Raw genomic sequence first — 55,391 nt, 5'->3', positions numbered from 1 at the left:
GACGGCGAGGTCGAAACAGAGCCCGACCGGGCGACGATGAGCATTGGGGTCGAGAGCGTCGACGAGTCGGCCGACGCGGTGAGCGACGATCTGGCGACTCGCTCGGAACAGCTGCGGGAAGCCTTCGACGACCTGGGGATTCCCGAGGATAACGTCGAAGAGGGGCAGTACAGCGTCCGTCCCTCGCCGGCGGCGAGACGCGAGGACGGGGTCGAGGAGTTCGTCGGCACGCACTCCTATCAGGTGACGCTCGATGACGTCGAGCGCGTCGGCGAAGTGATCGACGCCGCAGTCGACGCCGGCGCTGACGATGTCGGTCGAGTGAACTTCACAGTCCGGGACGAGACACGCGCCGAGCTCCGTAAGGATGCGATCGACGACGCGCTGGCGACGGCCGACGAGGAGGCCGGACACATCGCCTCGAACCGCGGCGTCGAACTCACCGGCACGACGGCGGTGACGACGAGCGACGTGCGGGTGAGTACGGTTCGCCACGACGTGGCCTACGAGACGGATGACGCTGCCGACGCCGCACCCGAGACCGAGATCGACGCGGATCCGGTGAGTGTCACGGCGAGCGCGACGGTCGAGTACGGATTCACCGACTGAGGCTGTGTCGACGCGTTTGCAGCCGTTTGTGCGACAGCGTGTCCGATTCCAGTCCGTCACTCCCGCGCGATTGCCGGGGCGGTCAGAATCGAACTCCTTTTGAATTGTTAGGTCGACCTAAAACACATGCATTCACGTCGGAGGTCCGACGGTGGCGGACCGACTAGCAGATGGGGACGGCGACAGTTCGTGGCGAGCGGGATCGCCCTGGGCGGCACGGCGTTGGCCGGGTGTCTCTCCGATACTGCCGACCCGGACGACAACTCCTCACCAGGCGGTGAGACGATCAGCCCACACCTCGAGCCCGCGGGGGAGATCGAACTCGACGCCGTTCCGGAGAACGTCTTCGTCGCCTTTCCGCAGTACGCGGACATGGCGGTGGCACTCGGCCACGGCGACACGGTGAACTCGCTATTTTCCACCGAGATGTCCGGGACCACGATGAACCGGTTCTACGACCACCTTCCCGGCGTCTCCTTCGATTGGGAGTCGCTGCCCGACCCGCTCGCAAACGAGTTGCAACGAGAACAGCTGTACGAGCTCGACAGCGACATTCACTTCCTCGATCCGTCCTACGTCGTCAAGCACGATTCCGACTGGCGGGCGTCCGATATCGACGACATCGCCTCGACGGTCGGTCCCTGGATGGGCAACTTTCACAGCGGCGTTCACAGCGAGCCGGCCGACGCGTACGCCGACCAGTACGAGTACTACACCCTCTGGGAAGTCTTCGAGCAGGTTGCCGAAATCTTCCAGGAACGCGAGCGCTACGAGGCGCTCGAGGCAGTCTACGAGGACCTTCGCGACGACATCGAGTCCAATCTACCGCCCGCGGACGAGCGGCCGACGGCCGCCCGCGTGACGCTCGGAGAGGGCGAGTTCTTCGCCTACCACCTCAACGAATCCGGCTACTGGCAGGCAGACACACGGCCGCTCGCGGCTCGCGACGCGCTGGCGGACCACTCCTGGTCCGGCGACTGGGGCGTCGTCGACTACGAGACGATGATCGACATCGACCCCGACGTGATCCTCCACCTCTGGGGAATCACCCCGCAGTACAGCATCGACAGCGTTCGGGCCGACCTCGCGGATCACCCGATCGGCAGTCGGCTGTCAGCCGTCGAAACTGACCGCGTCGTCGCCGGCGGCATGCGCTATCAGGGGCCGCTGATGACTCTCTTCCAACTCGAGATGACGGCGAAACAGCTCTACCCTGACCAGTTCGGCGCCTGGCCGACGTACGAGACTGGCGACCCGTATCCGGAGATCCCGGCAGACGAACAACTCTTCGACCGCGACCGCGTCGCTGGGATCGTTACCGGCGAGGCTGTGCAGTAAGCCCAGTCGCCCAGTACTGCGCCACTGCAGTCGCTCAGCCCATTGTGATCGGATAGAAGCGAATCGGTTCTGGAACGCACTCAATCGAGGAGCGAAGCGAAAACAGACTGCCTAGTCGTCGGCCGGAACCGCTCGCTGTGGCGTGTGTTCTGCCATCTCGAGGACGTTGTCGAAGAAGTCGAGGGTGTCTTCAGGGCCGGGGTTCGCTTCGGGGTGGTACTGGCGGGTGATGATATCGTGATCGACGCCGTCGAGTCCTTCCGGCGTGTCGTCGTTGACGTTGATCTGGGTGACTTCGAGGTAGTCGCCGGGTTCGTCGACGGTGTAGCCGTGGTTTTGGGTCGTCATGACGACCTGACCGGAGTCGAGGTCGAGCACTGGCTGGTTGACGCCGCGGTGACCGAAGTCCATCTTCGCGGTCGTGCCGCCGAGCGCTTCGGCGACGATTTGCTGGCCGAGACAGATACCGGCGACGGGCGTGTCCTCGACGAACGCCTCGACGAGCGAGATTGCCTGCTCGTAGTTCGCCGGGTCACCGGGGCCGTTCGAGATGAACAGGATGTCCGGATCGGCGGCTTCGACATCGCTTACGGCTGCGTTGTATGGCAGGACGTGAACCGTCGCGTCGCGGGCGAGCAGCGAGTCGACGATCGACCCCTTCGCGCCGCAGTCGACGAGCGCGACGGTCTCGCCGTCGTTGTCCGCGCCGTAGACGGTCGGTTCGTCGACGCTGACCTGTGCGCCGATGTCCGTGTGATCGCTCATGCCTTTGCACTGTTCGAGTTGCTCGAGTGCGTCTTCCTCAGTCACGTCCTCGCCGACGGCGATACCGCACTTCATCGCGCCGCCGTCGCGAATGTCGGTGACAACGTCTCGCGTGTCGAGATGGTCGACCGCCGGCACGCCCTCCGTCTCGAGCCAGTCGGCGACCTCCTCGGTGAGTTCCTTCGCGAGCACGGCGCGTGGGTGGACGCGGTCGTCCTCGAACCGTTCCTCTCGCACGCCGTAGTTGCCGATCAGTGGATACGAGAACGTGAGAATCTGTTCCTCGTAGGATGGATCGGTCAGGCTCTCTTCGTAGCCGGTGTATGCCGTTGTGAAAACCAGCTCGCCGCGAGCCGTTCCTGAAGCACGACCACGTCCCTCGAGTACGTGCCCGCCCTCCAGCGCAACGTAGGCTGCTGTCATTACGAACTACGTATTGGACACACCGCCATAAGTGTTGTCTTCGAAGCTCAGTTACGAATTTCGTAATGGGTAAGTGTGCCACCCCCGTAGTGTCAGATCTCTATGGACGAACTCGACCGATCGATCCTCAACATCCTGCGCCGAGATTCCCGAACGCCGTACACGGAAATCGCAGACGAGGTCGGGACGAGCGAGGGGACGGTGCGCAACCGCGTCGAACGGATGATGGAGAACGATGTCATCGAGCGCTTTACCATCTCGACGCACACTGGCAACGTGAAGGCGATGCTCGAGATCAGCGTCGCGGTCGATGTCGACACGAAGGGTATCTCCGAACGGATGGCCGAGTGGGAGGAAGTCGACTTCGTCTGGATGGTCTCGGGTGAACAGGACGTCGTTCTCGTGGTCGACGCCGCGGACACGCGCGGGGTGAACGATCTAATCACGAAGGCGCGCGACCAGGAGGAGGTCGTCAGTACGAAAACGCGACTCATTCTCGACGAACAGCTCGGCTGAACGCGGGTTTCTCAGACGCCGTCGAAGCGCTGGTACAGTGATCGCCCCTGACGGACGAGCGCCCAGACCGGACTCGTGCCACGCTCCCAGTAGACGTTCGGGAGCAACTCGCCGCCGAACTCCTCTTTGAACGTGAACGCACCGTCCCGGAAGTCCGCGCCGCCGCCGCCGAAATCGTACGCCTCGTAGCCGTTCTCGATTGCCCACTGAAACACGTAGTCGTAGAGCCGTTCGGAGGCGTAGTACTGGAAGTACGCCGGCGGAATCGCCGCGAAGAAACCGTGGACAGTGTTTCGTTCGTCGTTGAGCAGTTCGAGAAAGCCGCCGGCGTACTCGCCCTCGACGTAGAGCTGTGCGAGCAGGATGCGGTCTTCCATCTCCCGCAACTGCTCGAAGAACGCGCGGGGATAGACGTGCCCGCCGACGCTCTCCATGTGCTGACGGTATCGCTCGTAGAAGCGCGTCAGCTCCTGGTGCGTGAGGTCCGCCTCGACGATATCGTGGTCGGTCTCTCGTCCCCGTCTGATCGCCCGGCGTTTCGAACTCTCCATCCCCTCGAACACCGCATCGTAGCCGTTCGAAAGCGGCAATACGAATCGTCCGCCGACGCGATTCGATTCGTAGCCGGCCCCAGACAGCGCGCCGTCGTACCGGAGAAAGTTCGTGTTGCAGGCCCGGATTCCGTGGACGATCGTCCGCCGCGAACAGCAGTCGGGGATCGTCTCGAGTACGAGCGAGAGCGAGTCGTCGACATCGGTCGTCAGTAACGGCCCGCCGAAGCCGGGATAGATCGAGGTCAGCCGGGAGAACGGCGTCTTCGGGATCGGCACGACGAAGTTCGGGACGACGCCGATGAGGTTCGAATCCTTTTCGACGAGGAGGTGTCTGGCCGGGTGGCCGATCCCAAGTTCGACCGCTGCGAGCCACTCGTAGCGGTGAAAGACCGTGCCGAGGTCGGCGCGTTCGACCACCTCGTTCCAGCGGTCGCGATCGATCGCCCGGATCGTCTCGACGGCGGCAACCGTGAGCCCCGACTGTGAATCGGTTGTCTCGGATCGACTCGAGTGGGTGCTGGCTGTCGCTTGCGAGGACATCTGTCGTCTCCGGTTTCGGAGGTGTGTTCGATTAAGTCATCTCCTCGTACAGCGACGTATGTTCGGCCTTGGTGCTGTACGGTGTGCCTGTCCGGCCGGCCGAGAGCGTTTTGGCGTCGACTCGGAACAGCCGATGGCGACTCAGAACTCACCTTTGTCGTCGCTGTTTGAGGTGGTTGTCTCCGTCGACGCCATCGCCGTCCCCGTCTCTGTCTCCGTTTCCACCTCTGCTTCCGTCTCAGTCGCCTGTTGCATCGCGCGCCGCTCGAGTGCCACCCGCGACTCGGCCAGCACACTGTCCGGATGCTTTCGCGCGTGAACCCGCTGATAGCCCCGCCGAAGCGCCGAATCGAGTGGGCCGTCCCCGACGCGCGGCTGGACCCGTCCATCACGAATCGCCTCGACGACCGCTGCAGGCGTGAGAGACGGTGCATCGATCATCGTGTACGCTCGTCCGACCTCGAACGGAACGTGTGCGTCGCTGCCCGCGACGATCGGAAGCTCCCACTCCGCGGCCAGCGATTCGACGAGCGCTCGCGTACGTGGATGCTTCCCGTTGATCTCGACCGCGTCGAACGGCACGTCCGCAAACCGCTCGCTCAGCACGTCACTGTCACGGTACGGATGGGCGACGATCGCCGCACAGCCGCGTTCGTGCGCTCTCTCGACGACCTCTCTCGGCGTGTACTCGAGTGGCACCGTCTCGCGCGGCGGATCGGGACCGACGACGAGGACGTGTCCGTGGGTGGTCGAGATTTCGATCCCGGGAATTGCGACGGCGGCCGTGGGGGTGACTGGCGTGTAGTAGTCGTGGTTAGTTATCGCGACGCCGTCGAGACCGCGTCTACGGGCCATCTTCGCGAGTACGCTTGCACCGAACGGATCGAATCGGTCGCCGAACGACCGCCGGCCGTGGAAGAATCGGGTGTGTGCGTGGAGATCGACGGTGTACATGTGGGGGCAAACGCCGGGCAGACCCTTTTGCACTTGGTTGGGATACGGTGGGCTATGCAACCGGCGGGTGATCCAAGCGGCGACAGCGACGACAGTGGTGATCGCGTCCTCGTCCTCAACCCCGTCAGCGGCGCACAGGATCACGTCGACGACACCGTCGAACTTGCGGCTGACCACGACTTCGCGATTCGACGCACCGAAGCGGCCGGTGACGCGAAGCAACTCGCCTGCGAGGCCGCACCCGATGCCGACCTGATCGCCGCCGTCGGCGGCGATGGAACCATCAACGAGGTCGTCAACGGTATCGTGGCTGCAGACGAACTCGAGACGACAACGCTTGGTGTCATCCCTGCGGGGACGGGGAACAACTTCGCGACGAACATCGGTATCGAGGGCATCGAACACGGCTTCGAGGTGCTCGAACGCGGACGACGACGGCGAATCGACCTCGGTGTCGCAAACGATCGGGCGTTCGTCAACTCCTGCGTCGGCGGCGTGACCGCCGAAGCCAGCGGCGCGACCACTCCCGAGGGAAAGCGTGAGTTCGGTGTACTCGCGTACGTGAAGGCCACCCTCGAGACGGTCGCGGCGTTCGAGTCGCTGTCGCTGCGCGTCGAGATCACCGAGGAGGAGACGGGGACCGAACGGGCCTGGGAGGGAAACGCGATGTTCGTCCTCGTCGGAAACTGTCGGCGTTTCACCAGTGCACGGGCTGCACAGGCCAACGTCGAGGACGGCCGCTTCGAGGTTACCATCGTCGAAGATGTCTCACCGTCGACCCTGCTCGGGGATGCGGCGCTGGACGGGCTGTTCGACCGGGGTGGCGAACACATCGTCCGCCGGCAGACACCGTCGTTGACGATCGAGTGTCTCGATGGTCCCGTCGAGTACAGCCTGGACGGCGAGTTACTCGAGGCGGCGACGCTGGAACTCGAGACGATCCAGCAAACGCTCAACGTGGCTGTCGGCGAGTCGTACCAGCCAGATCCCGACGCGGTAGACGGCCCTGATGCCGAACCGACTTCGTGGGCTAGTGACTCCTAACCCGAACGCCGGGTTCTTCGAGTGCGGACCCACCGAGTTGCCCGAGCGGCGTATCGGCCGCCCAGCCCACGGGAACCACAGAAGGCGAACTGGTTTCACGCATCGCTGTGATTGTGTATCTATGAGCACACCTGGCGCGCCTGCCGAGGATCACGAACACGACGACACCGACCAGGAACACGAACACGAGCACGAGCACAAGAACGCTCGCCAGGACGTCATCGCCGTCGACGAAACCGACACCGCACTCGAGTCCGTCAACCGACTCGAGGCCCACACGGGCGAGGGCGTTCGCCACCGCGCGTTCACCGCGCTCGTGTTCGACAAGGACGACAACGTCCTGCTCGCCCAGCGCGCCCCCGAGAAGCGTCTCTGGGGGTCTTACTGGGATGGCACCGTCGCCTCCCACCCCGTCGAGGGGCAGAGTCAGGAGGAGGCGACCCGCCAGCGACTCGAGGAAGAACTCGGCATCACACCCGACCAGTACGACGATCTGCGGGTCACCGACCGCTTCGAGTACAAACGTTACTTCGAGAACGCGGGCGTCGAACACGAGGTCTGTGCCGTGCTGAAGCTCTCGCTGGCCGACATCGACCTCGACCCGAACGAGAACGAAGTTGCGGGACTGCTGTGGGTCCCCTACGAACGGTTGGCCGAGCATCCGGAGTGGTACCGACAACTCCGTCTCTGCCCGTGGTTCGAGATCGCGATGCGACGAGATACGCAGCGCGGACCACAGCACGAGCCGGAACTCGAGTAGCGCTGTCTCAAGAGGCCGATCAGCGTGTAAAACTCGCGTCCGGCTACTTGTTCGCGTCTGTCGCCGTCCCGGAGCGGACGACGACGGTATCTGCCGCGCGGTCGCCGACGCGCTGTCCGGTCGACGAGACGCCGGCGGTGAGCAAGCCAACGGCGTAGAGTACCGGCGGGATGCCGAGGCCGTCGATGTACCGACAGAGGTTTCGAACTGCGCTGGCGCGAAGCGTACACGGCTCACCGGCCGCTGTCGTGACCATCAATGAGCGGGCGACCTTCCCCGGTGTCCGACTGTATTTCCACTCGAAGAGGAACGTGTACGTGAGGTTGATCGGGACCAACAGCGCGAGCGAAATCGCGACTGCGACCGGACCAAGCGCGCCGAACTGGGGGGATACGAGGAGCGCGATGTAGACGAGTGGAGCGACGAACACCACGTAACAGAGCAGGAGATCGAGCATCGCCGCGAGGGCGCGGTCGACCAGCAGCTGTCGGCCGGCGGTCTCGAGACGTGGCGTCGGCGGCTGGGAGGTCGGCCAGAGATCCGGAATTCGCATCAGTGTCAGTACCAGTACCAGTACGACGGGTTATCGCGGGAGACCGTCGTTCGTTCGGTTTCGGTTCGGTTGCGTCGGCGACCCGTCACCAGCCACCGGTCAGCTCCTTGCCCTCTTCGAGGCGCTCTTCGGCCTGTTCTTTCGCGTCCGCGAGCGCCTCCTCGATATCCGCGTCGCCGACGATGATCTGGTTCATCATGTCGGCGTAGTGGTAGCCGCTCAGGGCGTACTGCTCCGCACCGGTGGTCGGGCTCTCGTCGACGTTCTGGCCGTACATCGGCACGATTTCCTCCTGAATCTGCTGGTTGATCTCGAGGTGCTCGGGCCACTCCTGGAAGTAGTCCAGGTTTTCGTACGCATCGGAGGTAACCACGTCGTCGTACGCCGGCAACAACCGCATCGGCTCCTGTTCGAACAGCGATGCCGTCCGCTCGATCGAGTCCGCGTAGAGCCACTCGATGAACTCGACGGCACCATCGGGATCGTCTCCGTCCTCGAACACCATGTAGCCGTTCCCAGTTGGCAACGTCATGTACGACTCCTCGAGTGGAATGTCGTTTCGTGGGAGCGGCGCGACCGCCGTGTTTTCTGCGATCGGATCGATACCTTCGGCCGCCGCCACGCCTGCCGCCCAGCCGTTGACGTGGTACATCTGGCCGATACGGCCCTGCACCCACTGTTCGAGGGAGGTGCCCCAGTTCAGATTCGACGGATCAGGCGAGTACTGGGACAGTTCCTCGAGGTACTCCAGGGCCTCGATGGCTTCCTCCTCTGGAACCCAGACTTCGACCTCGCCGTCTTCCATCTGGTGGGTGTCGACGCCGTTCTGGTAGAGGAACATCCAGAACAGTTCGCGGCTCTGGCCGACGACGCCGGCCTGCGTCGCAAACCCACGGGTGCTGTCGAACTCCTCGGCTTCGTCGATGGCTTCGGCGTTCTCGACGAGCTCGTCCCAGGTTTCGGGTACCTCGAGGCCGAGTGCCTCGTAGATGTCCTCACGATAGACGAGGACGTTGGTGTAGCCGCCGTGGGAGACGTGGAACGTGTCGCCCTGGCTGACGACGCCCTCCTCGTCTTCGAACGTTTCGACGTTGATATCGCCGTTTACCTCCTCGACGGCTGCCAGGGTGTCGGACATGGGCTGGAGCATGCCCTGTGCCCAGATGTCTGCGGCCGTGTAGAACGTCTCGACGTGGATGTCTGGCGGATCATTGGCCTGAATCAGGTTCATCAGACGCTCTTCGCTGTCGCCCTGAAAGCCTGCGTACTCCGGGTTGACCGTGTTGTCGGTCTCGTCTTCGAACGCCGGAATGAGGTCGCTCTCCCACCGGTCTTGCCAACTCTCCGTGCTGTAATCGGTGTAGAAGTGGATCTCGTCGGATCCGTTCTCACCACCGAGACACCCTGCGATCGCTGCTGCCGTGCCTGCACCCGCTGCCCCCAGTAGCTGGCGTCGGGTGTGTAAGTTCTCTCTGCTCACGTGGTATGATACCAAGCTTCAATATATTATTCTTTGGGTTAGCAGAGTAACGTATAGATCGCCATCGAGCTAACAAGATAGGTCGATTTAGAGGAACTCGAGAACGACGTTTGTCTATTTTGGAGTCTAGCAAAAGACTGGTAGAAACCGTAGCGTTCGTTTACAGTAGCTGCTGTGGCGGCTCCGCCACGACCACGAATCTTCCACCGTTCTACTTATACACTATTTTAATTTCCAACCTTTTCTCAACACTTGTCTAACCTTCCAGAATTCGCAATCTGGGTCGAAACGGTAACCAACCCGTCGAAGCGTTTAATACCAACAGGGCAGATGGTTAGGTAACACATGGCAAGTGAAACGGTCGAATCGACAGCGGCCACCGACCGCCGGTCGGTTACCGAACGGCTTGGTCTCGATTCGGAGGCGATTCGAGGCTGGCTGACGGTGCTACCGGTGATCCTGCTGTACCTGTTCGTGGCCGTCACACCGATCGCGTTCGCGTTCTACGCCTCGCTGTTCGAGATCCCACTCCTGGCGCCGGAGTGGACCTTCACGGGGTTCTCGAACTACGTCGAGGTGTTGAGCATGGGGTCGTTCTGGTCGGCGCTCTGGCTTGGTGGGCTGTTCATGGTGGGCAGCACCGTGTTACAGCTCCTCGTCGGCCTCTGGATTGCTCTCGTCTTGAACAAGATCAGCTACGGGCAGCGGTTCCTGACTGCTGTCGCGTTTACGGCGTATCTCGTCCCGACGGTCATCGTCGTGCTCATCGCGCTGTTCATGTTCGACGTCGAGATCGGCGTCCTTCACATCGCCGGCTCGAACATCGGTCTGTGGGACGAACGGACGTTCGCACTCGGTGACCAGACGTGGGCGATGCCACTCGTCATCCTCATTGGTTCCTGGAAGTTCTCGATCTTCGTGACCATCTTTACGCTCGCGCAACTGCGCGCGATTCCAGAGCGGTTCTACGAGGCCGCGAAGATCTGCGGTGCCTCCCGCTGGGAGATGTTCCGTGACATCACCCTCCCGCGGATCATGGGCGTACTCCTGATCGCCGTCCTCTTGCGTGCGATCTTCATGTTCAACAAGTTCGACATCATCTGGATGCTGACCGAAGGCGGGCCGGCGGGCGCGACGACGACGCTGCCGATCCTCGCCTACCGGACCGCCTTCCTCGAGAATAGCTACGGACTCGCGAACGCGATGGCCGTGATCATGTTCATCTTCCTCGCGATCGGTGCGTACTGCTACTTCCGGGCGTTCAACCCGGCCGAGGAGGTGGACACATGAGCGCACCAACCGAGAGCGAGCAGCGCCTCTCCTACGAGACTCGCGACCGAATCTACCAGGTCGCGCTGTACGGCAGCGCCGCGCTGTTCTCGGCGATTATCCTGTTCCCGATCTACTGGATGGTCCAGAACGCGTTCACTGACAGCCAGGCGGTCATCACCGAGTTCGCCTGGTTCCCCTCGACGGAGACGGTGACACTCGAGAACTTCACCGTCCTGACTGCCGGTGCGGTGCCGACGTACGTCATCAATACGATCGTCGTCACCGTCGGCACGATCGTGCTGGTCGTCGCAGTGTCGCTCGTCGCGGGCTACGGGATGGCGCGATTCCGGTTCAAGTACAAGGAGTCGTTCGCGCAGTTCCTGCTGCTTGGCTACATGTTCAGTCCGATCGTGCTCGGCCTGCCGCTGTACCTCATCTGGTCGGAAACCGGGCTGTTGAACGCACGAATCGGCCTCGTCATCGCCCTCTCGGCGATCTCGATGCCGTTTGCGGTCTGGCTCATGTGGAAGTACATCCAGACGATTCCCGAGTCGATGGAGGAGAGCGCCTGGATCGCCGGTGCCTCACGCTGGCGGACGTTCTGGGACGTAATCGTTCCACAGACGAAACCCGCGATCGTCGCTTGCGCGCTGTTCGCGTTCGCCATCGCGTGGAACGACTTCACGTTCGCCCAGATCCTGCTTCCGAGTCAGGATTCGACGACGTTCGCGCCGGGTATTATGCGCCTCATCGACCAGGGCGGGTACACCTCCTGGGGCGACATCATGGCGGTCTCGTTCCTGATGACGATTCCGCCGCTGCTGTTCGCGTACTTCCTGCAGGAGTACCTGCTGAAGGGATTCGAAGTTCGCACGCGCTGACTGCTGACACCGACACAATCACACCGAAACGACACACGCAACTCACTCACGAGACAATGACAGTCAATATCTCCAACATGACCCGGGTGTTCGACGCCCCGGACGGACGTATCGTTGCGGTCGACGACCTCTCGCTTACCATCGACGACGGCGAGTTCCTCACCCTCGTCGGCCCCTCCGGCTGTGGAAAGACGACGACACTCCGGTGTGTCGCCGGCCTCGACACGCCGACCGCCGGCACGATTACGGTCGACGGACGCGACGTGACGGAGCTGCCACCACAGGAACGCGACGTGGCCCTGCTCTTTCAGGATATCGCGCTCTACCCGCACATGACCGTCCGCGAGAACATGGAGTACGGCCTGAAAATCGCCGGTGTGCCGGAGGACGAACGCCGGGAAAGCATCGAGGAAGCCGCCGACCTCCTGCAGATCAGAGACCAGCTCGATAAAATGCCCGCCTCGCTCTCCGGCGGCCAGCAACAGCGGGTCGCACTCGGCCGCTCGCTCGTCCGTGACCCCTCCGTCTTCCTCTTCGACGAACCGATGAGCGATCTGGACGCGAAACTCAAGCGCGAACTCCGTCCGGTCGTCCAACGTATCACCGACGAAATCGGCTGTCCCGTCCTCTACGTCACCCACGACCAGGAAGAGGCGATGACCATGTCCGACAGAGTCGCCATCATGGACGGCGGCGAACTCCAGCAGGCCGGCCCACCGAAAGAAGTCTACGACGAACCCACAAACGACTTCGTCGGCGAATTCATCGGGCAGCCGGCCATGGAGTTCTTCGACGCCCACGTCGAATCCGCAAACGGCACCGCAGCTGTCGCCCTCGGCGGCCACACCATCTCCCTCGACGCCAGCGCGGACCAACTCGAGGGCTACGTCGAACGCGACGTTCGCGTCGGGATTCGCCCCCAGCATATCACCGTCGCAGACGCGACAGCGGGAATCGAAGCGGAGCACGTCCTGGACGAACCGCTCGGTGACGAGACGCACAGCCTGTTCGAGACCGAGTACGGGAACGTCACCGTCGTCACGCACGCCGACTTCGACGGCGACAACGGCGACGAGTACGGACTGGTACTCGAGCGCTCGGAGACACAACTGTTCGATCCGAACTCTGGCGTTCGCATTTTCTAGCGGGCCAACTGTGGCCCCGTGCATTCGAGCCGACACCTGTCGTCTCGTCGCCGGTGGTTGATGTGTGGTATCACGTGACAAACTTTATGAGCGCCTCCCACGTAGTGTCGGGCGAGGGCCGACGAAATCGGTCCAGTATCGCAATGAGTACCCCACCATCGGAAACTGAACACCACGACGTCACGCTCTCCAGAGAAGAAGAATGGGTCGTCCACCACTCGCTCGTCGACCGAGTCGACGACGCGCTCGACGAGGAGTCGACACCACCATCGTGGACACTCTCCCTGGTCGAAACAGTCGAGTCGAACGACGAGACAGAACAGTTCACGACAGCACAGATTCGGCGGCTCACGACGCTGTTAACCGAGTATGTCGACCGCGAGGAAACACCGTCGCGAGACGTCGAGCACGGGCGCGCTGCCATCGACCGACTGGACGGGGTACTCGAGTCCCGTGGCTAGTTCAGCGGTTGTACTCGAGTAGAACTGCTGGGTTGTCTCCGACGAGCCGTAATCGTATTTTGCCGGACGGTGTTTTGGTCGCTTCGAGCGCTGTCCAGTACTGATTCGACTCGTGAGCTACGGTCGGGTCGTCGCCCACACTGCCGTAATCGCGAGCAGTGCCGCCGGGAATAGCGGCAAGATCAGCAGTGCAACGAAGTAGTTGAGCGTCGGCGGCCAGAGCAGGATTGAGATGGGAGCGACGAGGAACGCGATGATGATGACGCCGACGAGCACCCAGCCGCGCCAGTCAAAGTCGCGGTCGACCGTCGCCGGATTGCGCGGGCTCTCGGTCCAGTCTGCGCCGGTTTCGTCGGCGCTGTCGCCCGTCTCGTTCTCGGCGGTGGCCGTCCCGTCGCCGTCGAACGCCGATGGATCGTGGACGTAGCCGCCGTCGTCGCTCGAGGTCACAGTAGAGGCTTTTGACTCGGTGATGAAAGCACTCACGGTTCGCTGGTGTGGGCGGCTGACGTGCCGGGCTGTCGGTCGTTCGCCTCAGAGTTCGCTATCCGGGCGCACGACAACTTTGCCAAAGCCTTCCCGCCCCTCGATAATCTCGTGGGCGCGGGCAGTCTCGCTCATCGGGAGTACCTCGCGGATCGCGGGCGTGAACGTGCCGTCCCAGACGAGTTCCATCACGTCGTCGACCTGGCCGGGCGACCCCATCGTCGAGCCGATGATCTGAAGCTGGTTCCAGAAGATGCGCGGGATGTCCGTCTCCGGATTGCCACCGGCCGTGCCGCCGCAGGTGACCAGGCGGCCGTTCTTTGCGAGGCTCTTGATCGAGTCGCGCCAGGTACCGGCACCGATGTAGTCGACGACGACGTCGACGCCGCGGTTGCCGGTCTCGCTGCGGACCCACTCCGCGAAGTTCTGCTCTTCGTAGTTGACCACGTGGTCTGCGCCGTGCTCGCGGGCGTACTGGAGTTTGTCCTCGGTGCTGCCCGTTGCGTACACCTCCGCGCCGGCGTAGTCTGCAATCTGCAGGGCGGCGTGGCCGACGCCGCCGCTCGCGCCGAGGACGAGCACCTTCTCGCCGGCCTCGATGTCCGCGCGGTCGATCAGCATTCGCCAGGCGGTCTGGAAGACGAGCGAGGACGCTCCTGCAGTGATCCAGTCGACGTGTTCGGGGACGGGAATCAGGTTGTCCTCGGGAACGGCGGCGTACTCCGAGTGGACGCCGGTGACGTGCTCGCCGAGGAGATGGAAGTTTACGCACAGGGTGGGGTCGCCGCTGCGACAGAACTCACAGTGGCCGCAGTTGACGCCCGCGGTCACCGCGACGCGGTCGCCCGGCTCGAACCGGGTGACGTCTTCGCCGACTACTTCAACGACGCCCGCAGCGTCGCTCCCTGGGACGTGGGGCAGGTCGAGATCGAGCGTCGGCAGGCCGCGCCGAACCCACACGTCGAGGTGGTTGAGCGCGCCGGCCTTGACGTCGACGAGCACGTCGTTGCGACCCACCTCGGGGTCGGGATACTCGCCGTACTCGATGCCGTCGGTCCCGCCGTGTGCGGTGATCTTGGTTGCCTGCATAGCTACAGATAGTCCGAAACAGCGGCATAACAGTTGTGAACCTGTTGGGATATCCTCGATTCTCCCACACCTATCGAGGACGATCGCTTCACAGTACCGATCTGTTCGATACAGCCGCCTTCCGTGGCGATGACCGGTCGACGCGGGCGCAACATCGCTACCGACCGCAGACACACCGTACACACCAGTATCGCCCACATCGCACCAACAAGAACCAGTGTTTTACCGGCCGGCGGTCAATGCGGCCCATGAACGAGTCGAGCGAGTCACCGTCGGAGTCATCACCAGCCGATACAGCCGCCGAATCGACGACTGACGGGGCCGTAGCAACCGAAGCGACCGAGGCAACCGAGACCCCACACACGCTCGGCATCGGACTCGTCACCGTCGCCGACGACCGGACACTCGAGTCCGACGCCGCTGGCGAGGTCCTCGTGTCGACGTTTACCGAGGCGGGCCACGAGGTATCGATGCGCGAGCACGTCGGCCGCGGACACGACACCGTTCAGTCGATCGTCTCGCGGATGATCGACCGCGACGACGTGGACGTGGTCCTCACGGCGGGAGCGACGAGTATCGAACCGAACGATATCACGATCGAGGCGGTTCAGCCCCTTATTGAAAAGCCCCTGGCCACGTTCAGCGAGCTGTTTACCCACCTCTCCTACGAGGCACACGGCAGCCGTACTGTCGGCGCACGGACGCTCGCCGGCGTCACCGAGGAGACGCTTCTCTTCTGTCTGCCCGGTAACGCGGATGCAGCCGAACTCGCGGCGACGGAGATTCTCGTCCCGGAGAGCCCACACCTCGTCGAACTCGCACGGGATGGAGACGGCGGGGACGGCGGGAACGACGGAGACCACGGGGACGGTGAGAACGATGCGGACAAGAACGAAGACGAGGAGGACGGTCCGGCAGACACCGAAGAGACCGCTGCTGAGTCGAACGCATCGCCAGCTACTGGGCCGGATGCGACGGCCGAGGCGAACGGTGGTGAGGACGTGTGACCGACGAGCAGGTCACCGGCGACGATGCACGAGCGCAGCCGTCTCAGGCCGACGACAGAGCGTCGAAGGACACGATCCGTGAGCGCGTCTGGGACGAACTCGAGGACAGCGGCGTCGCGCGGTTCCCGTTTCCACCGCACGGTCGGATTCCGAACTTCGAAGACGCAAAATCCGCCGCCGAGCGCCTGGCAGCCCAACCCGAGTGGGAGCAGGCGACGACGATCAAAGCGAACCCCGACGCGCCACAGCTTCCGGTTCGCCGACGCGCGCTGCGCGACGGCAAAACCGTGTACATGGCGGTGCCGCGGCTGCGCGACGAGGAGTGTTTCCTGAAACTCGATCCGGACGAACTGGACGACTACGACGCGGCCACCACGGTATCGGGGTCGTCGACACACGGCGAGCAGGTCGGCCCCGAAGCGGTCGATGAAATCGACCTGATCGTCTCCGGCAGCGTCGGCGTTCGCGCCGACCCCGAGTCCGATCCCGCAGACGGCGGCCGAATCGGCAAGGGCGAGGGCTACAGCGACCTCGAGTTCGCCGTCCTCTTCGAACTCGGGCTCGTCGACGACGAAACGCCGGTCGCGACGACCGTTCACGAGCGGCAACTGCTGACGGCTGCTGAGGCCGAGGTACTCGAGTTGGACGACCACGACGTGCCGATGGAGCTGGTCGTCACGCCAGAGCGAGTGCTGCGACCAGGTGGTGGCGAGAAACCGGCCGGGCTCGACTGGGAGGCGCTCTCCGAGGAGCGGCTTGCGGAGATTCCGGTCCTCGAGCGCGTCCGGTCGTCGTGATCGACGTGGGTTGCAACAGCTGGTTTGTATTGCGTTATCTGAACGCGTCGTCTGCAACGCGTCGTCTGTCGACGATCACTATATCGCTACGATCACCGCGTGAGGACAGCGGCAGCTACAGCTCTCGCTCAGAAACGAAGCGAACTCGGGACACAAGCGCGTCCCGAGTCAACTGCCAACACCGCGGAATGTGGCGCAGGCCGGTGCAGTGTAGCCTGCGCCACAACGGTGTGGCAATGGTGGGGGGAAGGGTGCTGTGGTGGGATTGCTGGAAGTCACGGGAGTTGGCGTTGGGTGCCTTGGGTGAGGGTAGCCCGTCGACCTCCATCGAGTACTATCGCCGGGACCTACTTGAACTGCCGTGATGGTCGAACCATCTTGTGCCGGATTTCGCCCGATTTAAGCCAGATTTAATCGCTGGATTCGGACCAGAGGACCGTTCACAGACGGTGAAACCGACTTTCGTTCAGTTTGTCGGTTCGCTCCGGCGAGTGTGGCAGTATTTGCCGATTCATATACTCCGTGCCCCGGGTACAGATAGGCTAGAAGAGCGGTCGCGGTTGCCGGGGACTTATCCGGCGAGTTCTTCCGCGACGACCGTGGCCGACATCAGCCGCGGATCGATCGCCAGATCGAGCTGTCCCTTGACGAACTCGGGAACAGTCCGTCGCGCGTAGGTGACCGTCCGCAGGTCGTCGGTGAGATCGCAGACGATCGGAATCGTCGTCGCCTGATCGATATCGGTCAGCACGTACAGCTCGGCGTCGACGATCCCAGCTTCTTCGAGCTGTGGCCGCGTGACGACACCGTTGAGTCTGGTGACCGTGAGGCCTTCGTTCTCGAGTGCCGCGCCGATCTCGTCCTCGTCGGGACCGGCGACGATTGCCCGTCGGTTCTGGGTATCCTCGCTCATTCGTACTCGATCGTTGCCGGTGGCTTGTGGGTCACGTCGTAGACGACCCGGGCCACGTTTTCGTTCTGGCCGGTGATGCGCGACTGGATGCGCTGGAGGGTCTCCCAGTCGATTTCCTGTGCGCGCGCGGTCATCCCGTCACGCGACTCGACGGACCGAACGGAGACGACCCAGCCGTGGACGCGGTTGTCGCCTTTGACGCCGGTCGCCTTCCCGATCACCGCGGCGAGGGCCTGCCACGGCTCGTACTCCTCGAGTTCCTCCTCGACGACGTGACAGGCGTCGCGGGCGACCTCGAGTTTCTCTTCGGTGACTTCGCCGATGACGCGCACGGCGAGACCGGGACCGGGGAACGGCATCCGTTCGGCGACGATTTCGTCGAGGTCGAGGTGGCGTGCAACCTCGCGCACTTCGTCCTTGTAGAGGTCGCGGACGGGTTCGACGATGCCGTCGAAGTCGACGACGTCCGGGAGTCCGCCGACATTGTGGTGGGACTTGATCCCGCCTTCGCTCTCGATCCGGTCGGGGTAGATCGTCCCCTGGACGAGGTAGTCCGCGTCGGCGTCTTTGGCTTCGCGTTCGAACTCGCGGATGAACTGCTCGCCGATGATCTCGCGCTTCTTTTCGGGGTCAATCACGCCCTCCAGGGCCTCGAGGAACCGATCCTTCGCGTCGACGATCCGCAGCGAGTCCATGTAGTCGAACGTCTCGCGGATCTGGTCGGTTTCGCCCTTGCGCATCAGGCCGGTGTCGACGTAGACCGGCGTGAGCTGGTCTCCGATGGACTCGTAGGCGAGCGCTGCGGCGACCGACGAGTCGACACCGCCCGAGAGGGCGATGACGGCGTTTGCGTCGCCAATTTCGTCTTCGATCTCTGCGACTGCCTCCGGGACGAACGTCTCTGTGTCTACCATTAGTGTGTAACCTCCGTTTCGGTGTCTGTGTCAGTGTCGCTGCCTGCGTCGTGTTCCGTACCCGTCGACGCGCTTCCACCGCTCTCGTCAACGACTGCCTCAACCAGCCCGAGGAACGGCGGGCTCGGCTGTCCCGGCCGGGACGTATACTCGGGGTGGAACTGCGTCCCGAGGAAGTACGGGTGGTTCTCGAGTTCGAGGATCTCCATCCGGTTGCCCGCGGTGCCGGAGAACGTCAATGGCTCGTCCTCGAAGTCCTCGAAGTACTCGGGGTTGACTTCGTAACGGTGACGGTGGCGTTCGGAACAGGACGTGTCGCCGTAGATCTCGTAGGCGAGCGTCTCCGGTTCGATGACCGTCGTGTGACCGCCGAGGCGCATCGTGCCGCCCATGTCCTCGACCTCGTACTGCTCGGGCAGGATGTCGATGACCGGATGTGGCGTCTCCTCGTCCATTTCAGCGGAGTGAGCGTTCTCGTAGCCGAGGACGTTTCGCGCGTACTCGACGACGGCCATCTGGAAGCCGAGACAGAGCCCGAGGAACGGCACGTCGTTCTCGCGGGCGTACCGAACCGCCTCGATCTTGCCTTCCGTCCCGCGCATGCCGAAGCCGCCGGGGACGATGACGCCGTCGACCGACTCGAGTTGATCCTCATGGCCGTCGGCGAGTTCGCCGGCCGGTACCCAGTGGACGTTTACGTCGACGCCGACCTCGAAGCCGGCGTGCTTGAGCGATTCGTGGATCGACATGTAGGCGTCTGTCAGGTCGTACTTGCCGACCAGTGCGATGTCGACCGCGCCGTCCTTTTCAGTCGTGACGATTTCGCGCCAGTCGTTCGCGCGTTCGCCCTCCGGCAGCGCTTCCTCAGCGAGGCCGAAGTGCTCTAAGACGTACTGGTCGAGTCCTTCCTCTTCGACCATCAGCGGCACGTGATAGACATCCTCGACGTCGGGGTTCGAGAAGACGGCTTCCGTCGGAATGTCACAGAACAGCGCGATCTTCTCCTTGGTCTCGGGGTCGAGTTTGTCCTCACAGCGGCCGACGATCACGTCGGGCTGGAGCCCGATCGAGCGGACCTCCTTGACGCTGTGCTGTGTTGGCTTGGTCTTCTGTTCGCCGTTCTTCGAGTAGGGGACGAGCGTGACGTGCGTGAACAGAATGTCCTCCTCGTCCTCCTCGTGGGCGAACTGGCGCAGGGCCTCGAGGTAGGGCATCCCCTCGATGTCTCCGACCGTCCCACCGACCTCGATGATACAGACGTCGGTGCCCTCGGCGGCCTCGCGGATGCGTCGCTTGATATCGTCGGTGATGTGGGGGATGATCTGGACCGTCTTCCCCAGGTAGTCCCCGGCACGCTCCTTCTCGATGACGTGCTGGTAGGTTTTCCCGGTGGTGATGTTGTGGTCCGAGGTCATGTCGATGTCGAGGAATCGCTCGTAGTTCCCCAGGTCGAGGTCGACCTCGCCGCCATCCTCCAGGACGTACACCTCCCCGTGCTGGTAGGGATTCATCGTCCCTGCGTCGACGTTCAGATACGGATCGATCTTCACGGCGGTAACGTCGAACCCGGCGTTTTTGAGGAGTCGGCCGGTGCTCGCGGCTGTAATCCCCTTTCCGAGTCCCGACATCACGCCGCCGGTGACGAAGATGAACTTGTTCCCCAGTGAGGGGTCATAATGAGTGTCCGGTTCCGTCGGCATACCGAGTGTCCGCGTGAGCGGTTGAAAACGATTTCGGGACTGGACGGCCTCCGACAGCGATTGTCACCCTCGCCAGTCCCGTTCGCTGCCTCGGCGTCAAACCCCGTTCGTTGTCTCATCGTCGAACTCTCTTCACTGCCCGTCGCCAAAGCCCGTTCACTGCTGTGTCTCTAACTCTGCTTCCTGCCCGGACTGCACGATACTCGTCACACGACCGTCCACAGAACCGCCACGGTCGCCGACGTGTCCGAATTATTTTGTAGTGTGACCAAGATATCCGTATAACGCCATCGTTCGACGGTTTCCCCTCCACCGACATCATGTCTGACCGCACGCCCGATCTCAGTTTCAAAGCCGGCTTCGGATTCTACCTCGGTATCATCGTCGCTGGCATCACTGCACTCGGCTCCGTCGCAGCCGGCGCTGGAACCGAAACCATCCTCGTCACGACACCGAGTACCGTCGTCGCCGCCCTGCTCTTCTCGCTCGTCTTCGGCGACCGCCTCGGCGACCTGCCCGAACGACTCGGTGGCAGTCGCCGCCGTCGTCTCGCCTGGTATCTGCCCAGCCTCGGATTCGGTGCCAGTGCAATTGCGCCCACTATGGGTGTCCTCCAGTCCACTGGCCGATTTCCGCTCACGGCGGGGCTCTTTACGGTGCTCAGCGGAGCCGTTACGCTGGGTGTTTCCCAGATGGCTCGCCACCGCCACATCGACGCAGTGACGCCGGACGAACCGGTCGTATCGTGGCAGTGGCGCCGACCGTCGTTCAAGAGCGGGTTCCAGGGAGCGATTTTGCTCGGCTTCACGATCTTGACGGTCGTCTTCGGCCTCAGTTCGCTGCTCGTTGGCGATGGGTCGGGCGGCTGGGTTCTCCTCTACGCGCTTATTCCGGCGTTCATGTGGCTGAGTGACCGGTATGGCTGGAGATGGGGTGTCTGGGAAGAGCCGAGTGCGGATAGCCAGTGGGGGATGACCACCCTCGGAGCGTACGAGAACGGCCTGCTCGTCGACAACTTCGAGCGGCGACTCGTTTCCTGGGACCGTATTGGTGAGATTCGGCTCACCGACGACCAGTTGATCGTCGAACGCGACCGGTGGTTCGACGTCCGCTGTGACCGCTCGGTGATCGACGATCCGGAGTCGCTGCGTGCAACCCTCGTTCGCCTCCGAGATGGTAAGGGCCGGGACGCGTACGATCAATGGAACGAACACGACGCCGACGTGGCATCCGACCACGAGCACAAGCGCAAATCCGACACTGAACGCACAGAAAACCGATCAGGTGCTGCTGATCCAGAGCTCGATCCAAACTAACTGACAGAGGTCGTTGAGGCAGCCAAGGTAGTTGGGGTCGTCGAGATAGTCGATTCGACCCGGACGCGTGTCTCTGAGTGTCACTACATCGTCTCGCAAAGTAGCAGCACAGTCTGCTATCGATAACTGCGAACCAGATCCAGTGGCGCTACTTACCCCAGAACGGATCTCGGCTGCGCTGTTTGTCCAGATACATATTCAGCGCCTCGAGCTCGTCGCCGGGAATCTCGCTCGCCAGTTCCTGTTCTAAGATCTTCGCGTGCTTTTCGGGAATCTCGATCCAGAGCTCGTCGTCTTCTTCGATCTGGCGACCGACAGTCGGTCCGTCGATCGCGACCGACACGCGGTTGCCCGCGCGCGCTTCGTCTACGTCTTCACCCTGCTCCTGAATCCCTTTGACCTGGCCGACGCGGTCGGGCTCGTTCCCCTCGAACTTGACCACGTTCGCGTTGTTCTGGATGGTTCCGGAGTTGACTTCGACACCGACCACAGCGGGGTCGTTCTGTCGGAAGGTGTGATCCGGGAGAATGCGGAACCGGGCGGGACGAACGATGTTATCGAGGATCGTATCCTGCTGGGCACGCTCGAGCTCGTCGACGTACTCCTCGTACTCCTCGATGAGCTGGTAGATGACCTCGTCGGTGAACACCGTCACGTCCTCGGTCTCTGCGCGCTGTTCGGCGTCGGCGAGCGTCTCGACGTTGAAGCCGAGGATCGCGCGCTGTTTTGGCTCCTCTGCGGTGGAGGCAACCGAGACGTCTCGTGGTGCAACGTCACCGACTTCGGCGCGGACGATCGGGACTTCGGCTTCGCCCAGCGCGTCGGCCATCGCCTCGAGACTGCCGAGGGTGTCTGCTTTGACGACGACGCCCTGTTCTTCGGTGTCGACGGCGATATCGGCGAGTTCGGCCTCGACTTCGTCGACGACCTCGTCAAGCTCGCGGTTGCGGACGACGCGAACCGGCGCGCCGGCCATTGCGTCTGCGAGTTCGGGTGCGGCGACCTTGATACCGGAGGCGGCCGAGATTTCGTCGACCTTTTCGAACCGGCTCTCGGTTCGGATCTCAGCGAGCGGGCGCGGCTGGAGCAGCGCGCGCACATCGGTGACGATCGGCTGGTTCATCCCGCCGACGACGATCTTGTCGTCGGCCTTGATCGTGCCGTCGTAGAGGACGATGTCGATCGTGGTCCCGAAGCCTTTCTCCTCTTTGACTTCGAGGACGGTGCCGACGCCGGGGCCCTGTACGTCGATCTCCATCTCCTCTTTCATGTACCGCTGGGAGAGCCCCATCATGACCGCGAGCAGGTCGGGGACGCCCTCACCGGTCATCGCGGAGACGGGGACGACACCGACGTTGCGCTGGAAGTTCTGCACGCGCCAGTAGAGGTCGGCGGAGAAGTCCTCGTCCGAGAGGTTGCCGATAATCTCGTAGAGACTCTCGTCGAGGCGGGAGCTAACGCGGTCCGACTGGGCCTCGTAGGTCGCATTGATCGGCGAGTCTTCGTTCGGGTTCCAGCCGGGAACCGTGTCAATCTTGTTCGCCGCGACGATGAACGGCGTCTGGGAGCGCTTGAGAATATCGAGCGCCTCGAGCGTCTGGGGCTGGAAGCCGTCGTTGACGTCGACGACGAGAATCGCGATATCTGCCAGTGCACCGCCTCGGGAGCGAAGCGTGGTAAAGGAGTGGTGTCCTGGCGTGTCGATAAAGAGCAGCCCCGGCAGATCGAAGTCGTCCGGGTTGACGAGGTCGCCCGCGATGGATGAGACGACGTCGAGCGGGACGGCCGTCGCCCCGATGTGCTGAGTAATCGCGCCTGCTTCACCCTCGATGACCGCGGAGCCGCGGATTTTGTCGAGGAGACTTGTCTTGCCGTGATCGACGTGCCCGAGGACGGCGACGATCGGCGTTCTGAGAGATGTGGGATCGTGCGATCCCGCGCCCGTGTCCGTGTCCGTATCGGTATCCGACATGATGAACCACCAGAGAAGGTCTTGTCTAGAGGTCTGCCGGGCAGTAGTTAAACCCATCGTCACGCTCTGGGAGTCGATTCGCCCCGATCAGTCCAAAACAAGACGACGATCGGACACGACCCCTTTCTGAGCCCGAGGTTTTTAATACCGATTAGTAAATACGAGTATGCATGAGTGAGATACTCGCCGAAAATCTCTCGGGCAAGTCCGTCATGGGATCGGACGGCACCGAGCTGGGCCTGCTGTACAACATCACGATGGACCTCAAATCGGGGCAGCTTCACGACCTCGTTATCGAACCCGACGACGAACTGCCAGAGCGGGCTGTCGACTTCAACGTCGACGACGCCGGCCGGTTTCTCGTCTCCGTCAGCCGCGTTCAAGCGGTGAAAGACTACATCGTCGTTCAGCGCTAAGGGCATGTACGTTCTCGACTCCTCGGCTTTTATCCACGACTTCCACACGACAGAACAGACTGCAACCATCCCCCTCGTCCGCGAAGAGCTCGAGGACGAGAGCGCCTATCGCTACGACGCGATGGAGGGATCGGGGATGCACATCCACATTCCAAACGAGGATACGACCGAGAAGGTCCGCCGGGCAGCCAAAGAGTCCGGTGATCTTGGCGTCCTCTCCGATACGGACATCAGGCTCGTTGCTGCGAGTTTCGAACTCGACGCGACGCTCGTCACCGACGACTACGCGATGCAAAACGTCGCAGAGAAACTCAACGTCGCTGTCGAAGTAATCGCCCGCGAAGGTATCGACGAACAGCGCCACTGGCACTACCAGTGTCAGGGCTGTGGCCGCGAGTTCGACGAGGAAAAGGATCGGTGTCCGATCTGTGGCTCCGATCTCGCACGCAAGAATCCGTCGTAGCGTCGTCTCATCGGTCACTGACACTACGGATTCTCACCATCCCGACAGCCTGCCGTCCCGTCAGCCTGCTCGTTTGTCGAGTGGCAACTGCGGTGGGTTACTCGAGTACCGGCTGAGACTCATCGCAGTTCCCCGCCGTTGCTCCCCAATATGAGACACAATCGTCACAGAAGCGGCCTGGTTCTCCGTTGACGGCTCAGCCGTAGACCAGGTAGAGATTCGCGAAGAGAATCGCGTTGTACACACCGTGGACGACTGACGGCACGAGCAGGTTATCGGTTCGCTCGTAGAGCGTGCCGAGCACGAGCGAGAGGCCGAAGATGACGCCGAGGCTTGCGATGACCGCGCCCGGGCCAGCAGTCGCGTAGGCGAGGACGTGGACGCCGGCGAAGATGACGCTCCCGGCGACGATCGCGCCGACGCGAGAGAAGGTGTCGTACAGTGCCTTCTGGATAACGTTCCGGTACAGCAACTCCTCGAACGGCCCGATTACGAGCAGCGACGCCGGAATCAACACGAGCAGAATTTCTGGGTTTTCCGCGGCCTGCTCGGTCGTTCCATGGTCTGCACTCTCGACACCGATCGTCTGAAAGGCCAGCGAAATGGTCATCAACACGCCAAAGAGGAAGGCAAGCCCGCCCACCGTCCAGATCACGTCCCACTTCGTCGGGACGCGCAGGTCGAGGAACTCGAGTCCCCGGTCGGTGACGGAGAGGTAGATGCCGGCGATGATCGCGGTGCCGAGGGCCATGCCGAGTTGGGCGATAACGAGGAAGCCGGGGGTCGAGAGGTCGCCGACGATTTCCATCACTGGGAGTGCGAGAAAGACACCGGCGAGTTCGGCGGCGAACAGTCCAGTGACACCGAGCAGCGTCAGTACGATCATCTGCGAGCTACGATCTCTGAGCCCTGCGGCGCTGATTTCGAGGGCGGCAGCGACACCGATGCCGACTGTGAGGCCGGCGATAAGGAAGCCGGCCATGAGGAGCGAGATTGACGTCGAGAGCCCAGGTAACTCGGTCGAGGCGGTGAGTCCCTGGTTCAGTGCGTAGGCGGTACAGAGGAGGACGCCACCGCTGGCGGCGGTTGCTATGCCAGCGGCGATCCGATGTGTTCCACTCCCGTAGCGAATCGCGAGGAAGGCACCGACAGCGACGACGGCGAAGACGGCCGCTGCGATGACTGCGGGGTCGGTGATCCCTTGATTGGCGGGGACGAGCACAGTCGCCGCCATCACCGCCGAGAGGCCGGTTCCGATGCCCGGGACGGCGTCGGTCGCGACCGACCCGGACTCGGTCCGTGCGGTTTCGGTCATACGTGTCTGTTCGTGTGAGTACTCATATGGGCTCCGCATCCGGAACCTGACAGCTGTTCGCAGGCGGAAGGGACGGGCGAGAACTGGCAGTGTCAGCGCTCGACGCGCAGTTCAGTTTTCTCGGCGACCGCCTCGGCCTCTTCGAACTCGCCGCCGCCGAGCAGCCCGCGGGTCGCCTTCTTCGCCCACTCGACCGCCGGCTGCTCGAACGTGTTCACGCCGTACAGCTCGCCTGCGAGAACGCACGCGGCTTCCATCCCGTAGAGGAGGCCGCCGAGTTCGAACTCGTCGACGCGTTCGATTTCGACGCGGACGTTGGGTCGACCGGCTGCAGCGAGGCTCGCCTCCGTCGCCTCGAACTCGGCGTCGAGTAACTCTCCGAGCGTCGCGTCGCCGAGGTACGCGAGGTCGTCGACGTCAGTGTCCGGAATCTCCCGGTCTTCGCTCTCCTCGACGGAGACGAACGTGACCAGTTTGTCCCGCGGCCCTGCTCGGTAAAGCTGGAGTTGGGAGTGCTGGTCCGTCGCCCCGAGCGCGCGAACAGGTGTCTGTCCGAGGTCGTCCTTCCCCAGACTCTCCGCCCAGAGCTGGGCGAACCACTCGGCGTACGTCTCGAGTGCCTCCGCGTAGGGCATCATCGCGTTGATACCAGCACCGCGCGCGTCGAGCGCGTAGGCCGTCGCGCCGTAGGCGTAGGCCGGACACTCGAACAGCGAACCGGTCAGCGTCTCGGCCTCCGCGGCCGCGCCCTCGAGAAGGGCGTCCAGATCGTGGCCACAGACGGCGGCGGCGACCATACCGACCGCCGAGAGCGCAGAGAAGCGTCCGGGGACGCCGTCAGGAACCGTGAGGGATGGCAGGTCGTGGCGGTCTACGAGGTCGCGAAGGGGTCCCGACTCGCCGGTCGTGACGATCGTTCGCTCGGTCCAGTCGACGCCGGCGGATTCGAAGGCGTCGCGGACGACGAGGAAGTTCGCGAGCGTCTCCGCCGTGGTCCCGGAGCGCGAGACGACGTTGACGACGGTTGTCTCGAGGTCGAGTCGCGCGAGTTCGCTCGTGAGCCACTCGGGGTCGACGTTGTCGAGATATATCGCTTCCGGGTCCGCTTCGCCGTTTAGCGCGTCGGTGATCGTCGCCGCCCCGAGCGCACTACCGCCGATACCGACGGTGACGATGGCGCTCGTCTCCGGGCCGGTAACGCGGTCGGCGGCGAGCCGGATCTCGTCCGTATCCGTCCGCTCCGGCAGATTGAGCGCTTCGTAGCCGTGCTCGCCGGCGTCCATGCCGGCCTCGATGCGCTCGTGTGCAGCCGCCACCTGTTCGTCCAGGGACTCGAGTGCATCCCGAGAGATACCGGGTGAGGCGACGCTCGCGAGCGCGTTTCCGATGTCGACGTTCATGCCCGAGAGGGCAACCGCCTGGTGTAAAGGCGTTCCGTCATCGGGTCGGTGTCGTGGCGTCCTGCGGTGAACTGGTCGCGGATGGCGACTCGGTTCGACGCCCGGAAGCCGAAACCCCGAAAATGGTCTCGCGCGTACGGTCGGCTATGACTGAGACTGAACCCGGGTCCGAGAACGAGAAAACAGGGACCTTCGTCGTCACGCACGCCGAGGACGAGTCGGCCGTCGTCCGCGACGTCGACACCGCACAGATACACACCCTCGGCTCGAACCCCGGCCTCGACGCGAACGACGTACTCGAGGCGACCGTCGCGCCGGAGCCGCCGCTCGAGGTCACCTGGCAGGTGATCGAGGTGGCCGAGCGCCGGCGTGTCGACCTCGTCGACAGCGATCTCTCACCGACCAAACACGCAGCCGAGCTGGCGGCCGACGCCGAGACCGGCGACCTGATTCAGGAAGAGCGCGCGGGGACAGGTGAGATCCACGTCTTCCGCGTTCCGGCCGAGGAAGTCGAGGCCGCAGCACAGGACGTACTCGAGGACGAGGAGACGATCGCGCGGGCGGCGCGACTCGATGCGGTGCGGGTGGAGGTGCGACGAACGGCAGGGCTCGATACGGTGGACGACGGGGTATTGAGCGTGCGGTACCTGCCGGATTGAGGGGGACGGGGTGGTGCTGACGACCGACACAACGAGCGCGCTTGTCAGGCCTGGTTCGGCCCACCCTTACTCTGGACGCGCCAGCTTCCCTGAATGCCGCAGGCTTCACGAACCGTGTAGGTGATTTCGGTGTGTTCGCCGATACCTGCGCCGCCCTCGACCGTTTCGACACGGAGCGGAACGTCGAGTGAGTTCCCACAGCAGCCGACGCCGACGAACTCCTCCCACTCGTCACCTTCTCGCGCTTCGTCGCGGGTTTTCCGGAGGAATGCCCGGAACGACGGCTTTTCGACCTGGAACCGACCCCACTCTGAGAGGTCCTCCGGATAGGAGACGACGACGCGTGTTGCGGGGTCGCGGCCGGTTCGGTTGCGACTGTCGGCGCGTTCTCTCTCCGTCTTTGTCTCCGTTTCTGGCTGTGTCGTCATGGTCGCCGATACGGTCTCGAGGTGCTTGAGCGTGCTGTGGTTTCAGGTGATCGTTTGTCGAAACCGACAGGAGAAATTGAGAAGGCTTACTTCAATCGCTTGCTAGTAGTCCGATATATGGGGTATTTCGACGTACCGGACATATCGTACACCCGGTACACGAACCGCCAACTTGCGGCGGTGCCACTCGCAGTCCTTGCCGTCGCGTTGCTCATTCTGAGCGGTTCGTTTCTCGTGACCGGGACGCCGGTTCCGCTCGGGATGGACTTCGCAGGCGGTGCAGAGCTGACGGTTCAGACGACATCTTCGCAGGCGGAGATCGAGGAGGCATTCAGCGTCGAGCCGGACTCTGTACAGGGAATTCAGGCTCCTGGCGTCGAGAACCAGTACACCGTTCAGTTCGCCGGTATCGAGGACCAGGACGCGATTCAGGAGTTGAGTAGTCAAGCCGAGGCGGAACTCGCGCAGGACGGCGATAACGAAATCGTCCAGCAGGAGTCGACGGCGTCACCGAGCTTCGCAGCACAGACCCAGCAGACTGCGCTGCTCGGCCTCGGCGTCGCATTCGCCGGTATGAGCGTGCTCGCGTTCTTGCTCTTCCGGACGTTCGTGCCGTCGATTGCGATCGTCGCTTCGGCGTTCTCGGACCTCATGATCCCGCTCGCGTTCATGTCGGTCGCAGACATTCCGCTCTCGCTCGGGACAGTTGCCGCTCTCCTGATGCTGATCGGATACTCCGTCGACTCAGACATTCTGTTGAACACTCACATTCTCAGGCGCGGCGGTGACTTTTACGAGAGCACCTACCGTGCGACGAAGACGGGTGTCACGATGACCGTCACGTCGATGGCTGCGATGCTCGTCATGGGGATCGCCGCCACGCTGTTCGGCGTCGAACTGCTCGCGTCGATCGGGATCATCCTCTTCGTCGGCCTCGCAGCAGACCTTATGAACACGTACCTGTTGAATCTCAGTCTCCTTCGGTGGTACAAGTTCCACGGGGTGCGATCATGAGCGCGAATCCGGTCGGATTCGTCAAGGAGTACTGGCGAGTTCTCCTGCTCGCGATGTTCATCGCGTTCGCGCTCGTCGCGCTGTTCATCCCCGGCGGCATTATGGCGGACGACTCTCTCGCAGGTGACCTCGAGGAAGACGAGGCCAACCAGAGCGTCGAGGAGCGGATGACGAACATCGAGTACGGTATCGGACTCGACGGCGGCACACGCGTGAGTGCGCCTCCGACGGGGATGATGGTCGACAACATCGATCTCGAATCGGAGCAACACTCCGAGTTAGAGTCATCGCTGTACACCGAACTCGATCTCGAGACGGCCGATGCGACGGTTCGCCACCACGAGGACGAGGACCGCTATACGGCCGAAGTGTTCGTCGATGACGTTAGCGCAGCCGACTTCGCAGCCGTCATCGCGGAGTACGATGCCGATGTGAGCGAGGACGACGTCGAGAACGGTGTTACACAGGACACCCGAGACGAGATGATACGGACGATCGAGTTGCGCGTCAACGAGGCCGGTCTCTCGGGTGGACAGGTGTATCAGGAAGCCACCGTCGAGGGGAGTTACTACATCGTGACCGAGGTGCCGGGCATGAGCCCGGAGGAACTACGCGAACTGCTCTCCGACCGCGGTGACGTGCAGGTGTGGGCGTACTACCCGGACGAGGACGGTAACCAGACGAACGAGACCGTCCTAGAAGGCGAAGACGACTTCAGCAGGGTCGGTGTCGCCTCGTACAACGACGAGCAAGGCTACAACTACGTCCCGGTCACCGTCGACGACACGGAGGATGCTGACGGGAACAGTGCCGCCACCGAGTATCAGGCCGCAATGAACGAGTACGGCTTCACCTCGGAGGGGATTCAGCAGTGTGGCATCCAGGACCGCGAAGCCGGCGAGTTCGACTTCGATCACGACCAGCCACAGTGGTGTCTCCTGACGATGGTCGACGGCGAGGTCGTCGACGCACACAGTATGGGTGATCGCCTCGGGAGCAACATGGCATCCGGCGAGTGGGCAAACGATCCGACGTTCGAGATGATCACGCCTACCCAGCAGGACGCCCACCAGCTCGCAGTCAATCTGGAATCCGGTGCGCTGACTGCACCGCTCGACTTCGACCGTCAGCAGACGTTCAGCGTCGAACCGGCGCTCGCAGACCAGTTCAAGACCTACTCGCTGCTGATCGGGATCCTCTCGGTGCTGACCGTCAGCGGCATGGTCTTCCTGCGGTACCGGAATCCGCGCGTTGCCGCGCCGATGGTCATCACCGCGATGTCCGAGGTGCTCATCCTGCTCGGCTTCGCCGCGCTGATCCGGATGCCACTCGACCTCTCGCACGTGGCCGGATTCATCGCCGTCGTCGGGACGGGGGTGGACGACCTCGTCATCATCGCCGACGAGGTGATGGACGACGGCGAGGTGAGCTCCCAGCGGGTCTTCGAGTCGCGCTTCCGCAAGGCGTTCTGGGTCATCGGGGCTGCCGCCGCGACGACGATCATCGCGATGTCCCCACTCGCCGTGATGAGTCTCGGCGACCTTCGCGGCTTCGCGATCATCACGATCCTCGGCGTGCTGATCGGTGTGCTCGTCACCCGCCCCGCCTACGGGAACATCCTACAGCGGCTCCTGACGGACAAGTAGGCGGATTCCACACCCGACGGCTCCAACACCCGGTGGCTCCGACAGCCCTGCCGGCTCTATTTTCACTTTCGGATCGACAACGAGTGTTCTCCAGCGGTCTCGGACGTCTCACCCATTACGACATCGTGGACACCAGTCGACGGTCTCACCGTCACCGTGTGCCCGTACGAAATCGATCGAGACGGGATTCTCACACTGCGTACAGACCGGCATCGTACCCCAACGGACTACTCCGACCGGCAAGAGCGGCCAGCCTGCCGCTGCAACCTGCCTGTACGCCCCGTTTCGTGCGGCCTCGTTGACGGAACCAGGAATCGACGGCTTACGTCGGCACTACGTTCATCAGCCCAACGCTCTCGAGTACCAGCCAGCTCACGAATAGCCCATAGAAGCCGAGCAGGAGCCAGGCCTCTCGCTCGGAGAGCAGCATGCCGGTCCGGGAAATCGCGAAGAAGACAACGGTCGCGAGTACGAGAAACGCCATCATCGGGACGATGTGTGCGAACGTAATCGCGAGCGCGCCGGCGACGAGGACGCCGACCGGCACCGCCACCAGCAGGTCGAAGATGTTGCTCCCGAGGACGTTCGCCAGGCTGACCGAGGCGCGACCCGAGCGCGCGGCGACGATGCTGACGAACGCGTCGGGGACGCTCGAGCCCGCCGCGACGACGGTCATCCCCCAGAGGAACGCCGGGGTTCCGAAGGCGTCGCCGAGCCCGATCGCCGCGCGAACGAGTCCCTCGACGCCGACGATGATGACCACCAGGCCAAGACCGAACCAGCGCCACGCTCTGGCCCGGTCGACACTCGCGTCGGGTTGTTGCTCATCTTCCGTCGCATCCAGATACTGCGTGAAGACGTACAGTGCGTACAGCGAAAGCGGAAACAGCGCCAGCGCGCGAGTGACCTCGCCCTGCAGCCCTGCTCCCTCGAGTGGGTAGTAGATCACGGCGAGTGAGAACGTCAGCAACAGGACTGCGACGGCGAGCATGTAGAACAGCGACTCCTTGTAGACGAGGTCGCGGGTGGTCGCCATCTCTTTTGGACCGGCGAGCGCGGCAAGACCGGGGATAACGAGCAGGTTGAACACCGCCGAGCCGACGATCGCTCCGACGCCGAGTTCGAACTCGCCGTGGACAAGCGTCGCGAGGATGACGCTCATCAACTCGGGCATACTCGAGCCGGCGGCGGCGATGACCGCGCCCTGGACGATGGGCGGGACGCCGTAGCCGACCGCGAGCTGATCGGTAGACGATTCGAGCCAGATACTGCCCTGCCAGACGACGGCCGTGGCGACGACAGCGAGCGCGAGCAGGGACAGAACGCCGAGCACGGCCTATTCGTCCCACGGGGAGTGATATAAAAGCGAGCGCGCGCTGTCCGGTGTCGGTTCCACCAACCGGTTAGAACTGCCCGAGTCCCGTCTGCTCCGCCGCCGCGAGCACGTCCTCGCAGGTCGACCACGACTCACGAGCGCAGGCGGGCAACTCGCCGTGTGCGTCGACGTACGACTCGAGGAACGCGCGCGTATTCGGATCGCTCGGATAGCCGCTTCCCACCGGGCCACAGTCAGGGAACGCGGCTGAAACCGACTCGACGTGTGCATCCCGCTCCACCTTCGCGATGATACTCGCCGCGCCGACGATCGGCGAGTCGTCGTCCGCCCCGTGTTCGGCCGTGATGGTGCACTCGAGTCCACACTGATCTGCGACTCGGCGCGCGAACCGATCGGCGTCGGTGTCGCAGGCGTCACAGAGTCCGGTGAGGGGTGTTTCGAGTCCGGGTCCGAGATCGTTTGCGACGGCTTCGATCGCCTCGGCGTGCGCCTGCACGCTAAGTGAGTTCATGTCCGTCTCGGGGTCGTCGATCTGAGCGGTCGTAATTTCGGCGACGCCGACGCCGATTCGATCGTCCTCGCGCAGTATGGCGGCGAGTTCGTCGCGTCGTGCGGGCGTGAGACGTTTCGAGTCCGCGATACCGTCGGGCAGCACTGTCTCGCCCTCGACGTGGACGGCTGCGGCGAACATCGATCCCAGCGCGGGTCCCTTCCCCGCTTCGTCGACGCCGATTGGCATAGACTGTGGATCTGCGTCGGACCGCTAAACGGTTACGTTCTCGGTTCCGTGGTGAATCGGTGACTCGAAAGTCCGTTGACGGGGTACACTTTTGTCGCTGGCGTTGAAAGCAAATCATATGCTTCGAGCCGCCATCAGCCGGCTACGCAGGCGCTTCGCCGTCGAGGACCCCGACGAACGCATCGAGGGCTCCGGCGAGGCGATCACCTCGCCCCAGCACCGTCGGTCAGCGGAGGCGGAAGCCGAACTCGATCGACTCGAGGAACTCGGCGACGATAGCCGCGGAAAGAATTCGTGAGTACTCACCTCGATAGAAATCCCTTCTCCGAACACTGTGTCTGCTTAGCGCCGTGAACACACTCCTCGCAACCGGGCGGTCGTTGGCCGCTCACTCCCCGCAGCTGCCCGTGGGGAGTGACCGTTCCGTCGCCGCTACTGGTCGTGATCCGTGACTGCGGGGAGCGTAAACGAAAACGTCGATCCGTTCCCCGGTTCTGAGTCGACCCACAGCTCGCCGTCGTGGCGCTCGACGATGCGTTGACAGAGTGCGAGTCCGAGACCCGTTCCCTCGTACTCCTCACGACTGTGTAATCGGTCGAAGATATCGAAGATACGCTCCTGATTCGCTTGCTCGATACCGATGCCGTTATCGTGAACCGAGAGCACCCAGTCCTGCTTCCGGCGGTTCGCCTCGAGATGGATCCGGGGTGATGACTCGCCGCTGTAGGTGATGGCGTTTTCGAGCAAGTTCTGTAAGACCTGGCGGAGTTGGTTTCCGTCTCCTTCGACGGGTGGCAGTTTCTCAGCCGTGATCTCGGCGTTGGTGTCCGAAATCTGTAACTGGAGGTCCGCAAGCACGTCCTCGAGGATGGGGTCCAGGTCGACTGCTTCGAACGGATCGCCCCGCGTTTCGACTCTCGAGTACGCGAGCAACCCGTCGATCATCTCTCGCATCCGGTCGGCCCCGTCGACGGCGAACGTGAGGAACTCCTCGCCCTCCTCGTCGAACGCGTCGCTGTACTGGCGCTCGATCAATCGCAGGTAGCTCGACACCATCCGCAGGGGCTCCTGCAGGTCGTGGGAGGCGGCGTAGGCGAACTGTTCGAGTCGCTCGTTCGATTCCTCGAGCGCCTGTTCGCGGTACTCCCGTTCGATCTCGTAGCTGACCCACTGGCCCATCAACTCGAGGAACGTCCGCTCTGTGTCCGTGAACGCCCGGTCGCGTGGTGTCGTACTACCGACCCACAGCGTACCGTACGGCGTTGACCCGTTCAGTACCTTCGTCCCGAGATAACACGACAGCCCCTGTTCCTGGTGAATCTCGTCATCCACCCAGTCGGTGCCGCGGATGTCTGCCATCCCGACGGGATCATCGCTCTCGATGACCGCTCGACAGAAGCGCCCCGTGCCAGGGTTGGTCCACATCGTGTCGGAATCGTCGCCTGTGTCGTCTCCGTATCCGATCGTGAGCTCGTTCTGGAATCGGTCGTCCCAGGCAGGCAAATGAGTCAGTCCGGCTGCCTCGAGCCCCATCCACTCGCGGCCGAAGTCGAGTAGTTTCTCGAGTTTCGTCTCGAACGTGAGGGAGGGGTCGGCCGTAATTCGGTAGCTTTCCTGGAGGAACGTCTCGCGTTCCCGGCGCTCGAGTTCGGACTCGATCCACTGCCCCATCAGATCGAGATACGTCCGCTCGGCATCGGTGTAGGGTCCTTCACGGGGCTGCTCAGACGCAAAGCAGAGTGTGCCGTACGCTGCACCGCTCACGTGGATGGTCGTCGCGAAGTAGGCGTCCAGCCCGTACCGTTCGTAGGCCTGGTCAGTGGCCCACCCTGCCTCGATCGCGTCCGTGACAGCGATTCGACCGGGTGTTGCGAGGAGTTTCTCGCAGTAGGTGTCACGCAGTGTATCGGTGACGCCTGCACTAATCTGATCGTGATCGCCGACCGCGTCGACGATGTCGAACGTTTCGTCGGTGTCCGTCCGGGCGAAGTACCCGACCTCGAGCCCGAAGCGCTCGCTACCCAGTTCGAGCAGCCGGCGGATCTTCGCCTCGAACGACGTGGCGGAGTCGGCCGTGATGTCGTAGAGCTCCTGCAGAAACTGTTCGCGCTCTTGGAGCTTGGTCTTCGCTATCGTTCGCTCGCGGAGCGTCTGAAGCATGCGCTCGTTTTCGCGAACGGGCGCATCCTCGCCGAAGAGTTCCTCGGGCGGCGTGTAGTAGAAGTTGTGACACGCTGCGCCGTCGTAGATGAGGTGTGGGTGGGTTCGAATGACGTTCTGGATAACCGTCGGCTCGAACAGGTCGCGGTCGTACTGGCAGATGGCGAGGACGTCCTCGTGGTCGAACAGGTCGTTGATCTTCGACTCGTACTCCATCACCTGCTCGATCGTCGTCCCGTCTTCTTTGATCCACGACATTTCGGCGACGAGACGGAGTGCCTCGAACTCCTCGGTGGCTTCTGCGGTCGCGTCGGCGTAGAACTGAATCATCTCGTTCGGGTCGAACGAGCCGTTTCGGAGATAGGTTTCGTCGACGGTGTAGAACAGTAACGCACCCGAATCGATCGCGGCGTCGACATCGATCCCGGCGGTTTGCAGTCGTCTCCGAACCTCGGCTTCGCTGCTCTGGTCGACAACGTATGCGACACGCTCGCCCCGGTCGAGTCCGTGACGGACGAACGGAACGGCGGCCTCGAACTTCCCCTCACGGGTCTCGTAGATGTGTGCGAAGTGGTCGTTGCAGTCGTTCCCATCGAGTGCTTCGACCGGGCCGCTGAATTCCGGGCTCGACTGGAACGCCTCGAGTCCGGTCTCGAGAGTCACCGGCTCACTGGCGACCTCGTTCGCGGTCACGTTCTTACTCACGTGCCACCTCTGACCGCTCGAAAACAGGGCTCCGATCCGTTGTGCTGCTATCTGCGGGTCGTCGATGGTCGCGAGGAGTGACGAACACTCCCGTCCCGTTCGAATCGACTGGCTCGATTGACAGCGATGGAGGGCCAATCATGTACTGAGTCAGCGGAGCGAGAGGGAAAAAGCCGTCGGGAGAGACAGTCTCACCCCCAATTTCGGACTCCTCAGGCCCTAACACTGAATATGAGGCTATCGTAGGGTTCACGGTGAGCGGATCCCCCTAAACGAAATTTGACTCGGAACCGAGTCGTTGGGACAGCGTGGATCAACGCGGCGCTTCTCGGTAGGATGCACATCGGTCGATTGTCCTGCAGTCTCGCTTTCACCCGTCTTGAAGACGTGTTGTCCACCAGCACCAGTCCGAAGTATAGAACGCAGCGTACAGGTGCAGCGTACAGATGCAGCGTACAGAATCTGTGTATCTTACTCCGGTTCTGTACCTCACCCCAGTTCTGCACCCTACGCCAGTTACTCGTCAGACCGCGGCTCGTCTCGGAAGTACGCCTCCACCTCGAACGGCTCGTTCTCACCCTCGACACCCGTCACGTCGAGCGCCGTCACGACCGCATCCGTCTCGAGTAGCCCCGCCAAACTCGGCACCGTGCGCCCCTCGTCGCTGCTGATGAGTTCCTTGATGTAGAGGCCGCCCTCGCCGTGAATCCGGACCTCAGCCTGCGTCGGTTCGATGAGTTTGCCCTCGGCGTCGTACACCGTCCGCTCGCGGGTGAGCGCCGCCCGTCGGTGATCGACGCGCTGGGGCGTATCCTGCTCCACCGTCGTTCCGCGGAGTTCCTCGAGTGCCGCCTCGAATTCGTCTTCCCCGACTGGCTCTCCGAACTCGACATCCGCGCGGTAGTGCTTGCTCGCGTCGTGTTCCTTGACGCGCTCGACCATCTCGTAGGTCGCGAGGCGCAGCCCCTCGACTTCGACCGCACCTTCCGCGGCCTCGTTGATCTCGGACTCGAGTGTGGCTACGTCCGGCGTGCGCTCGCGCGGCCGTTTCACCTCGAGGACGAACGGGCGACCCTCCTCGAGCATCCGCGCGTCGACGTCCTCGCGGCCCGCGCCGTGGAAGGTGCCCTCGTCGCCGTCCATCGCCTCGACGACGTGCGGGCGAACGACCTGCTCGACGCTGGTGTCGTACATATAGCCAGAGCCGCCACAGTAGTCACAGGGCTCCTCACCGTCGTCACCGAGCTGGATGCCGCTGCCGCCACACTCCCGGCAGGGCCACTCCGTCTGGGGAATATCCCGCTCGAGCTTGCGGTACCGGCCGTAGACGAACGCCGGATTGATCTGGACGTCCACCGCGTGGCTCGTGACGGAATCGGACTCGAGTGCCTCGAACGAATCGAAGCCGTCGAGGTCGATGACGGCGAGCACGTCGGGGCGGTCGAAGTCGACCTCTGCACCGCTTTTTGCGCCGACGCGGCGGCCAACTTCGCGGTTCATTTCGCGTTTGAGCGACTCACCGATTTCGGGGTCGAGTCCGGCGTCCTCTCGAAGCAGTCGGTCGTTTTCCTCGACCAGCGGGGAGACCTGCGTGCCGACCTGGTAGGTCTCGAAGTGGACATCCCCGAGGGCGTCGACGATGGTGTCGGCGATGGCGTCGAAGGTGCCACAGTAGCCCTCACAGACCCAGCAGCTTTCTGGGTCATCGGGTTCGTAGTCCGTATCGTCTGCTAGCGCGATGGTCGTCCGGAGTGCACGGCCGCGCTCGGCGTTCGTCAGCCCGAAACTCCGGTCGGCGAAGGGCCGACCGAGACAGGAGTTACAGAGTGGACCCGTCGCGAGCAGCGCACGGGCGTTCTCGAGCGTCGTCATGCCCATTCGTCGGGGGGCCGCGGGTAACACGTTTTCCCTTCGCTGATTGGCGATCGTCTGACTCGTCGGCTCGCGGCGACAGTCCTCGGTACTACAAAATAGGTCGAGTCCTAGCCCTCTCGTATGAACGATTCTCGACTGGGTCGACGACAGGTTCTGGCGGCAGCGGGGGCCGGACTTGCTGGCGTCGTCGCCGGTTGTTCTGCGCCCGATACTGCGAGTTCGATCGAGGGTAACTCATCGCACGAAATCGACCGTGACAACCTCGCGGACGGCTCGACCTACACTGACATCTACGAGTCGGTCATCGATTCGGTCACACAGGTTCGTGTGTTCGGCGTCGATAGCCCACTGTCCGACGGTCAGGGACGCGGCCAGGGGTCGGGCTTTCTCGTCGACGACAGCCACGTCGTCACGAACGAACACGTCGTCGCCGGTGGGCAGGAGGTCGACCTCCAGTACATTAACGGCGACTGGACGACGACCCGCGTTGTCGGGACTGACACGTACAGCGATCTGGCGGTTCTCGAAGTGGATCACGTCCCCGATACCGCAACGCCGCTTGGCCTCGCTGACCAGCGCCCAATCGTCGGCCAGCAGGTGCTCGCCATCGGCAACCCCTACGGTCTCGAGGGGTCGATGTCACAGGGAATCGTTAGCGGTGTCGATCGGACGGTCGACGCACCGGGACGCGAGTTCTCGTTCCCGAACGTCGTCCAGACCGATGCCGGTGTCAACCCGGGTAACAGCGGTGGGCCACTCGTCGATATGAACGGCAACGTCGTCGGCGTCGTCAACGCGGCCGGCGGCGACAACATCGGCTTTGCCATCTCGGCGGCCCTGACCCAGCGCGTCGCACCCACGCTCATCGAAGACGGCGAGTACGACCACTCGTTCATGGGGATCACGCTCATGACCGTCGATCGGTTCGTCGCCGAAGAGAACGACCTGCCGGAGGCGACCGGCGTCATCATCGACGAAGTTCGGCCGCGCCAGCCAGCACACGGGACGCTTCAGGGGTCACACACGCGGACGCGACGCGGCGGCGAACCGATTCCCGTCGGCGGCGACGTGATACTCGAGATGGACGGCGAACCGATTCCCGACCGTCACGCACTTTCGACCCACCTCGCACTCGAAACCAGTCCCGGTGAGACACTCGAACTCACGCTCTGGCGTGATCGTGAAGAGACGACCGAGGAGATGGTGCTCGGCGCACGATAGTGGAGCGGATGGTGGTGGATGGATGATTATGATGGTGGGTGATCATGATGGATGATGGTGGTGGATGGTGCTGGTGATGATTGATAGCAAATAGCGGATCGTGGATTACCGAAAGTCGATTGCCGAAAGTAGATTCTGAATTAGCGATCGTGAATTGTACACTTCCTTGAACTCGGAGACCACGGCGCTGACAGCACACTCTGTTCTGGTTCCGACGAACTGACGATCGTTTCGCGTTCATAACCGTTTTCTCGGTGTCCTGTAGCAGACTCAGCACGGAACCAGTCCGACGTTGTTCGAGAGTCTGTGAACGGATCGCTGTCAACACCGGACGACGCCAACCCTGGATGGACATCAAACCGGCTCAACGCCGACACCCGATTACGGGCGGCCATCAGTACAGTTCGCCCGCTCAATCAGCTGTTGTCTGTCACCACCCTCACCGATATACCCAGCCTAGTGCGGTACATCACCCTGATAACGACTTCGTACAGATCAGCCGCTGTTTCGTTCTTTTTCGCGGCATTGAATCGTCCGAATCGGGGAAAAGTGGCGGTCAGGATTCCGTTTGCGGCGTTTAGAGTCCCGATAACAATAGGTGGACGCCGCCTCTCCACTGATGGCGCGAACACTCGCCGCCTGCATTCCCATGACATACGACGCTGACCGTTGGTCGTCCGAGACCGAGTTCGGTGATGCACAGTCGACCGAGAGCGAGCACGAAGCCGAGGTCGAACGCGAGCGCTCGTCAGTCGAACCAACGGACTCCGCCGGAGCGACAGACCCTGCAGAATCCGCAGCGCCACTAGGTTCCCGCGACTCCACAGCCCCATCCGCACACCCCGATCGGGACGGCCCTTCCCCCACAATCGAACTCGATCACGTCACGATCGAGAACGGATCCCAGGCGGACGAGTGTGCAATATTCCCCGCAGACGCACCCGAAGAAGAGCTTATGACAAACTGGATCGCGGCGATCGAAGGCTCGTTCGTCGACCTCGACTCGGTACGGTAGCCAATGCACCCCGGGAGCACCGTCACGATGCTCAGTTTCTGGCTCGGCACGCTCCTGCCGGTCGTCTACCTGCCGGTCTTTCTCACCGGTATCGACTCGATGAGTCGGTTCTCACTCTTTCTGGCCCTGATCGCGATCAACGTCGTTGCCCTCGTCGCCGGGCACAACTACCGGAATTCGCCGCCGCAGAGATAACAGTCCGGCACGGCACGACACTGCACAGCACTGGACGGCACCGGACGACATCCCAGACCGACACACCTCACCGCAACACTCACAACACACACAATACTCACAGCCTCTCAGCAACCACTGTCACTCGAGTCTCCGCGAAAAATTTCGGCCGTCCGACCGTCCGCCCGTCCCGACGACTGTCTTCTGCTGCCCGCTGTCACGATGACCAGAGCTGTGCCTGGGGCGTCCCGCAACTATCACAGACGGCTGCCAGGTTGTCTTTGTACTCCTGGGACTCGAGTTCACCCGCTGAACAGGCGGGACAGGGGCGTCCCTCGAGTAGCGAGAGCAGTTGTGGGTCGTCCTGGGTTTGCTTTTGCTTTTGCTTTTGGTCGTGGTCCTGACCTTGACTCTGACCCTGGCTGTGACCTCGCCCCTGACGCTCGCCCGAATCGTGCTGTCCAGGTTGTGATTTCGCCATACAGAGACTCCAGTCCGGAGATACTGGAAACGGTTGGCCCTGTCTATGCAATGTCTGCCCACCGCCGGCCGGGGACTTTTCGGGCGATATCTTGAGTCCCCGGCGGGACGGGTGGGTTTCGGTGAGTACTAGACGCTGGGCCGAGAAGCCACGGTCGAATCCGAATGTGGCCATGGGGACACCTCGCCGTCGCGTACCTGCTCTACACGGCGTATACGCAGTACCGATTCGACCGCCGGCCGCGGGTTCTCCCACTCCTCGCACTTGCGATCGGATCGCAGTTTCCCGATCTGATAGACAAGCCCCTCGCCTGGTCGGTCGACGTTCTTCCCGGTGGCCGCACGCTCGGGCACTCGCTGCTGTTTGCGGCGCTTTTGATTCCAGCCGTGCTGCTCGTCGCTGACCGGCTCGACCGACGCGATGTTGGTATCGCGTTCCTTATCGGGCACGTCTCGCATCTGGTTGCAGATCTGCCGCCGTCGGTGCTTCGCGGCGACCGCTCGGGAACCGAGTACCTGCTCTGGCCGCTGGTCGAACAGCCACCAGAGGACCCGGTCGACGGTCTGCTCGACGCCATCCTCAACTACTACGCACTCGGGCCCTACGAGTGGTTCCAGTTCGGCCTGTTCGCCGCCGCCATCCTCGTCTGGTATCGCGACGGCGCGCCCGGACTCGCGGTCGTTCGCACGTCGATTCGTCGTCGTGTCGGCAGCGACTCCTGATACGGACTCGCCACCGCTCACTGTCGCTACCTGCAAGTGGCGGCCGACACCAACACCGGACCGACTGCAACCATCACTGACAAACCGTGGCTGCTATCCCGCCACCCACCATCCACCTCATCATGCGCCAGTTCGTCCTCATCGCTCACGACGTGCCACTCGATGCTGACTTCTCACTCGACGATCTCGCCGGCGGTGCCGGTCGACTCGACGCTCTCTGCCGGTCGATCACCGCATCGTTCGTTACCTCTCACGGCATCCGCGAGGACGTCCGCGTCCACGTCGTCGTCCAGGATACCGTTACCATCACCTTCACCGGCTCCGAGCTCCGTCGGCTCAACCCCGACGAGCGAAGCACCGCCGCGCTCGTCCGAAGCGCCCTCGAACACCGCGACGAAGCGATCGGTGCACTTCCCGCCGAACCCAACCCCGGTATCGAGGTCTATCGCCGCGGCTTCGAAGCGACACTCGATACAGTCGACGCTGGCGGCCCCATCGTCCAACTCCACGACGAGGGTCCACCGATCACCGACTGTGAGCCGGGGGTACTCGAGTCCGGCGTGTTCGTCCTCTCGGATCACCATGATTTCACGGATGCAGAGGAAGCGGTGCTCGAAGAGCGAGTCGACCAGCGGCTTCGGGTTGGGCCGACAGTGTTGCATGCGGATCAGGCGGTGACGGTGGTTCACCACTATCTGGATACGGCAGGCTACGAGGAGTTCTGAGTCCTGAATTTTGAGTTCTGAACCAAAATATAGACTCGGCGCAACGGGGCTGTGTGTGCTGTATCCGAGCGATACTCGTTTGTCAGGGGGTCGCCTTTCGGAAGCGTTAAACAATCTGCTGTGCTCATTCCGCCTGCGGGCCGGTGGGGTAGCCTGGTATCCTTCGGCCTTCGGGTGGCCGTAACCGCAGTTCGAATCTGCGCCGGCCCACTGGATATAAACCCCTTTTCCCGCATCTCCTGACAGTTAGCGGCCGCTTTTCGGGGTGGTCAGCATGACGGTCGCACCGTGGCCGTCGGTCGACCATTCGACCTGCGAACACTGCGGTGCCCACGTCACCGATCGGTTCCGCCGCGTCTTCGGTGACGATCAGGACCGGGCCCATCGCTGTGGAGAGTGTGATTCGTACGCTCGACTGAGCCGCGGCTCCGCTGCTGGCGTCGACGTGCCGGTGCCAGATCCAGAAACGTCCGCCGGCCGGCACGGAGGTGTGACCGATGCGTAAGCCGGCGTTCGTGCCTGCGAGTCGGCTCTACGATGTCGAGAGTCGGACGCCCATAGCCCATCCGGCCCATCAAGCGACAGACGAGGAGGTTCGTCGGGCAGTCGAGAACCGAGAGATTCGGACCGACGGCGGGCACTCCTCAGGCGGGACTGAACGTTGCTACAGACAGCTAAACCAGCGGGGGAGATGGTACAAACGCACTCGCAACGGCGGCATCAGCGACGAACAGTACGAAAGCGAACCACCCCTGAAATTGGTGTTCGGGCGTTCGTATGGATGCGTACACGTACGCGGCCAAGCTGAGTACCATGCACTGAGTGACAAGCTTCGTCCCAATAAAGCAACAGGAAATCAACTTCTCATCCGATCTGCACACACGGGTACTGAACAGTTTCCCTCACAATCTGAGAATTCTACGCGAAACGGAGGGGGTTCGCGATGAGCCGCCTCGTCGAAGCCGACGAGTGTGAGCGATGCGGTGACCGGATTAGCGGGCTTCGCCGGCTCTGTTCGGACTGTACGCGCGACATTCGCGACGCGCGGGAGGGACCGCTGTGAGTTCACGCACGTCGGCCCTCGAGAGTTCGAAGGCCAGCGGCGACGCGCTCGAGGCGGAGCTGGTGCAGGCGATCGACGCCCTGGAGTTCGTCGGTGATCGGACCGCCACCTGGCACGACGCACGAACGACGGCGCTCCTCGAGCCGGCCCACTCGCTGCCGTTCTACGGCGTTGTGGTGGTCGAACCGGAGACGCCGGTCGAGATCAAAGGCTGTCAGATAGAGACGAGCAACGGAGACAGCACGACTCGAGGGCGGTTCTACGTCAAGCGCGACGCCCACGAGCAGTTGCTCGAGGCTGCCGGGATGTACCTGCTCGTCGTCTACATTCCACGGCCGGGGCTTCCCCAGGTCGCCCGCGCGATCGTGCCGGCGACGATCGTCGACGAGCTACTGGCCGGCCGGTGGTACGAGGTCGGCGGGTCGCGCTCGGAATCAGTGGTCGCGAAGCTCGCCTGGTCGCACGTCATCGATCCCGCGGGCGTCGATCCGTCGACGAGAGTCGGTGATCGACGATGAGTTTCGCCACCGATCTGGCGGTCAGAGATGGTCGCGCCGAGATTCGGGACGCTCTGGGTAACTGGGCTCGGGCTGACCGGATTCGTGACTGTCGGTTCTGCCAGCAGCGCCTCTACACGATCGCTGACGGTCACCGTCACGGGTGTTTCGAGGACGGTGGTCAGCTGTGAGTTCCGACCTGGAGCACGGCGAGCGAGATCTCGCCGCTGAACTCGCAAGTCCAGCAGCGGGCCAGGTCGGGATTCCCGTCGACGCGATCTGCGTGGGCTGTGGGCGGACGCGAGTCAAGCGCGCTCCGCTCGCTGAAGTGAGCAAAGACCCGAGCAAGGACCCGACCGAACTCGAGGCGGAAGATCTCACGTCGCTCAAGCACGTCTGCCACCGCTGTGGGTCCGCGACGTGGTGGAATGCGGTTGCAGTCCTCTCGGATCTCCTCAAGCAGGAACGAGGTGAGGAGCCGTGAGTCAGGTCGAGACGACGCCGCACGAGTGCGAAGGCCGCTGGAAGTGGGCCGACTGGGGCCGCGGCCCGTACGACGCGCTCTCGTCGGTGATGCTCGGTCCACCGTTCGAAGGATACCTCGAGCTGGACACCGAGATCAACGGGGAACCGTGGCACGTCAAAGTAAGCTACAGCCAGTCGGGCTTCGCGCCGCGACTCTCTGACGGAATCAACGCCGAACGGCTCTACGAGTGGGATATCGTGGGCCGTGGGCGCGGTGAGAGCAAGGCTTCCTACAACATCTCGCCGCGGTTCCCGAACATGCGACACTGGGAGACCGGCGAACCGGTAAATCTGCCGTGGGAGAATCAGGTCGGCGAAGTCGACGGCGTCGACGTCGAATTCCACACGAGCAACATCGAACCCGAACGTGGCCTCGAGTTGCTGCCGGAGTTCTTCGCGGCGATCTTCGAGAAGGCCAACGAACGGATTCACTCAGAGTATTTCCGAGCGCCGCCGCACGAAGCCAGCCGGATGTGGGCGTACGAGCGATACGTACGCATTCGTCGCGAATGGGCTGCGAAGCTCTCCTCAGCGGGAGTCCTGCAGAAGATTGCGCTCCACCTCTCCGACCTGGAGGGAGTCAAAGCCGAGCTCCACATCGACAACGAGGAAGTGATCAACCACCAGAACCGGTTGATACTGAATCCGGCTTCGGCGAAGGAACTCTTCCCGGACCACACCTACGGCCGTAAGTTCGAGATCTACCAGCTGGCCGATCCGGACGCGGTCTCGAAAGACCACCCATCGTACCACCCGAAGGTGGAGGTTTTGGTCAACAAGAAGATGAACGACAATACGGCGTGGGCGTGGGCCGATCGGCACGAGGTCACCGAACAGATTGAGGAGACACTGCTGAACGCGCTCCACTGGGAAGACATTCCGCTCGGACCGGACGGAAACGGTGTCTACGTCGAAGACGATCACTTCGACGCGGTCGCACGAGACGACCTGGTTGAACTCTACGACGATCCGACACCGCGCCTCGAGGCGAAGAGCGAGCACCTGTTGATGACCACGCTGCAGGATTTGGGCGAGACGCCGCGGGAAGTGACCGAGGAGGTCGCGACGGACGGTGGTTCGACCGTCGACGAACTCGCCGACCAGCTCGGCAAGCACCCCGCGACGATCTACCGGGCGATCCAGGATCTGGACGACATTCTGGAGCTGGACCAGGGCGAGGTATCGTTCAGAGTCCGGAAGTACCGCGAGGAATTGCGCGCGCTCGTCGAGTCGGCGGAGTACGCGATCGAGAGCTTCGCCGATCGGATTCAGCACGTGATGGGCCTGGCCGATCACGTCGCCGAGTCCTCGCCGTTCCAGCAGTGGCTCGCCGAGAACGGTGCCGAGATCGAATACGATGGGCAGGGGAATCCGAAGAAGCTCCGTATCGATGCGATTCTCTCGCTGCTGAAGGGCGATAGCTTCGAGAACGCCCGCGAGGTCGCACAGGAAGCGATCGACGCGTGGCGACACTCAGGGAACGACGTAGTGCAGTTCAGCAAGGTGTCGATGGTCTGGCGGACACCTGGAGGCGGACGAGACAGCCACCGCGTGGGTTCGATCGCCAGCTGGTAGAACAGCCCTCGTGAGTGGCAACACTGTCGTGGTACTTCTTTTCAGCAACTCAGATTGTATTCTATCGGTGACTGTCCAGTTTTGGTTGCAGTCCTCGGCTCGAGGCCGGGGTCGGCACCGCGATCGCGCCGCACCGCATGCGGGTCGATTTCGCGCTGCGCGCGAAACGCCCCTTGCCGGGTGTCCCCAAGGGGACAGAGCCAAAAAATTACACCACTCCGCCCCCAGCTCCGCACAGCAGATCTCCAGTTGAAACAGTTGAAGTGGTGGTCTGCACGTCACGGTGGGGACTCATCCAATGTGTTGCAACCACTATTATGATCAATACGAATTAAATGAAGAGAATAGCTTGTTTGTGTAACAGTCTTCTGTAGAGATCTGATAGACCGATACTTATTAGTGATTAGTGTAGTTGATAATCAGGAAATGTATTATAAAAGTGACTTTGAATCCTTAGAAGGGGTTTTGATTAACGATGGAGAGGATTATAACCATCGTCATCCGAATTATAACCTTGCCAGTACTTATCTAATAAACATCCAAAATTTCCAGGATATCCATGAAGGGGTTATGCAGAGATTCAGCGGCGAAATCGAAAATGAGCATAAATCACAACTGATGATGGAACTTAGAGGTATCAACTCCCTCAAAAGCCTATATTGGTTAGTGAAACATCACCGTTACACTGCAGCATATGGCCGAGTTAGATTCCTTTTAGAGACGTATCTCATTCTTCGTGGGTTGAACAGGGATAAAAATCGGACCAGGAAAAAGTACGAAAAAGCAGTTGAGGAGATAAAGAACGATGAGGATGGATCTAATCCATTCAATACGATTTACTTAACCAAGTATCTTTCAGGAATACGTAGGAATGAAAAAGGTGAATTAGGTGACATTGACGAATCATATTCTGATATGTACGATCACTTGAGTAATATTGGATCACATCCTCAGTCAATTACATCAATGTTGAATGATGGGTCATGGTCACACTCTCAAGAGGGGGATTTGTTCCGTTTTGGTCTTATCTTCGTATTTGGTCTTTCAGCGCAGTACGTGCAGATCTTTTCTAACTCTTCTATTTATATGGATATTTTTCGGGCTATTGATCCGATCTTCGTATCTGTGGGATTAGCACTTGATTCAGGCTTACCTACATTCATGAAAGACGATCTGAAATATCTCTATCCGTCAGAATATTGGTGAAGACCGAATGACTTCGTAATCTCCTCTTCTATCTATTCCTCCCCTTGGGGTTGCACGTCGACAGAATCGATTTCCACAATATGAACACGAGCGAGTAGCACACCGTGTTCATATTGAGCCCATCGCCATTGAGATCGGGCCGGCCGGCATGCCGATCACGCCGGGGACCGAGCCCTTCTTTATAAACTGAGACCGTTCGAGTGAACCGAAAAAACTAGGAATAGCGGGTTGTGTTCACGGCTATGTCTCACAACGAGACGCCCGGATCGGTTCGTATCCGGACTGACGACGGGAACGAATGGCGATTCGCATCTATCCAGAAAGCTGCCCGGTTCTACGACTGCAACCGGAGCAACGCGGTCGCATTCGCCTGCGAAGATGTCGACCAACTCGTCTCTGCAGCCAGGCGAGTCCTCGAGCGCGACGACCTCACCCGCGAGCAGCGCCAGGAGATCGCCGAGGCGCTCTCGACTCGAGCCGTCAGCTTCGATGTGGAGACCGAGGTCTCGGTGACGACGAAAGGTGAGATGTGACGATGACTGTCGATAATGACGACTGTTGGGCGTGTGGGAACGCTATTGTTGACCGTCTCTGTTCTCACAACGGCCTTTGTATCGAGTGCTCCGCTTGGATCGACGTGGAACGTGAGCAGTCCGGTTCAGGAGTCGCTCAGAAAGTCGTTAGAAAACGTCTGAAATAGCTACTTTCGCCTGTCTCGTGTCTCGATGGTCACCGCCACCGTGCCACTTGAGCAGCGGGAGATTCGACGCTTTGCACATCTTGTCCTTGACGATCGTGCAGCCGCTCCTGCCGTGGGGCCGGTAGACGACGAAACAGTACCATCCGTCGTGTCGGCGTAGCTTGTCGTGATAGGCCTTGTAGACCTTGAAGTTACCCGGCTGCCCATCTGAGTGCTCGAGCATCGTCGATTTGATTTCGACCGGCGTTCCGTTCTGAAACCGCGCGTCGTGCCAGCTGGCCCGCTCGAGTGAGAACCGACGCTTCTTCGCCATTCGTTTCTCGCACGCCGTACCGAAGTGATTCGCACGTTTCGATCGGTTCATCTCTTACTTGTGGATATTCCGACTATTCACGCGTCGCGCTCGTCGCGCGTCTTTATTTATTTCTCCTCTTGGTGTCGGGAACGAATCGCGGGCGATGGGCTGCGGTACGCGGCCCTGTCGGGCCGCGCCCATAGCTACAGTAAAGGGGTGGCTGTTGCCGCTGCCACGTTGCCAACTGTACGCCGTCACGCGATTACCTCCTCAACCTTGCCAAGCGTATCAGCGTGCAGTCCGTCTTCCCGATATTCGTTCCAGCGAGTTCGGACCCATTCGCGGCTGTACGGCACGAATTTCTCGACTTCGCGGTTTGGCATACCCTCCTCTTTGCATCTGATAACGGTCCAGATCGCGGTCTGTCGGGCTGCCTCTCCCGCTTCCATTTCCTCGGTTTCGTCGCCGTATCGCGACCATGACCAGTCTGACGCTTCTTTCGTATTGTAGCGGAAGTCCGTCGGTGGCACACCTTCGATCTCTCCCTCAATGTCGGCCAGTTGCGCGTTCCGAATCGAGTCGGCGATGACAGCCTTCTTCTTGCTCACCTTCTTCACGATCGTCCCGACGCGCCAGAGCATCGGATGTATCGATCGCTCGCCGTGGGCGATGTAGATGAGCGCACCGCCGTACTTCCGGATTTTGTAGACCAGCGGAGCCATCTTTTTCCGTGTCTCGTGGCCTTGCTTGCCGGTCCCGCTGGCTGCGCTCGAGAACTCATCGCCGATGAAGAGCTTGTCTCGCTGGCTGTGCTCGAGCGGGTCGCCGTCCTGCTCGACCCACTCCATGAGGGTGCCGTAGTCCCCGATCCAGCCGTCTTGTACGTCGCCGTCGTCGTCGACCCAGCGGTCCTTCTCCTCGAGCGACTGGATGTTCGTCCCGAGTAGCGAGTTCGACTGATGGAGCGCACGCCACCGCTGTGCGAGCAGGCACGCGAAGTCGGTCTTTCCCGCGCCCATCTCGCCCAAGACGACGATCACCGGGGCCGGGCCGTTGATGAGGTCGTCCACCGTCCCGATCGCCTTCAGCCCGCTCACGTCCGCTCGCTTCGATGTGTCGCCGACGATGTGCTTGATAGTCGGCATATCGCCGTTCTCCATGGCTTTTCGGAAGGTTTCAGTACCCTCTACCATCCGGATTTGGCGATGCTTCTCGAGGTCTTTGCATTGGCCGGGCATCTTGTCGGGTCGGTCGGCATCGGTCGGGTCGTAGTGAATCGAGCGGATAGACATCGCTCGAGAGATACTTTCGTCTCGAACGATGCCACCGTGATCGGCTATTTCTCGGTTCTCTCGCTGGCCGTAGCCTTCCTGGTACTCGCGCGCTTCGCCGGTGACGTGGAGTGCATTGTCGTCAGTCATGTGCTGTCCCTCCGTCTGCTATCGCTTCCTGAACGTCCTCGTCAGTCGCTCCCTCCGGCTGGTCTCGAAGCCGGTTGTAGCTGTACCACACCGCTGCTGTCGGGGCCAGAACGGTGATCGCGAAGAAGATCCTGGGGACCGGCAGATACGCCGCGCGCTCAGTCGTCCCGGTTGCAGTCTCCCGTTCCTCAGTCGGCACGTCCAGTGCCTCGGCCGGGAGTAGATGCAGTCCCGCCCATAAGCCCATAACGAGACCGATTGCAAGGGCACACGCGAGTATCGACTTCTCTCGGTCGGTGAGTTCGATCGTCACTTAGACCACCTCCATTCGTTCTGCTCGTGTCCGATACACAACGGCGGATTCTCCACTCGTCGGAGTTTGGTGAGCATCGACGCCATGAGTGCTGCCGTGTCTGTTCTCCCTCGAGCCGCCGTAACTGGCTCGCTGGGAACGAGCTTCTTCGGTGGTTCAACCGTCCGATTCCGTAGCTTCCCGTCGTGGATGTACCTCATGGGTCGTTTCCTCCGTCGGTTGCGGCTGGCTGCTGGCCTTCTTGGTCGAACGTGATAGGGGCTGGTTCGGTTGGATCGAACTCCTGCTCGTACTCGCCAAGGTCGCTGATCTCGTCGCTGCTCCACTCGTTAGCGTCTTCTTCGGCTGCCTCGAACCGGTCTTTCACACTCGTTTTCTGGGTCATCAACCCGCGCTCGTCCGCTTCCGCGTGCGCGTTGATCGTGTCGCGTTCGATCTCAATACCCATCCGACTGATCCGACCGCGCAACTTGTTGTAGGCGATCGCGGTCTCGACCAGTTCGCCGTGGATGTCCTCGAGCATGGCCTTCACCGTAACCAGTTTCGAGTCCGAAAGCTGCGAGAAGTAGCAGCCAGTGACGATGAGCGTGCCGTCCTCGCCCTGATCTGGGTGCCAGTCGAACTCGCGCACCTCGTACGCGGATTCGTCGTTACAGAGATATGGAGACGGCCCCTCGACCGTCTTCTCGTCCCATACGCCGGGTTCGACGTACAGTTTCCGCCGTACGTCGTCGACTGCGTTGATGTGGTACACTTCGACCATGTTTCGGTTCCGAAGCCAGCGTGCGCCTGTAACGAACAGTCCGAGCAGTGGCGGCCCAAGGAGCAGCATCGCGGCGAAGATTCCTCGAGCGACCGGCGGCATGCCTGGTATTTCCGGTCGTATCCAGATGAGAGCAGCACCGATCGAGACGGCGGCACCGGCGACGAGCAGCTGACCTTCCGCGAGCAGGTAGGTGAGTCGATCGGACCAACTGTTGAAGGTCCCGCTGGTGTCTCCGCTCATGCTTCGATCACTCCGCTATCTTCGCTGCGGATCACGTAGGCCGTCCCAAGCCCCGCCAGTCCGGTTGTCATAATGACGCCGGTGAAGAGACCGGACTCACCGCCGAACGTCTCGAACGGGTTCTCTTCCTGTGCTTCCATCTCGGTGCCGAGCCTGACGGTCGTGCCCTGGACCGAGACGCCGACCGTCGACGCGCCGTTCACTTCGCGCACGCTCGTCGAGATCGTGGTCTCGCCGGTGTCGATCTCGAACTCCTCTTGCGGGACTTCGACCGCGCCCTCCTGGTCGACGCCAGCGAGTGCGTCAGAGACGACGACGGTGAACGGCCGATCGGCGTCGAAGGTGATCGTGGCGGTCCCGTCCTCGAGCTGGTAGTCGAGAATCCGAAGGTCGTCGCCGAATTCGACTTCGTACTCTGGCGTGGTGCTTTCGTTGCCGGTCTCCTCGGCGATCGCGGTGCCGCCCATCAAGCCCACGCCCATCGCGAGCGCCAGGGCTGTGAGCGTGGAAAACAGGAGAATCCGCCGCACGTCAGTCACCTCCGAACGGGAGCAGATTCGTGACGACGCCGACGACGACCGCGATAGCCGCGCCGATGATTGCGATTCCGGCGAGCACCCCGCCGGTCGTTTCGAACGGATCATCGGGGAACGTGAGCCCTGGGCTGCTATCGTCCTCCAGCGCCTCCTCGAGGTCGTCGACCTGCTCGCGGAGGTTCTCCATGCGTTCGATCGTTTCGTCTCCGTCTACCTCGGTCGGGTCGGCTACGTAGTCGATTGAACGGGAGTACTCGACGCTGGGCACGACTTCGACCGATTCGATAGCCTCTCCTTCGGCGAGGTCGGTCGTTTCCAGAATCCATTGCTCACCGTCCTCGACGGCCTCGGATACGTCTGCGACGTGGTCGGTCGTCTCACCGGTGACGACGATCTGCCAGCCGTCGTGTTCGGCCGAGTCGGTGATCGGCTCGGGTGCACCGCTTCCCGTCCAGAGGATCACTTCGCCGTCGACGCCGGCTTCCGGTTCGTATTCGTCTTCGATCGAGATCTCGTCCTCGAGGCCGGAGACGGAATGGATCTCGAGGGCTTCCTCGCCGGAAAGCGTGGTCGTCTCGAAGCCGTCGTCTACCGCCGACTCGTAGCCGAAGTACGCCATTCGGTAGTCCTCGGATTCGAGCGTCATTCCGCTGCGGAGGTTCATCGCCTCGCCGTCGAATTGTGGATAGAGCAGGCCTTCCAGTTCGTCCGCCTGCAGGTCGGGGTGAGAGATCGTGGCCCGGTAGCTTGCCGAGTCCGGAACGTTCGCACCGATCGCGAGGAGTTCGGCAGCAACCCGCGCCTGGTCGTCGCTGTCGCCGAACTCGTCGACGATGTCCTGCGACGAGAGCACGTCTGCAGGATCTATCGCACCCTGCTGGACGCCGTCGTACAGGTTGGAGACGTACGTTTGCACGTCGCCTCGGATGTCGGTGTACGCTGTCTCGACCACAGCGAGCACTTCGGACGTGATCTCGCCGGTGTCGAGAACCGTCGTCTCTCCGAGGTCGCTGTGCTCTGCGACCAGCGAATAGGAGTCGTCGGTGTGGATACCGTACTCGTCCCAGTTCTGTGCCCACTCCGTTTCCACAGCGGCCCCGTACAGGCTGTCACTGCCCGAGGTGTGACCGAGTCCGATTTCCCAGAGTGGTTCATCTCGCCCTTCCAGCTCGGTCGGGTCCACCGGAAGGTCGACCTTCCACTCGTACATCACGAACTCGTCGTCAGCGGCGTCTTCGGTCTGTGAGGCTTCGATCGGACGAAGCCAGTCGATGTTCTCGACGTCTTCCTCCTCACTGGCGGTACTGAGCGCGAGCCCGCGGGTGTTTCCGGACTCAAACTCGACGTGTTCGAAGACGCCGATCGACTCCTCAACGTCGAGTGTGAGCTGTTGAACGAGCGCGTTCAGGCCGGTGTTCCGACGCTCGACGATGTTGATAACCGACCGAGTCGTCTGCTTGTCGAGTGCGTCGTGTGCGGCATCGACTGCATCTTCTTGGCTCCCCCCGTCGACGATTGCTCGCACTGCAGCCGCTCGAATTTCCTGCCACGCGACGCGGCCGTACGGTGTGTCCTGGGGGTCGTCTGGCCCCAGGAACTCCTGTTCCATCTCGTCAACAAACGCTTCCCGGCCGTCTGCGACCGAGGCCGCCGCCTCGTAGAGCTGGTCTTCGAGCACGTCTTCCGGGTCGAGATCGGTGCCCGGCTCATGCCAGAGAATGCTGCCCGTTGTGATACCCGCCGCTGCTCCTGATGCAAGGTAGAACCCGATCGCAGCCGGTGGGATTGCTTGCACCTGACCGATCGGCGAGTACTTCGGTGCAACGCGGTCGCCGGCCGCGCTGAGGGTGATCAGTGCCCCGCCCGCGATCGCGCTGCGCTCGAGGAACCCGCGGCGACTCACCGACTCCGAATCGTGGGCCGTGGGCGTGGGCTGTGGGCTGTCTGTACTCCGGGTTTCGTCGGTGGAAATAGCTGAAGTCATTGAATTCTGAACCTCGATTACTTGTAGGCGATCAGGTAGAACGCGGCACCGTTGAGGAACACCGTGAACCAGCCGACGTACCACATCGTCTCCAGCGTGTGCGAGACGGCCGGCACGAGTGCGCCGAGCACGTTCAGAATCACCGCCAGGAGCATCACGACGGTCTCAACGTCGGTGTAGTCCTCCGGCGTGGTCTCGTTGGTCAGCCAGCCGATCACGAGCACACCGACGGAGATGATGAACGCGTACGTGATCTCCGTCCCGTGGGCTGCGTACAGCGCGTCCGTCAGCGCAAAGTTCAGCGGCTCGCTGAACTCGAGCGTCCCGACCGCGCCGATCGAGAACGACGCCAGGACGAAGATCGGTGCGAGAATGCTGTCTGTGAGGTCGATACCGTCTTCCCGTCGAATTGAGTTGGGAACGTACTTCTGAGGTAGGCTAAGTGCCATACCTCCGCGGGTCAAACCCGCTCCCTCGAAAAACTCCGCAAAACCGTGGCACAGCCTTGGTGAAACCTTGGTCAAACCGATAGTCACCAACCTTTATACCAAGGCGGGTTGCCGCCCGGTGTATGGCGCTGAACAAACTTCGCCAATTGGACCAGAACTCTGCTGGTATTACGCTTCCAAAAGGAGACCTTCAGATTGAAGGATTACTTGATGAAGAAGGAAACGTTGATGATGAATATCAAATTCACGTACGTCATACTGGAAACGGTGAATGGAAACTTAAACTAGTTGGCGAGGCCGCTGATAAATAAGTTTTTAGTTCGAGCTATTTGATCTTGCAGAAAGAAGAACACTCAGATAGAATAGTGATGTAGTCTGTTCTTAGCTTAATTCACTTGATAGTCGTCGAGAATCTGTGAGTCACCACCATCAGACTGCCAAATTAGTTGGACTTCTTCAACATCTTCCAAAGCGCTATGTTGAGCGAAAATTGCTATATCTTCATCATCTACTGAGCTTAGGTCAGATCCATCCCCATCAAATAGTCCGACAATGTAATCCTCGTTATCGTCGATATTATCAGTACTATCTAGATCATCACTATCAACTACAGTGATATTTACAGAACTTCCAGCGCTAATACCACTGTCACTCCAGTTTCCAAGATCATCTTCACTATCGACACCACTTAGGCTTAGACTCAACTCCGATGGATCAAGAGAATCCCCACCTTGGTGCTCAAAGTGGATTGCTTCTAAGTCGCTACCAGATCCATCTTGACTCCAGTCGTATGTAGCAGATGGTGCGGTTTCTCCCATATCGCCCATATCAAGCACAAAGGCTGCGATTACGGCTGCGAGAATAACGGTTATCGCAACCATGAGTATCACCCCAATAACGGGAGATACTGCCCGCTCGTCTTCATCGCCAATAATTTTTTTCGATAGATTTTTCAAATTCATATTAATTCACCTCATAGTCGTCGAGAATTTGTGACGATCCGTCATCTGCTTCCCAAATAATCTGAACTACACCATCCGCTGGATCATCCGTGGTATGTGTATCGCCTGCGCTAATTTCTCCAGAATCCTCATTCCAGTGGTCGGTTCCACTATGCGTTTCACCGTCATCATCTTCAACAGTAATGTCAGATAGGTCTAGTGAATCTCCACCAGTGTGGGTGATTGTTACCTCGTCACCGTTTTGTTCCCATTCAAAACTAGCGGTAGGTGCAGTCTCTCCCATGTCTCCCATATCAAGTACAAAGGCTGCGATTACGGCTGCGAGAATAACGGTTATCGCAACCATGAGTATTACCCCGATAACGGGAGATACTGCCCGCTCATCATCTTCTCCGATTAACTTCTTACTCACACTATCTAGCTTCATTTAGTTCACCTCGTAGTCATCGATAATCTGGGAATTGCCGTCATCAGATTCCCAAACTATGTTAATTTGATCACCTTCAGAAAGGTCACTACTTGTATCGTCTTCCTCAAATGTGAACGAGCTTCCTGCAGATATCTCCACAGAATCACCGTTCCACTCGTCTCCTTCGTCATGCTCTGCCGCATTCCCATTAATTTCGACTGTAATTTCACTAGCATCAAGTTCATCTCCACCAGTGTGTGTCACAGTCATTGAAATGTCACTATTGTCGTTTTCTTGATCCCAATTAAAGCTAGCAGTGGGTGCAGTTTCACCCATGTCACCCATGTCTAGCACGAATGCTGCGATTACAGCTGCGAGAATAACGGTTATCGCAACCATGAGAATGACGCCGATAACGGGCGATACTGCACGCTCTTCTTCGTTGCCTAGTAGTTTGGCTCTGTATT

General features: G+C 61.6%; 61 protein-coding genes and 1 tRNA gene (1 of these 62 running past the window's edge). 32 read left to right on the top strand and 30 right to left on the bottom strand.

The window, feature by feature from the left end; all coding sequences use genetic code 11:
• Positions 1-609: the 3' portion of an SIMPL domain-containing protein gene (locus tag BBD46_RS08360; RefSeq protein ID WP_071401269.1), read on the top strand. It extends 156 nt beyond the left edge of the window; the window shows 609 of its 765 coding nt (coding positions 157-765); the start codon falls outside the window, past its left edge; its stop codon occupies positions 607-609.
• A 126-nt stretch (positions 610-735) separates the two neighbouring features.
• On the top strand, positions 736-1,947 hold the full coding sequence (locus BBD46_RS08355) for an ABC transporter substrate-binding protein (RefSeq protein ID WP_071401268.1): 1,212 nt from the start codon (positions 736-738) through the stop codon (positions 1,945-1,947).
• Positions 1,948-2,058: 111 nt separating this feature from the next.
• Here BBD46_RS08355 and carA read toward each other — a convergent pair whose 3' ends face one another.
• The gene (gene carA / locus BBD46_RS08350) at positions 2,059-3,135 is read right to left on the bottom strand and encodes a glutamine-hydrolyzing carbamoyl-phosphate synthase small subunit (RefSeq protein WP_071401267.1); all 1,077 of its coding nucleotides are present in this window, start codon (positions 3,133-3,135) and stop codon (positions 2,059-2,061) included.
• Positions 3,136-3,237: 102 nt separating this feature from the next.
• Between carA and BBD46_RS08345 the strand changes: the two genes are divergently transcribed.
• Positions 3,238-3,651, top strand: a complete 414-nt coding sequence (locus tag BBD46_RS08345) for an Lrp/AsnC family transcriptional regulator (protein ID WP_071401266.1) — start codon at positions 3,238-3,240, stop codon at positions 3,649-3,651.
• 11 nt (positions 3,652-3,662) lie between these two features.
• On the opposite strand, the gene BBD46_RS08340 is transcribed toward BBD46_RS08345, so the two are convergent.
• Together BBD46_RS08340 and BBD46_RS23110 are read right to left on the bottom strand one after the other, a co-directional pair.
• On the bottom strand, positions 3,663-4,745 hold the full coding sequence (locus BBD46_RS08340; RefSeq protein WP_071401265.1) for a GNAT family N-acetyltransferase: 1,083 nt from the start codon (positions 4,743-4,745) through the stop codon (positions 3,663-3,665).
• A gap of 141 nt (positions 4,746-4,886) precedes the next feature.
• The gene (locus BBD46_RS23110; RefSeq protein WP_071401264.1) at positions 4,887-5,699 is read right to left on the bottom strand and encodes a PHP domain-containing protein; all 813 of its coding nucleotides are present in this window, start codon (positions 5,697-5,699) and stop codon (positions 4,887-4,889) included.
• A gap of 54 nt (positions 5,700-5,753) precedes the next feature.
• On the opposite strand from BBD46_RS23110, the gene BBD46_RS08330 reads away from it, so the two are divergent.
• Entirely contained in the window at positions 5,754-6,743 is a 990-nt protein-coding gene (locus BBD46_RS08330; RefSeq protein ID WP_071401263.1) for a diacylglycerol/lipid kinase family protein, read from the top strand.
• Between the two features lie 121 nt (positions 6,744-6,864).
• Positions 6,865-7,503 (top strand): NUDIX hydrolase, encoded by a 639-nt coding sequence (locus BBD46_RS08325; protein ID WP_071401262.1) that lies wholly within the window; start codon positions 6,865-6,867, stop codon positions 7,501-7,503.
• A 43-nt stretch (positions 7,504-7,546) separates the two neighbouring features.
• On the opposite strand, the gene BBD46_RS08320 is transcribed toward BBD46_RS08325, so the two are convergent.
• On the bottom strand, positions 7,547-8,056 hold the full coding sequence (locus tag BBD46_RS08320; RefSeq protein ID WP_139173549.1) for an RDD family protein: 510 nt from the start codon (positions 8,054-8,056) through the stop codon (positions 7,547-7,549).
• Between the two features lie 85 nt (positions 8,057-8,141).
• Positions 8,142-9,536, bottom strand: a complete 1,395-nt coding sequence (locus tag BBD46_RS08315; protein ID WP_071401261.1) for an ABC transporter substrate-binding protein — start codon at positions 9,534-9,536, stop codon at positions 8,142-8,144.
• A gap of 345 nt (positions 9,537-9,881) precedes the next feature.
• On the opposite strand from BBD46_RS08315, the gene BBD46_RS08310 reads away from it, so the two are divergent.
• From BBD46_RS08310 to BBD46_RS08295, 4 genes are all read left to right on the top strand, one after another.
• Positions 9,882-10,826, top strand: a complete 945-nt coding sequence (locus BBD46_RS08310) for a carbohydrate ABC transporter permease (RefSeq protein ID WP_071401260.1) — start codon at positions 9,882-9,884, stop codon at positions 10,824-10,826.
• Complete coding sequence (locus BBD46_RS08305) at positions 10,823-11,689, top strand: carbohydrate ABC transporter permease (protein WP_071401259.1); 867 nt, start codon at positions 10,823-10,825, stop codon at positions 11,687-11,689. Before BBD46_RS08310 ends, BBD46_RS08305 begins: the two co-directional genes overlap by 4 nt.
• Positions 11,690-11,745: 56 nt before the next feature.
• Positions 11,746-12,834, top strand: coding sequence for an ABC transporter ATP-binding protein (locus BBD46_RS08300; protein ID WP_071401258.1), 1,089 nt, complete (start codon positions 11,746-11,748; stop codon positions 12,832-12,834).
• Between the two features lie 143 nt (positions 12,835-12,977).
• Positions 12,978-13,295, top strand: coding sequence for a hypothetical protein (locus BBD46_RS08295; RefSeq protein ID WP_071401257.1), 318 nt, complete (start codon positions 12,978-12,980; stop codon positions 13,293-13,295).
• Positions 13,296-13,412: 117 nt separating this feature from the next.
• Here the strand turns inward: BBD46_RS08295 and BBD46_RS08290 are convergent, their stop codons facing one another.
• Both BBD46_RS08290 and BBD46_RS08285 read right to left on the bottom strand, forming a co-directional pair.
• A complete protein-coding gene (locus BBD46_RS08290; RefSeq protein ID WP_071401256.1) occupies positions 13,413-13,745 on the bottom strand; it encodes a hypothetical protein in 333 nt (110 codons plus the stop codon).
• An 84-nt stretch (positions 13,746-13,829) separates the two neighbouring features.
• Positions 13,830-14,870: a zinc-binding dehydrogenase gene (locus BBD46_RS08285; RefSeq protein ID WP_071401255.1), complete on the bottom strand. Its 1,041-nt coding sequence runs from the start codon at positions 14,868-14,870 to the stop codon at positions 13,830-13,832.
• Between the two features lie 248 nt (positions 14,871-15,118).
• Here BBD46_RS08285 and BBD46_RS08280 point away from each other — a divergent pair, with 248 nt between their 5' ends.
• Both BBD46_RS08280 and BBD46_RS08275 read left to right on the top strand, forming a co-directional pair.
• Positions 15,119-15,877 carry a MogA/MoaB family molybdenum cofactor biosynthesis protein gene (locus BBD46_RS08280; protein WP_071401254.1) on the top strand — a complete coding sequence of 253 codons (759 nt, stop codon included), beginning with the start codon at positions 15,119-15,121 and terminating at the stop codon, positions 15,875-15,877.
• Positions 15,874-16,674 (top strand): 5-formyltetrahydrofolate cyclo-ligase, encoded by an 801-nt coding sequence (locus BBD46_RS08275; RefSeq protein WP_071401253.1) that lies wholly within the window; start codon positions 15,874-15,876, stop codon positions 16,672-16,674. Before BBD46_RS08280 ends, BBD46_RS08275 begins: the two co-directional genes overlap by 4 nt.
• Positions 16,675-17,245: 571 nt before the next feature.
• Here the strand turns inward: BBD46_RS08275 and BBD46_RS08270 are convergent.
• The 3 genes from BBD46_RS08270 to pyrG are packed head-to-tail and all read right to left on the bottom strand — an operon-like array spanning position 17,246 to position 20,201.
• Positions 17,246-17,587: a DUF7126 family protein gene (locus tag BBD46_RS08270; RefSeq protein WP_071401252.1), complete on the bottom strand. Its 342-nt coding sequence runs from the start codon at positions 17,585-17,587 to the stop codon at positions 17,246-17,248.
• Positions 17,584-18,501 carry a glutamine-hydrolyzing GMP synthase gene (gene guaA / locus BBD46_RS08265; protein WP_071401251.1) on the bottom strand — a complete coding sequence of 306 codons (918 nt, stop codon included), beginning with the start codon at positions 18,499-18,501 and terminating at the stop codon, positions 17,584-17,586. The genes BBD46_RS08270 and guaA overlap by 4 nt, the downstream gene beginning before the upstream one ends.
• Entirely contained in the window at positions 18,501-20,201 is a 1,701-nt protein-coding gene (gene pyrG / locus BBD46_RS08260; RefSeq protein WP_071401250.1) for a glutamine hydrolyzing CTP synthase, read from the bottom strand. The genes guaA and pyrG overlap by 1 nt, the downstream gene beginning before the upstream one ends.
• Positions 20,202-20,521: 320 nt before the next feature.
• Here pyrG and BBD46_RS08255 point away from each other — a divergent pair, with 320 nt between their 5' ends.
• The gene (locus BBD46_RS08255; protein ID WP_071401249.1) at positions 20,522-21,517 is read left to right on the top strand and encodes a hypothetical protein; all 996 of its coding nucleotides are present in this window, start codon (positions 20,522-20,524) and stop codon (positions 21,515-21,517) included.
• A gap of 148 nt (positions 21,518-21,665) precedes the next feature.
• Here the strand turns inward: BBD46_RS08255 and infB are convergent, their stop codons facing one another.
• Complete coding sequence (gene infB / locus BBD46_RS08250) at positions 21,666-23,489, bottom strand: translation initiation factor IF-2 (protein ID WP_071401248.1); 1,824 nt, start codon at positions 23,487-23,489, stop codon at positions 21,666-21,668.
• A 170-nt stretch (positions 23,490-23,659) separates the two neighbouring features.
• Here infB and BBD46_RS08245 point away from each other — a divergent pair, with 170 nt between their 5' ends.
• Both BBD46_RS08245 and BBD46_RS08240 read left to right on the top strand, forming a co-directional pair.
• Entirely contained in the window at positions 23,660-23,905 is a 246-nt protein-coding gene (locus BBD46_RS08245) for a PRC-barrel domain-containing protein (RefSeq protein WP_004215029.1), read from the top strand.
• A 4-nt stretch (positions 23,906-23,909) separates the two neighbouring features.
• The gene (locus tag BBD46_RS08240; RefSeq protein WP_071401247.1) at positions 23,910-24,368 is read left to right on the top strand and encodes an NOB1 family endonuclease; all 459 of its coding nucleotides are present in this window, start codon (positions 23,910-23,912) and stop codon (positions 24,366-24,368) included.
• Between the two features lie 196 nt (positions 24,369-24,564).
• Here the strand turns inward: BBD46_RS08240 and BBD46_RS08235 are convergent, their stop codons facing one another.
• Together BBD46_RS08235 and BBD46_RS08230 are read right to left on the bottom strand one after the other, a co-directional pair.
• Complete coding sequence (locus BBD46_RS08235) at positions 24,565-25,683, bottom strand: CPBP family intramembrane glutamic endopeptidase (RefSeq protein ID WP_071401246.1); 1,119 nt, start codon at positions 25,681-25,683, stop codon at positions 24,565-24,567.
• 92 nt (positions 25,684-25,775) lie between these two features.
• Positions 25,776-27,083: a glucose-6-phosphate isomerase gene (locus BBD46_RS08230; RefSeq protein ID WP_071401245.1), complete on the bottom strand. Its 1,308-nt coding sequence runs from the start codon at positions 27,081-27,083 to the stop codon at positions 25,776-25,778.
• Positions 27,084-27,229: 146 nt separating this feature from the next.
• Between BBD46_RS08230 and BBD46_RS08225 the strand changes: the two genes are divergently transcribed.
• Positions 27,230-27,742: a DUF5812 family protein gene (locus BBD46_RS08225; RefSeq protein ID WP_071401597.1), complete on the top strand. Its 513-nt coding sequence runs from the start codon at positions 27,230-27,232 to the stop codon at positions 27,740-27,742.
• Between the two features lie 44 nt (positions 27,743-27,786).
• On the opposite strand, the gene BBD46_RS08220 is transcribed toward BBD46_RS08225, so the two are convergent.
• Positions 27,787-28,170: a hypothetical protein gene (locus tag BBD46_RS08220; RefSeq protein WP_071401244.1), complete on the bottom strand. Its 384-nt coding sequence runs from the start codon at positions 28,168-28,170 to the stop codon at positions 27,787-27,789.
• A gap of 117 nt (positions 28,171-28,287) precedes the next feature.
• On the opposite strand from BBD46_RS08220, the gene secF reads away from it, so the two are divergent.
• Together secF and BBD46_RS08210 are read left to right on the top strand one after the other, a co-directional pair.
• Complete coding sequence (gene secF / locus BBD46_RS08215; RefSeq protein WP_071401243.1) at positions 28,288-29,184, top strand: protein translocase subunit SecF; 897 nt, start codon at positions 28,288-28,290, stop codon at positions 29,182-29,184.
• Complete coding sequence (locus tag BBD46_RS08210) at positions 29,181-30,830, top strand: preprotein translocase subunit SecD (protein WP_071401242.1); 1,650 nt, start codon at positions 29,181-29,183, stop codon at positions 30,828-30,830. Before secF ends, BBD46_RS08210 begins: the two co-directional genes overlap by 4 nt.
• A 108-nt stretch (positions 30,831-30,938) precedes the next feature.
• On the opposite strand, the gene BBD46_RS23640 is transcribed toward BBD46_RS08210, so the two are convergent.
• The 3 genes from BBD46_RS23640 to rnhB form a co-directional block, all read right to left on the bottom strand.
• The gene (locus BBD46_RS23640; protein WP_420883933.1) at positions 30,939-31,043 is read right to left on the bottom strand and encodes a DUF7563 family protein; all 105 of its coding nucleotides are present in this window, start codon (positions 31,041-31,043) and stop codon (positions 30,939-30,941) included.
• A 109-nt stretch (positions 31,044-31,152) separates the two neighbouring features.
• The gene (locus BBD46_RS08205) at positions 31,153-32,163 is read right to left on the bottom strand and encodes a sodium:calcium antiporter (RefSeq protein ID WP_071401241.1); all 1,011 of its coding nucleotides are present in this window, start codon (positions 32,161-32,163) and stop codon (positions 31,153-31,155) included.
• Positions 32,164-32,233: 70 nt separating this feature from the next.
• On the bottom strand, positions 32,234-32,905 hold the full coding sequence (gene rnhB, locus BBD46_RS08200; protein ID WP_071401240.1) for a ribonuclease HII: 672 nt from the start codon (positions 32,903-32,905) through the stop codon (positions 32,234-32,236).
• A 118-nt stretch (positions 32,906-33,023) separates the two neighbouring features.
• Between rnhB and BBD46_RS08195 the strand changes: the two genes are divergently transcribed.
• Positions 33,024-33,203, top strand: a complete 180-nt coding sequence (locus BBD46_RS08195; protein WP_071401239.1) for a hypothetical protein — start codon at positions 33,024-33,026, stop codon at positions 33,201-33,203.
• 134 nt (positions 33,204-33,337) lie between these two features.
• On the opposite strand, the gene BBD46_RS08190 is transcribed toward BBD46_RS08195, so the two are convergent.
• Together BBD46_RS08190 and BBD46_RS08185 are read right to left on the bottom strand one after the other, a co-directional pair.
• Positions 33,338-35,770 (bottom strand): MEDS domain-containing protein, encoded by a 2,433-nt coding sequence (locus BBD46_RS08190; protein WP_071401596.1) that lies wholly within the window; start codon positions 35,768-35,770, stop codon positions 33,338-33,340.
• A gap of 516 nt (positions 35,771-36,286) precedes the next feature.
• On the bottom strand, positions 36,287-37,642 hold the full coding sequence (locus BBD46_RS08185; RefSeq protein WP_071401238.1) for a tRNA pseudouridine(54/55) synthase Pus10: 1,356 nt from the start codon (positions 37,640-37,642) through the stop codon (positions 36,287-36,289).
• A 123-nt stretch (positions 37,643-37,765) separates the two neighbouring features.
• Here BBD46_RS08185 and BBD46_RS08180 point away from each other — a divergent pair, with 123 nt between their 5' ends.
• The 3 genes from BBD46_RS08180 (at position 37,766) to BBD46_RS08170 (ending at position 40,076) form a co-directional block, all read left to right on the top strand.
• Positions 37,766-38,866, top strand: coding sequence for a S1C family serine protease (locus tag BBD46_RS08180; protein WP_071401237.1), 1,101 nt, complete (start codon positions 37,766-37,768; stop codon positions 38,864-38,866).
• Positions 38,867-39,515: 649 nt separating this feature from the next.
• Entirely contained in the window at positions 39,516-39,881 is a 366-nt protein-coding gene (locus BBD46_RS08175; RefSeq protein WP_071401595.1) for a DUF7511 domain-containing protein, read from the top strand.
• 3 nt (positions 39,882-39,884) lie between these two features.
• On the top strand, positions 39,885-40,076 hold the full coding sequence (locus BBD46_RS08170) for a hypothetical protein (protein WP_071401236.1): 192 nt from the start codon (positions 39,885-39,887) through the stop codon (positions 40,074-40,076).
• Between the two features lie 196 nt (positions 40,077-40,272).
• On the opposite strand, the gene BBD46_RS23505 is transcribed toward BBD46_RS08170, so the two are convergent.
• A complete protein-coding gene (locus BBD46_RS23505; RefSeq protein WP_084777715.1) occupies positions 40,273-40,536 on the bottom strand; it encodes an HVO_A0556 family zinc finger protein in 264 nt (87 codons plus the stop codon).
• A 164-nt stretch (positions 40,537-40,700) separates the two neighbouring features.
• Here BBD46_RS23505 and BBD46_RS08165 point away from each other — a divergent pair, with 164 nt between their 5' ends.
• The 10 genes from BBD46_RS08165 to BBD46_RS08125 all read left to right on the top strand — a co-directional run bounded on the left by BBD46_RS08165 (position 40,701) and on the right by BBD46_RS08125 (position 47,382).
• Entirely contained in the window at positions 40,701-41,258 is a 558-nt protein-coding gene (locus tag BBD46_RS08165) for a metal-dependent hydrolase (protein ID WP_071401235.1), read from the top strand.
• Between the two features lie 122 nt (positions 41,259-41,380).
• Positions 41,381-41,983: a tRNA (pseudouridine(54)-N(1))-methyltransferase TrmY gene (gene trmY, locus BBD46_RS08160; RefSeq protein WP_071401234.1), complete on the top strand. Its 603-nt coding sequence runs from the start codon at positions 41,381-41,383 to the stop codon at positions 41,981-41,983.
• A gap of 137 nt (positions 41,984-42,120) precedes the next feature.
• Positions 42,121-42,193: transfer RNA gene (locus tag BBD46_RS08155), tRNA-Pro, on the top strand.
• A 55-nt stretch (positions 42,194-42,248) separates the two neighbouring features.
• Positions 42,249-42,488 carry a DUF7563 family protein gene (locus tag BBD46_RS08150; RefSeq protein ID WP_071401233.1) on the top strand — a complete coding sequence of 80 codons (240 nt, stop codon included), beginning with the start codon at positions 42,249-42,251 and terminating at the stop codon, positions 42,486-42,488.
• Between the two features lie 554 nt (positions 42,489-43,042).
• The gene (locus tag BBD46_RS08145; protein ID WP_071401232.1) at positions 43,043-43,564 is read left to right on the top strand and encodes a hypothetical protein; all 522 of its coding nucleotides are present in this window, start codon (positions 43,043-43,045) and stop codon (positions 43,562-43,564) included.
• On the top strand, positions 43,561-43,734 hold the full coding sequence (locus BBD46_RS22600) for a hypothetical protein (RefSeq protein WP_171908174.1): 174 nt from the start codon (positions 43,561-43,563) through the stop codon (positions 43,732-43,734). Before BBD46_RS08145 ends, BBD46_RS22600 begins: the two co-directional genes overlap by 4 nt.
• Positions 43,731-44,027: a hypothetical protein gene (locus tag BBD46_RS08140; RefSeq protein ID WP_071401231.1), complete on the top strand. Its 297-nt coding sequence runs from the start codon at positions 43,731-43,733 to the stop codon at positions 44,025-44,027. The genes BBD46_RS22600 and BBD46_RS08140 overlap by 4 nt, the downstream gene beginning before the upstream one ends.
• Entirely contained in the window at positions 44,024-45,643 is a 1,620-nt protein-coding gene (locus BBD46_RS08135; RefSeq protein WP_071401230.1) for a DNA-binding protein, read from the top strand. The genes BBD46_RS08140 and BBD46_RS08135 overlap by 4 nt, the downstream gene beginning before the upstream one ends.
• 399 nt (positions 45,644-46,042) lie before the next feature.
• The gene (locus BBD46_RS08130; protein WP_139173547.1) at positions 46,043-46,849 is read left to right on the top strand and encodes a hypothetical protein; all 807 of its coding nucleotides are present in this window, start codon (positions 46,043-46,045) and stop codon (positions 46,847-46,849) included.
• Between the two features lie 242 nt (positions 46,850-47,091).
• On the top strand, positions 47,092-47,382 hold the full coding sequence (locus BBD46_RS08125; protein WP_071401228.1) for a DUF7692 domain-containing protein: 291 nt from the start codon (positions 47,092-47,094) through the stop codon (positions 47,380-47,382).
• Between the two features lie 147 nt (positions 47,383-47,529).
• On the opposite strand, the gene BBD46_RS08120 is transcribed toward BBD46_RS08125, so the two are convergent.
• The 7 genes from BBD46_RS08120 to BBD46_RS08090 form a co-directional block, all read right to left on the bottom strand.
• A complete protein-coding gene (locus BBD46_RS08120) occupies positions 47,530-47,913 on the bottom strand; it encodes a hypothetical protein (RefSeq protein ID WP_071401227.1) in 384 nt (127 codons plus the stop codon).
• A gap of 185 nt (positions 47,914-48,098) precedes the next feature.
• A complete protein-coding gene (locus BBD46_RS08115) occupies positions 48,099-49,265 on the bottom strand; it encodes a hypothetical protein (protein ID WP_071401226.1) in 1,167 nt (388 codons plus the stop codon).
• Positions 49,258-49,578: a hypothetical protein gene (locus BBD46_RS08110; protein WP_071401225.1), complete on the bottom strand. Its 321-nt coding sequence runs from the start codon at positions 49,576-49,578 to the stop codon at positions 49,258-49,260. The genes BBD46_RS08115 and BBD46_RS08110 overlap by 8 nt, the downstream gene beginning before the upstream one ends.
• 196 nt (positions 49,579-49,774) lie before the next feature.
• Positions 49,775-50,584, bottom strand: coding sequence for a hypothetical protein (locus BBD46_RS08105; protein ID WP_071401224.1), 810 nt, complete (start codon positions 50,582-50,584; stop codon positions 49,775-49,777).
• The gene (locus BBD46_RS08100; protein WP_084777712.1) at positions 50,581-51,123 is read right to left on the bottom strand and encodes a hypothetical protein; all 543 of its coding nucleotides are present in this window, start codon (positions 51,121-51,123) and stop codon (positions 50,581-50,583) included. The genes BBD46_RS08105 and BBD46_RS08100 overlap by 4 nt, the downstream gene beginning before the upstream one ends.
• On the bottom strand, positions 51,116-53,104 hold the full coding sequence (locus BBD46_RS08095; protein ID WP_071401223.1) for a twin-arginine translocation signal domain-containing protein: 1,989 nt from the start codon (positions 53,102-53,104) through the stop codon (positions 51,116-51,118). The genes BBD46_RS08100 and BBD46_RS08095 overlap by 8 nt, the downstream gene beginning before the upstream one ends.
• Positions 53,105-53,121: 17 nt before the next feature.
• A complete protein-coding gene (locus BBD46_RS08090) occupies positions 53,122-53,553 on the bottom strand; it encodes a hypothetical protein (RefSeq protein ID WP_004213756.1) in 432 nt (143 codons plus the stop codon).
• Between the two features lie 122 nt (positions 53,554-53,675).
• Between BBD46_RS08090 and BBD46_RS21555 the strand changes: the two genes are divergently transcribed.
• Positions 53,676-53,864 carry a hypothetical protein gene (locus tag BBD46_RS21555; RefSeq protein ID WP_084777711.1) on the top strand — a complete coding sequence of 63 codons (189 nt, stop codon included), beginning with the start codon at positions 53,676-53,678 and terminating at the stop codon, positions 53,862-53,864.
• A gap of 75 nt (positions 53,865-53,939) precedes the next feature.
• Here the strand turns inward: BBD46_RS21555 and BBD46_RS08085 are convergent, their stop codons facing one another.
• The 3 genes from BBD46_RS08085 to BBD46_RS08075 all read right to left on the bottom strand — a co-directional run.
• On the bottom strand, positions 53,940-54,515 hold the full coding sequence (locus BBD46_RS08085) for a type IV pilin (protein WP_071401222.1): 576 nt from the start codon (positions 54,513-54,515) through the stop codon (positions 53,940-53,942).
• A 1-nt stretch (position 54,516) separates the two neighbouring features.
• On the bottom strand, positions 54,517-54,942 hold the full coding sequence (locus BBD46_RS08080) for a type IV pilin (protein WP_071401221.1): 426 nt from the start codon (positions 54,940-54,942) through the stop codon (positions 54,517-54,519).
• The coding region (locus tag BBD46_RS08075) for a type IV pilin (RefSeq protein ID WP_216094822.1) at positions 54,943-55,391 on the bottom strand (449 nt) is incomplete at its 5' end. It lies immediately after the preceding gene.

It is taken from the genome of Natrialba sp. SSL1 (genome assembly GCF_001861355.1).
GTDB lineage: Archaea > Halobacteriota > Halobacteria > Halobacteriales > Natrialbaceae > Natrialba.
This window is presented reverse-complemented; position numbering and strand designations above follow the sequence as displayed.

Excerpts from the sequence above, each read along its gene's own strand:
- BBD46_RS08355 (WP_071401268.1), top strand. The coding sequence starts at position 736 with ATGCATTCACGTCGGAGGTCCGACGGTGGCGGACCGACTAGCAGATGG.
- carA (WP_071401267.1), bottom strand. The coding sequence starts at position 3,135 with ATGACAGCAGCCTACGTTGCGCTGGAGGGCGGGCACGTACTCGAGGGA.
- BBD46_RS08345 (WP_071401266.1), top strand. The coding sequence starts at position 3,238 with ATGGACGAACTCGACCGATCGATCCTCAACATCCTGCGCCGAGATTCC.
- BBD46_RS08340 (WP_071401265.1), bottom strand. The coding sequence starts at position 4,745 with ATGTCCTCGCAAGCGACAGCCAGCACCCACTCGAGTCGATCCGAGACA.
- BBD46_RS23110 (WP_071401264.1), bottom strand. The coding sequence starts at position 5,699 with ATGTACACCGTCGATCTCCACGCACACACCCGATTCTTCCACGGCCGG.
- BBD46_RS08330 (WP_071401263.1), top strand. The coding sequence starts at position 5,754 with ATGCAACCGGCGGGTGATCCAAGCGGCGACAGCGACGACAGTGGTGAT.
- BBD46_RS08325 (WP_071401262.1), top strand. The coding sequence starts at position 6,865 with ATGAGCACACCTGGCGCGCCTGCCGAGGATCACGAACACGACGACACC.
- BBD46_RS08320 (WP_139173549.1), bottom strand. The coding sequence starts at position 8,056 with ATGCGAATTCCGGATCTCTGGCCGACCTCCCAGCCGCCGACGCCACGT.
- BBD46_RS08310 (WP_071401260.1), top strand. The coding sequence starts at position 9,882 with ATGGCAAGTGAAACGGTCGAATCGACAGCGGCCACCGACCGCCGGTCG.
- BBD46_RS08305 (WP_071401259.1), top strand. The coding sequence starts at position 10,823 with ATGAGCGCACCAACCGAGAGCGAGCAGCGCCTCTCCTACGAGACTCGC.
- BBD46_RS08300 (WP_071401258.1), top strand. The coding sequence starts at position 11,746 with ATGACAGTCAATATCTCCAACATGACCCGGGTGTTCGACGCCCCGGAC.
- BBD46_RS08295 (WP_071401257.1), top strand. The coding sequence starts at position 12,978 with ATGAGTACCCCACCATCGGAAACTGAACACCACGACGTCACGCTCTCC.
- BBD46_RS08285 (WP_071401255.1), bottom strand. The coding sequence starts at position 14,870 with ATGCAGGCAACCAAGATCACCGCACACGGCGGGACCGACGGCATCGAG.
- BBD46_RS08280 (WP_071401254.1), top strand. The coding sequence starts at position 15,119 with ATGAACGAGTCGAGCGAGTCACCGTCGGAGTCATCACCAGCCGATACA.
- BBD46_RS08270 (WP_071401252.1), bottom strand. The coding sequence starts at position 17,587 with ATGAGCGAGGATACCCAGAACCGACGGGCAATCGTCGCCGGTCCCGAC.
- guaA (WP_071401251.1), bottom strand. The coding sequence starts at position 18,501 with ATGGTAGACACAGAGACGTTCGTCCCGGAGGCAGTCGCAGAGATCGAA.
- pyrG (WP_071401250.1), bottom strand. The coding sequence starts at position 20,201 with ATGCCGACGGAACCGGACACTCATTATGACCCCTCACTGGGGAACAAG.
- BBD46_RS08255 (WP_071401249.1), top strand. The coding sequence starts at position 20,522 with ATGTCTGACCGCACGCCCGATCTCAGTTTCAAAGCCGGCTTCGGATTC.
- infB (WP_071401248.1), bottom strand. The coding sequence starts at position 23,489 with ATGTCGGATACCGATACGGACACGGACACGGGCGCGGGATCGCACGAT.
- BBD46_RS08245 (WP_004215029.1), top strand. The coding sequence starts at position 23,660 with ATGAGTGAGATACTCGCCGAAAATCTCTCGGGCAAGTCCGTCATGGGA.
- BBD46_RS08240 (WP_071401247.1), top strand. The coding sequence starts at position 23,910 with ATGTACGTTCTCGACTCCTCGGCTTTTATCCACGACTTCCACACGACA.
- BBD46_RS08235 (WP_071401246.1), bottom strand. The coding sequence starts at position 25,683 with ATGACCGAAACCGCACGGACCGAGTCCGGGTCGGTCGCGACCGACGCC.
- BBD46_RS08230 (WP_071401245.1), bottom strand. The coding sequence starts at position 27,083 with ATGAACGTCGACATCGGAAACGCGCTCGCGAGCGTCGCCTCACCCGGT.
- BBD46_RS08225 (WP_071401597.1), top strand. The coding sequence starts at position 27,230 with ATGACTGAGACTGAACCCGGGTCCGAGAACGAGAAAACAGGGACCTTC.
- BBD46_RS08220 (WP_071401244.1), bottom strand. The coding sequence starts at position 28,170 with ATGACGACACAGCCAGAAACGGAGACAAAGACGGAGAGAGAACGCGCC.
- secF (WP_071401243.1), top strand. The coding sequence starts at position 28,288 with ATGGGGTATTTCGACGTACCGGACATATCGTACACCCGGTACACGAAC.
- BBD46_RS08210 (WP_071401242.1), top strand. The coding sequence starts at position 29,181 with ATGAGCGCGAATCCGGTCGGATTCGTCAAGGAGTACTGGCGAGTTCTC.
- BBD46_RS23640 (WP_420883933.1), bottom strand. The coding sequence starts at position 31,043 with ATGCCGGTCTGTACGCAGTGTGAGAATCCCGTCTCGATCGATTTCGTA.
- rnhB (WP_071401240.1), bottom strand. The coding sequence starts at position 32,905 with ATGCCAATCGGCGTCGACGAAGCGGGGAAGGGACCCGCGCTGGGATCG.
- BBD46_RS08195 (WP_071401239.1), top strand. The coding sequence starts at position 33,024 with ATGCTTCGAGCCGCCATCAGCCGGCTACGCAGGCGCTTCGCCGTCGAG.
- BBD46_RS08185 (WP_071401238.1), bottom strand. The coding sequence starts at position 37,642 with ATGACGACGCTCGAGAACGCCCGTGCGCTGCTCGCGACGGGTCCACTC.
- BBD46_RS08180 (WP_071401237.1), top strand. The coding sequence starts at position 37,766 with ATGAACGATTCTCGACTGGGTCGACGACAGGTTCTGGCGGCAGCGGGG.
- BBD46_RS08175 (WP_071401595.1), top strand. The coding sequence starts at position 39,516 with ATGACATACGACGCTGACCGTTGGTCGTCCGAGACCGAGTTCGGTGAT.
- BBD46_RS08170 (WP_071401236.1), top strand. The coding sequence starts at position 39,885 with ATGCACCCCGGGAGCACCGTCACGATGCTCAGTTTCTGGCTCGGCACG.
- BBD46_RS23505 (WP_084777715.1), bottom strand. The coding sequence starts at position 40,536 with ATGGCGAAATCACAACCTGGACAGCACGATTCGGGCGAGCGTCAGGGG.
- BBD46_RS08165 (WP_071401235.1), top strand. The coding sequence starts at position 40,701 with ATGTGGCCATGGGGACACCTCGCCGTCGCGTACCTGCTCTACACGGCG.
- trmY (WP_071401234.1), top strand. The coding sequence starts at position 41,381 with ATGCGCCAGTTCGTCCTCATCGCTCACGACGTGCCACTCGATGCTGAC.
- BBD46_RS22600 (WP_171908174.1), top strand. The coding sequence starts at position 43,561 with ATGAGTTTCGCCACCGATCTGGCGGTCAGAGATGGTCGCGCCGAGATT.
- BBD46_RS08125 (WP_071401228.1), top strand. The coding sequence starts at position 47,092 with ATGTCTCACAACGAGACGCCCGGATCGGTTCGTATCCGGACTGACGAC.
- BBD46_RS08120 (WP_071401227.1), bottom strand. The coding sequence starts at position 47,913 with ATGAACCGATCGAAACGTGCGAATCACTTCGGTACGGCGTGCGAGAAA.
- BBD46_RS08115 (WP_071401226.1), bottom strand. The coding sequence starts at position 49,265 with ATGACTGACGACAATGCACTCCACGTCACCGGCGAAGCGCGCGAGTAC.
- BBD46_RS08105 (WP_071401224.1), bottom strand. The coding sequence starts at position 50,584 with ATGAGCGGAGACACCAGCGGGACCTTCAACAGTTGGTCCGATCGACTC.
- BBD46_RS08095 (WP_071401223.1), bottom strand. The coding sequence starts at position 53,104 with ATGACTTCAGCTATTTCCACCGACGAAACCCGGAGTACAGACAGCCCA.
- BBD46_RS08090 (WP_004213756.1), bottom strand. The coding sequence starts at position 53,553 with ATGGCACTTAGCCTACCTCAGAAGTACGTTCCCAACTCAATTCGACGG.
- BBD46_RS21555 (WP_084777711.1), top strand. The coding sequence starts at position 53,676 with ATGGCGCTGAACAAACTTCGCCAATTGGACCAGAACTCTGCTGGTATT.
- BBD46_RS08085 (WP_071401222.1), bottom strand. The coding sequence starts at position 54,515 with ATGAATTTGAAAAATCTATCGAAAAAAATTATTGGCGATGAAGACGAG.
- BBD46_RS08080 (WP_071401221.1), bottom strand. The coding sequence starts at position 54,942 with ATGAAGCTAGATAGTGTGAGTAAGAAGTTAATCGGAGAAGATGATGAG.